This window comes from Paraburkholderia sp. BR10954 (genome assembly GCF_040965775.1).
Taxonomy (GTDB): Bacteria; Pseudomonadota; Gammaproteobacteria; order Burkholderiales; family Burkholderiaceae; genus Paraburkholderia; species Paraburkholderia youngii.
In genome coordinates, this window is the sequence record NZ_JBFRCK010000001.1 from 284,259 (window position 1) to 341,929 (window position 57,671).

Consider the following 57,671-nt stretch of genomic DNA (forward strand, 5'->3'; position numbering starts at 1 on the left):
CGCTCAAAGCTCCGCCGCCGAGATCGCCAGCACGGAGCTGGAACCCGCCATGATCGCGCTATGGCACACCCAGGCTTCGGGCAGCAGCCGCTCGAAGTAGAAGCGCGCAGTCTTCACCTTGCCGGACAGAAAATCGGCACGCTCGGGTGAGCCCGCAAGCGCTGCATCGGCTGCCCCGGCGATGCGCAGCCAGGTCGCGCCGAGCGCCACGAATCCAAACATGCGCAAATAGTCGCTTGCGGATGAGGCCGCCTCCACCGCGTCGTCATTCGCGTGGCGGCGCATGGCCGCCGTGGTTTCGCGCAGCAGTTGAAGCCCGTTGTCGAGGGCCGCCGTCATGTCGTCGAGGCGGGAATTCGCACGCTGCTCGACGATCAGTTTCGAGACAGCATCGAAGTAGTGCTCGACGATCGCGCCGTCCTCGAGCGCGAGTTTGCGGTGAACGAGATCGAGCGCCTGGATCGCGTTGGTTCCCTCGTAGAGCGGCACGATCCGCGCATCGCGATAGAGCTGCTCCATGCCGTTTTCGTGTATATAACCGTGCCCCCCGAAAATGCCGATGCCGATTTCGGTCACGCGCAGCGCGCAATCGCTGATGAACGCCTTGAGCACCGGCGTCAAAAGCGCGAGAGTCCCTTCGGCCGCGTCGCTGACCGCGCGATCAGGATGGCGCGCTTTCACATCGAGCGCGATCGCCGCTTCGATATAAAGCCCGCGCATCCCTTCCACGAACGCCTTCATCGTCAGAAGATTCTTGCGGACATCAGGATGGACGATGATCGGTTCCGGGCCGCCATCCGGCGTTTGCGCCGCCGCGCCTGGGCCGCGCCCCTGGCGGCGATCCTTGGCATAGGCGAGGGCGTTCTGCCAGGCGATTTCAGCAGCGCCGACGCTTTGCACCGCAACGCCCAAACGCGACGAATTCATCATCGTGAACATCGCGCGCATCCCGCCATTCGGGCCGCCGATCAGCCAGCCGCGCGCGCCGTCGAAGTTCAGCACGGCGGTGGCCTGTGCCCGGATGCCCATCTTGTGCTCGATTGAGCCGCAACTCACGGCGTTCGGGACGGTACCGGTGAGCACGCCGTTCTCGACAACCGGTACGCGCTTCGGCACGACGAACAGGCTGATGCCGCGCGTGCCGGACGGCGCGCCCGGCAACCTCGCCAGCACGAGATGAACGATGTTCTCGGTCAGATCGTGGTCACCGCCCGAGATAAAAATCTTGGTGCCCGTAATGCGATACGCGCCATCCTGCTCGGGCTCCGCCCGGGTGCGGATCGACGACAGATCGGAGCCGCTTTGCGGCTCGGTCAGGCACATCGTTCCGGCCCAGCTTCCATCCGCGAGCTTGGGCAGATAGATACGCTTGAGCGCGTCGTCGGCGTGTGCGGATATCGACCGATAAGCGCCTAGCGTCAGGCCGCAGTACATGCCGAACGACAGCGAACCCGAGGCGATGAATTCCCGCACGATCAGCGCGAGCGAGGCCGGCAGCGCCTGGCCGCCGTACTCGGGTTCCGCGGCAAGCGCCGGCCACCCGCCGTTACGGTAGGCGTCGTAGGCTGCCTTGTAGCCCGTTGGCGTCGTGACGTTGCCGTTCTCCCATTTGCATCCGGTCAGATCGCCGGGCAAATTGATCGGTACGAGACAGTCCTCGGAGAATTCGGCCGCACCCTTGAGGATGGCGGCGACGATATCGGGCGTGACTTCATCGAACCCCGGCAGCGTCGAAATCTGCGCGTCGTAGTCGAATACCTCATTAAGCAGGAACTGAACATCGTGAATCGGCCCTTGATAGGTTGGCATGACGATCGGTCTCGTGAATGACAGTGAATGGGCGCCGAGCCGAACGAGTGCCCAGCTGGCTCGTGAGGGGGAGTGATCGGGTTATAACTTGACACTGTCATCTTAGTCAACGATACTCAGCCTTGCAAGCTGCGGACGGGAGCACGATCCTGGTGGCAGCACGAGACAACCCACTGGAGACAAAGCGATGCATGAATCGGGCACTCATGTTTTTCCGAGCATGGAGCGCGTGGTATTTGGCAAGCCGGCCACGAAGGCACTGATGGGCGAGGTCGAAAGGCTTGGTAGTCAGCGCGTGTTCATCATGGCCAGCCGTTCGTTGAACCACGGCACCGACGAAGTCCGCAAGATCGAAGCTGCACTCGGGCCTCGCTTTGCGGGGTTGATCGACGGGCTCGCACAACACACGTCGCGGCAGGACGTCATCGCGTCGACGCGCGCCGCGCTCGATGTGAAAGCAGACCTGATCGTTGCGATCGGGGGCGGCTCGGTAGTCGATGCGGCGAAGATCACAACCGTTTGCCTTGAGCACCAGATCACGGACACCGCTGGACTCGACGCGTTTGCGGTCAAGCTCAACGAGGCCGGCGTTCCGCAGCCTCCGTCATTCCGCGGCCCGGCTGTGCGCATGATCGCGATTCCGAGCACGCTTTCGGGCGGCGAGTACAACGCCGGGTGTCTCGTGACCGATACGGAGCGCGACCTGAAACAGACGTTTTATCACCCGAAGATGATGCCGGTCTCGATCATTCTCGATCCGTCGATCCTCCAGCACGCGCCGGAAAGTCTCTATCTCGGCTCGGGGACGCGTGCCATGGATCACGCCATCGAGGCGCTTTGCTCGCCCCGCGGCAATCCGCTCGTCGATGCTGTCGTGCTGCAAGGGTTGGAGATGATGGCGCACTGGCTGCCTCTTAGCCGGGCCAACCGTCATGATCTCGAGGCGGCAGGCAAGTGCCAAGTCGCCTCGTGGCTGTGTTCGTACGGACTGCAGTCGCGTGTGCCGATGGGCGCGAGCCACGCCATCGGCCATGTGCTGGGTGGCACCTGTCATGTCCCGCACTATTTGTGCACGCCGGTCATGATGCCTGCTGTACTGCGCTACAACGAGCCGGTGACACAGGAGGCGCAGCGCGCGCTCGCCAAGGCGCTGGGCGCACCGGGCGGGTCCGCTGCCGACGCTTTCAAGTCTTTGTGTGAGCGTCTGGGTCTGCCGACGTGCCTACGGGATGTCAATGTTGGCCCGGACCAGTTCGAACTGATTGCGCGAAACACAATGACGGAGTTTTTCATCTACAGCAATCCTCGCAAGGTGCAGGCGTCTGGCGAAGTGCTCGACATCCTGGCACTAGCCGTGTGATGGGGCGGCAGGTCGTCGGCGTTGCGGCGGGCGACGCCCGGGAAACGGCAGCGGCGCACACCGCACCAATGAGGTATCAACGGAGGTAACGATGCAGAATCAGCCTATTCTGGTGACGGGCGCAGCAGGGCGCGTAGGCGCGATCGGCAGGACGCTGACGCAGTTGTTGTTGTCGAATGGTCATGCGGTGCGCGCGATGGTCCGGCGAGAGGACGAGCGTGCTCAAGCGCTGCGCGAGATGGGGGCAGAGGTCGTGGTGGGCGATCTGTGCGATCTGGAGGCGATGCATCGCGCCATCGCGGGGTGCGGCGCCGTCTATTTCGGCATGTCGGTCTCCGACCGCTATCTCGAGGCAACTGTGAATGCGGCAGCGGTCGCCAAACATCACGGCGTCGGTGCGTTCGTCAACATGTCGCAAATGACCGTGGCGCAGATGAGCATCGACGAAACGACGGCCAGCCCGCAGCACAAGCTGCATTGGCTTGCCGAGCAGGCGCTCGACTGGTCTGGTTTACCCGTCATTCACGTGCGCCCCACCGTGTTCCTCGAGGGCTTCTTCCTGCAGTTGGCCGCGCATGACGTGCGCGCGCACAACGAGCTGCGGCTTCCGTTCGGCGACGGCAAGACGTCACCCGTGTCGGCCGACGATGTTGCCCACGTCCTCGCGTGCGTGCTCGACAATCCGGCGCCTCACATAGGCGAGATCCTCCATCTCACCGGACCCGTCTCCGAGAACATGCACTACTACGCCGGCGAGTACTCGAGGGCGCTTGGCCGCACGATCACCTACGTCGACGTGCCGCTCGAAAGCTGGCGCGCGGCGTTGCTCGAGAAGCGCCTCCCCATCCACCTCGTTGACCACCTTTGCGCAATGGCCGACCTGCATCGCGCGAATCGCTACGACCGTCGCTCGGACGTCATTCCCGAATTGACCGGCCGCCCGGCAACGAGCGTGTTCGAATTCGCGCAGCGTCATCAGAAAGCGTTGACCCCGCGCTGAGCCCGCGTTCCGTCGGCTCGGAGAAGGGCAGGGTCAACTCGGGCTAAAACTTGACAATGTAACAATCGGATCACGGAATCCACCATGAACCTCGAAAACCAGACCAGCGCCGTGACGTGCGAGCGGCGCGGCAAGATCTTCCTTGTCACGATCGACAATCCCCCTGTCAATGCGCTCAATGAGGCGGTGCGCCGTGGCCTCATAGAGGCCATCGATAAAGCTGAAAGTGACGATCAGGTCGAAGCCGTGATGCTGATCGGAGCAGGGCGCAATTTCATCGGCGGAGCCGACATCCGCGAATTCGGCAAACCACCGCTTCCTCCTTCGTTGCCCGATGTCTGCAACCGGATCGAATCGTGCCGCAAGCCCGTCGTTGCGGCCATTCATGGAGCAGCGCTCGGCGGCGGCCTCGAAGTCGCACTGGCAGCGCATTACCGGCTGGCCGTCGCGGGCGCGAAGCTCGGCTTGCCCGAAGTGGAACTCGGCCTGCTGCCTGGTGCGGGCGGCACGCAGCGCACGCCACGGCTCATCGGTGCACGCGCGGCGCTGGATCTGACACTGAGCGGCCGCCGGGTCGACGCGAAGGAAGCGCGCGACCTGGGACTCGTCGACCGTCTTGGTGCCAGTGAGGAAACGTTGGCCGAGGGATTGGCCTACACGCAGGAATTGCTCGCACTGAAGGCGCGGCCCCGCCCGACCCGCGAGGCGAAGGGTCTCGAGGACACCGCGGCAAGTCTCGCAGCGATAGAAGATGCTCGCGCCGCGGTCACCGGGAAGTCGCGTGGACTGCTCTCGCCGTTCAAGATCCTTGAAGCCACGCAAGCTGCGATCGAACAGCCGTTTGCGGAAGGTATGCGCACCGAGCGACGGTTCTTTCTTGAGTGTATGGACAGTCCGCAGCGCGCGGGCCTGGTTCATGCGTTCTTTGTCGAACGCGAAGCCGTGAAGCTGCCCGAGACGCGCCAGGCCGCGCCCCGCCGCATCGAGACTGTCGGCATAATCGGCGGCGGCACGATGGGTGCGGGGATCGCCGTCGCCGTGCTCGATGCGGGATTGCCTGTCGTCATGATCGAGCGCGACGAGGCGTCTCTCGCGCGTGGGCGGGCCCACATCGAAAACGTCTACGATGGCCTGGTCGCGCGGGGGCGCATGAGCGCCGACGCGAAGTCGAGCGTCATGAACCGGTGGAGAGGCAGCACCACCTACGAATCGCTTGCCGATGCTGACGTTATCATCGAGGCCGTCTTCGAAGACATGGCGGTCAAAGAGGCCGTGTTCGCTCAATTGGACAGGGTCGCCAAGCCCGGCGCCATATTGGCGACCAACACCTCGTACCTCGATATCGATGCGATAGCCGCGACGATTTCCCGTCCACAGGACGTCATCGGGCTGCATTTTTTCTCGCCTGCCAACGTCATGAAGCTTCTCGAAGTCGTCGTGCCGAAGAGGGTCAGTGCCGACGTCGTCGCCACCGCTTTCGAACTCGCGAAGAAGCTTCGGAAGGTTGCTGTACGAGCAGGCGTTTGCGATGGCTTCATCGGCAACCGTGTCCTCGCCGTCTACCGCGCGGCAACGGACCACATGATGGAGGACGGTGCATCCCCCTATCAGATTGACAAGGCCGTACGCGACTTCGGTTTCCCGATGGGCCCGTTTCAGGTGACCGACCTGGCCGGAGGCGATATCGGCTGGGCGACGCGTAAGCGCCGCGCGGCCACGCGCGATCCCAAAGCACGCTACGTGCAAATCCCCGACCGCCTCTGCGAACTCGGCTGGTTCGGCCAGAAGACGGGTCGCGGGTACTACCGGTACACCGACGGCTCGCGTGTCGGCGCGACCGATCCGGACGTCCAGGCCATCATCGATGCCGAACGCCGGCGGGCCGGAGTCACGCCACGCAGCTTCTCCGACGATGAGATCATTCGCCGCTATATGGCTGCGCTGATCAATGAAGGCGCGAATGTCGTGCATGAGCGCATCGCGCTGCGTCCGCTCGATGTCGACGTGACGTTCCTACACGGGTATGGCTTTCCGCGTTTCCGTGGCGGCCCGATGAAATACGCCGACACGGTAGGCCTGGCATCGGTGCTCGACGACATTCGCCAATTTGCGAAGGAAGACCCGCAGTTCTGGCGTCCTTCTCCGCTCCTCGTCGATCTCGTCGAGCGCGGCGCGGACTTCGCGAGCTTGAACGAGGGCTCGCGTGATGAATGAATCGCTGCTGATTTCGCATGAGGGGGTTGTTCAGTTGCTGACGATCAACAACCCGCAGGCGCGCAACGCATTGACCCCCGAGTTCATGGAGGCGATGCCCCATGTACTGGCGGATGCGGAGGCGAACGAGGCTGTCGGTGCAATCGTGCTCACCGGCGCGGGCGGCGCATTTTGCGCAGGAGGCGACGTCAACCGGCTAGCCAGGCTGGGCTCGACGCCGGCGCACGAGCGTCGGGAGCAACTCGAACGTCTGCATCGTCTCATCCGCGCGGTGCAGCAATGTGGCAAGCCCGTGATCGCGGCCGTGGAGGGCGCCGCTGCGGGGGCGGGATTCTCGCTAGCGATGGCATGCAATCTTCTCGTCTCGGCACGCAATGCGGCATTTTCGCTTGCTTACGTGAAGATCGGGCTTTCCCCTGACGGTGGTGCAACGAGCTTTCTGTCCGAGTATGTTTCCAGGCAGTTGTTGACCGAGATGTGCCTGACCGGAGAGCGCGTCACGGGCGAGCGAATGCATGCACTGGGTGCGGTGAATCGGCTGACTGAACCGGGCGATGCCGCGGCGACCGCCATTGCCGTAGCGGAAGCAATCGCACGTGGGCCTCAACGTGCAATGGCTCGCATCAAGTCGCTGTGCCGGCAGGCGGGTAACCAGACGTTCGACGCGCAGATGGACCTCGAAGCGCAACTTATGGTCGAATCGCAGGGCGATGAGGAGGCAGTCGAGGGTATGCGGGCGTTCCTCGAGAAGCGCCCGGCGGACTTCCTCGGTTTGCGACAGTCGAGATGAACTGCACACGCGCCACGGGGACTTCGGCGTGAACGTGTCATCCGGCAAGCGGGGGACGTTGCATTGGCGGGTGCAGGATTGCGCCGTGATGTTCAGTCCAATCGAGAAATAAGGGGGACGCTCCACACCCGAGCAGTCGAGCCACGCACTGCAATGAGATAGCCCGGCTTTGCATCGTTTGAAGTACTTCCCGCGCTTTGCGCGGCCGCCGTGAGTAGAGGGACGGGGAAGACGTCAATCATGCTAACTTGTGATGGATTGCCTCGATACAGCGATGTAGCCACTGCATCAGTCCATTCTCTGCCATGTGGACCTCTGGAGACACTTGCATCAGAGCTTGTCCTTTTCGTTCGCGTGCCTCGAGCTTTGCAGCGAAAGCGTGTGCGACATCGGCATGTTGTGTAAGGAGATTCATAACGGCGTGGTCTGGTAATTCATAGACGATTACATAGGTCCGTGCGACGAACGTAACCATTGAAGCAACACCCGCGATTGGTCCGCTCTCGCCGAAGTATTCTCGAGGACCAAGACGGACGATGTCGTAGTGGCCACCAGAGTCTTCCGTTGCGGATGCCGCGACGACTCCATACCCGACAATTGAAATGGATTGTGAGCACGTTCCGGCGCGAAGCAGCACTTGTCCGGGTGCGCATTCGCGACGAACCAGAGATTTTGCTAGTTGAATCCGTTGGTCTTTAGAAAGCATCCCGAATATACCGATAGCTTCAACTAGTCGATATGCGGGTGTCCCGCCTGGGATGTCGGCGACTTCGTTCCCATGTTCCAGTGGAACGGTAATCGACTCCAGATGGCGATGAGCTGCGTCATAGAATTTGTTCAGCACCTCTACTTCTGATCGCTCACCCGTTCTGAAAAAGGTGACGTCGTACATGGCTGTTCTTCGACCGATGGAGGTCGTAGCCACGCTCGGCTTAGGATCTTCGGAGATGCCAACACAGGTCTGCAAGGCGAGTTCGAGGGCGTGAACAACTTCAGACGGTCGAAGCTGCGTCGTGGTCTCAAACTTGGCGACTGTTGCGTGAGAACCGCGAGGGAAGCTGCGGTTTACGATTCGCGATTTGGCGATGACACTGTTTGGCACGACGACCATGTCGCGGTTTGCTTTGGCTATGTGGGTCGCGCGCCAGGTAACTTCAACAACTTCACCGTCCGCTACCTCATCCAACGTTACGGAATCTCCGACACGATAGGGAGACGTAGCGTTAATCAACAAGCCGGAAAAAAGGTCTGAAAGGGTGCTTTGGAGCGCGAGGCCAAGGATGATGGCTAAAGCGCCAGAGGTGGCCAGGACCCCCTTGAGCGGGATGTCGAATACATCGGCGACAATTGCGATCACTGCTCCAAGATAGAGCAGGGCTGCGATTACGTCCAGCGTGAACCGGTTCTGACGCAGTCGATAGCCAACAACGTAGTAGGCTCGCACTACGGCCATAGTCGTCGCGGCTGCTAACAGCCACCATCCCGTTTCAAGGACTCCGTGAAGAAAGTGAACGGATGGGTCCGAAAATCGATGCGCGGCTTGGGTGGGGACGATGCCATATCGAAGCATCGACACTGTCAGAAGCACGAATAGGGCGCATTTTAGTGCCGCATGCAGGACGGGCTGCCGTCGGCCGGGCGACCAAAGCAGGACCAGTACATTTATCACGGCTGCTCCGCATGGATAGAGTATCTGGTTCAATGGCTCGTTCACGGTAGGGGGCCTGACTCAATTGCGAAGGGCGTTATCACTCGCTACGGCCGAAATGGCTCTTATGGGCCGACGCCCATGAGCGGAATATCGGAGCCCGTATTTCGCATCGCAGGCTTCATCCCCGTAAATCCGAAGCCGAGAGATTCACCGTTGGTTCCGGCGGCCTGCAATTGCTCTCGCTTTGTCTACGCCAGCGCTCAAAGATGTTGCTCTTGACGGGAACTTTAGGTTGCAAGCGGGCGCGATGCAATAGCACGATGGTGTTAGCAACACCATATCGAATGGAATGTGTGTCGTGTAAAACCTAATCCAAAGTGCAATTGTGACTGTCCTCGGCATACCCTAGACTGTGTTCGAAGGCCGGCGCTCAAAATGAGGCACCTGCATGGTCTTCCCGCTTCGTCGAGGGATTTTTTCCCATGTTCGGGCGTTAACTGTGTAATGCATCGACATGTATTTCCATGTCATTGCAGGTGCAGGTGCACATTTGCGCTCGAAGCTTGTTCAGCAACGAGGACCGGCATCCGAACATTACAGAGACGTGCAATGTCTCAGTCAAGCGCAACGTTATATGCTGACTGGCCAGGCAGTCGAGCCGTCGTTCGGCCCTCGACGAATGGGTGATTCGGTGCAATGCATTGGGCAAAAGACGACCCGGTGAAAGCGTTTAACGATCGAATCCGAATGTCCGTTGAACATTGAGAAGCGTCCTGCTGGGGGACTAAGGATCGACTCCGAGCTGTACGACGAAAGTTATTTTGACTAGATGGAGGGTACTTACTGTGGCTACGAAGAATGGCGGTACGCTATATGTCCTGCAGGCACGTCCACCAGCGATCATCGCTCTGTTGCCGGACGGTTCACACGAGGTCGTTATCGCGAATCTTACGCGCACGCCCGACGGCATCAAGGTCGATGCTGAGAACCAGGTGGTGTACTGGACTAACATGGGAACCGGCATCCATCTGGTCGACAGCGATCCGGCTTCCGGCGCAGTTCCCCCCAACGACGGAACTATCGAAAGCGCGCAGCTCGATGGAAGGGAGCATCGTGTGCTGGTGCCTTCCGGCCTGGCCGGGACGCCTAAGGAACTGGCGCTGGACAAGGAGGGCGGTCATCTCTATTGGTGCGATCGCGAAGGCATGCGGGTCATGCGCGCGCGGCTGGACGGTACGGAGGTGACGGAACTCGTCCGCACGGGGAATTTCCCGGAACATACGGGCGATGCGACCCGCCATTGTGTGGGCATCGCATTGGATAAGGCAAACGGCCATGTCTATTGGACGCAAAAGGGACCGCCAGATGCCGGAGAGGGCCGCATCTTCAGGGCTGGCATTGAGTTGCCGCCTGGTGCGACACCCGATCAGCGTCCGGATGTCGAATGTTTGCTGGCCGATCTGCCCGAGCCGATCGATCTCGATATCGATCACCGCGATGGCGTACTGTACTGGACTGACCGTGGCGACGCTACGCATGACGGAAATACACTAAATCGCGCAAAAATCACGGCGTTCGGACTGGTTGATCACCAGGTGCTCGCCCGCGAACTGGAGGAAGGCATTGGCGTGTCTCTGGACGCACTGGGCCGCCGCGCATTTGTGACCGATCTGGGCGGCAACGTTCGCGAGCTGAACATCGATACGAAGCAAGAGTCGCGATTCACTACAGTTGCTCATCTGGGTGTGCTGACCGGTATCGATTACGCCGACATCTAAAGTCCGATCCCGTGGGGCTGCCCGTGCAGATGGCTGAGACTGCCTTGCGCAGTGTTGCCGAGAGTTGCGCCGGGCCTTCGAGATCATGAAGGTGTGCGTCCCGTGGCGGACCTCAGGCTGGGACTTTGGCGAAGTTGTATTCGATCATCTCAACGGGCGTTGAGTGCAAAGCGTGTGGGCGAAACATTCGAGCCGTCACAGTCAATTTGGGAGATGCTGATGTCTTTGTTAAACAATAGTCTTACCGGAAGAGTTGCACTAGTTACTGGCGCCGCAAGTGGCATCGGCAAACAGATCGCGTTGACGCTCTCGGCTGCGGGTGCGGCGGTCGCCATCGCCGATTTGAATCAGGGCGGGGCGAACGCCGTGGCCGAAGAAATCAAACAGGCTGGCGGCAAAAGCATTGGTGTGGCGATGGACGTCACGAAGGAAGATGCCGTCAACCAGGGATTCGACACGGTGGCTGCGGAATTAGGCGCAGTCGACATCCTGATTTCAAACGCCGGCATCCAGATTGTCAATCCAATCGAAAACTATGCATTTTCCGACTGGAAAAATATGCAGGCGATTCACGTCGACGGTGCGTTCCTGACTACCAAGGCCGCATTGAAGCACATGTACAAGGACGACCGCGGCGGTGTCGTGATCTACATGGGGTCCGTGCACTCGCATGAAGCTTCGCCGCTGAAATCCGCTTATGTGACCGCCAAGCACGCGTTGCTCGGCCTCGCGCGCGTTCTTGCGAAGGAAGGGGCGAAACATAACGTACGCTCCCATGTCGTTTGCCCGGGGTTCGTGCGCACGCCGCTCGTCGACAAGCAGATTCCCGAGCAGGCCAAAGAACTCGGCATCAGTGAGGAAGAAGTGGTCAAACGCGTGATGCTCGGCAATACCGTAGACGGCATGTTCACCACGGTAGACGACGTCGCACAGACGGTGCTGTTCCTGTCCGCGTTCTCGAGCGCAGCTTTGACCGGCCAATCGTTCATCGTAAGCCATGGCTGGTATATGCAGTAAGCCCGCAAGGAGAGGCGTCATGGTGCAAAGCAACGTCAGGCGGGTCGGCGTCGGCGCCCCCGGAAATGGGGTGGGTGAGCGTGCCCAAGCGTCGGTGGACGTTGTCGCCAGTCCGCGTATCGAGTTGCCCCAGTACGAGACGATCGCGCTGATGTTACAGGGCGGGGGCGCGCTGGGGGCCTATCAGGCAGGCGTCTATCAGGGCCTTGAAGAAGCAGGTATTCGCCCGAATTGGCTGGCCGGCATTTCGATCGGTGCGTTGAACGCGGCGATCATCGCCGGCAATGCGCCCGAGCACCGGGTGGCACGGCTCTCTGAATTCTGGGAGACGATCTGCCAGCCTGCGTTCGGAATACCCATACCGGCCGCGATCGAGGACACGTTGTTCAACGTGCATGACGATGTGCGCAAGAGTTTTACGGCATTTCAGGCTGCGAGTGCGATTATCAATGGCCAAAAGGGATTTTTCGTACCCAGGTTTCCGCCTCCCGCTTTCCACTCAACCGGGAATCCGCAAACGGCAAGCTTTTACGACACGAGGCCGCTCAAGGCCACGCTCGAGCGGTTGTGCGACCTTGACCGAATTAATTCGGCGGAGGTACGGGTTTCGGTGGGCGCCGTGAACGCCCGCACAGGAAACTTCGCCTATTTCGACAATACCCGCATACCGTTGCGTGCCGAGCATTTCATCGCGTCCGGTGCTTTACCGCCGGGCTTCGCGGCGGTGGAGATCGAGAACGAGTATTACTGGGACGGCGGCCTTATGTCGAACACTCCGCTATACGAGGTTTTGCAAGCAACGCCGCGTCGCGACACGCTCGCTTTTCAGGTTGATCTGTGGAGCGCGACCGGGCCGGTGCCGAGCGATCTAAGCGAAGTCATGGGACGCGTCAAAGATGTCCAGTACTCCAGCCGCACCCGTCTCGTGACGGACTTGCTACAACGAACTCAACATTTTCGGCGCGTGGTGCGGGAGTTGCTCGAGAAGTTGCCCGCGGGAAGCGAAAAGGATCGCTGGTACGAACTCGCACAGGAAGTATCATGCGACAAGCGCTACAACATCATTCACTTGATCTACCGAGACAAGGAGTACGAAGGCCACTACAAGGACTATCAGTTTGGTATTTCGACAATGCGGGAACATTGGCGAACCGGATTGGCCGATACCAGGAGGACCTTGCAGAATCGGGATTGGTTGGATATGCCGATCAACGACCTCAGCTTTGTTACGCACGATATCCATCGGGACGATTGATGCCATCGTCCGGTGCAGATACCAAGCTGTTAATGAGACAACATGCAACGTGTTTTACGGCGACCCGCAGGCCGTACTTACCCAGAAGCTGCTGGCGATCAAGGAAGTGGTCGTCTAAATTCAGGAACTCGATCCGTTCTTTCTGAGGAGTTGGGACATTGCCTTGCCCGATATTGTAAAGTTCGACATGCCACCCTCTGCGGTTACCCGACATGTTGCCTTGCTGGAATCACATCTGACCGCACAGTTGCTCAATTGGATCATTGCACCCAAAGTGTTATTGCGGCTGCGCTGGACTTCTCTTAACTTGCTATGTAGGCGAAAGCCTTGCTATGAATTTCGAGGAAAGCAGCCGACTTAATCAATTCCAGAGACTCGCCCAATGCGTCGTGGCGCGCCGCGCGCCAGCAAGCCTGCTTCCGCGAGCACGACTCCGCAGGTACAGATTGCGCCTATGCGCCTCGCGCTGATGCACGCTTTACGCAGGAACGCCACTATAGTGTCGGCGGGCGGAAAACTCAACGGATCAATAACCCCGCCGACGATCCACGTGTCCACGTCAACGTGCCCGTGCAATGATCGTGGCGGGCGTGCGGCCGTGTCGCGAGGAGCATATACACAGATATAGGCGCGCGCTGTGCCGTTATGAGACGCCGGGGACATCGCCCGGTGGATCATTTGCACGGCAGCAGGTTCGCGCTGACTCGGCGGTATTGGTGAGTGGTTGATTGGCGATGCGAGGCATACCATCAGCCCTTCGGGCTCTTCGTAAAATCGGGCGCACGTTTCTCGAGAAAGGCCGAGAACGCCTCCTTGGCCTCTGCTGAACTCACCTGTGCAAAAAACGTCTGGTTTTCACTCTTCACAGCCTCCTGGAGCTGCTGAAGCGCAGCCTGCTTGATGAGTCGTTTGGTAGCGAGCAACGCGCTGCCCGGTTTTGCCGCGAGCTTATGTGCTGTTGCAGTAGCGGTCTCGAGTAGATCGTCGTCGGGCAGCACGCGAGTCGCGAGGCCCAGTTCCACTGCTCGCGACGCAGTGAAAGGCTCCCCGAGCAGAAACAGGTCCGCTGCCCCTAGATGTCCTACGCGCGCTGGTATCGAAAAGCTCGACCCGAATTCCGGCACCAGCGCAAGATTGATGAACGGCAACTGGAACTTCGCACTTTCGCCCGCGTAGACGAAATCGCAGTGGGTCAGCATCGTAGTTCCGCCGCCGATCGCCGCGCCTTGCACAGCCGCCACGATGGGTTTTTCGAACCGGATGAGCGCCGAGATCAGGCGGCCCTGCGGAAAGTCACCCAGCCGGGGCGGATGCTTGAGAAAATCCCCGACGTCGTTGCCTGCGCAGAATGACTCGCCCGCGCCGTGCCAGAGCACGACGCGGACTTCTTCGTCTTCGGCGGCCTCGTTGAAGATGTCCGCGAGATTCGTGTACATGGCTCCCGTCATGGCATTCTTCTTCTCGGGGCGATTGAAGGCGACCCGCAGGACGCTGCCGGTTCGCTCGGTGATGATGTCGCTCATGCTTGCTCCTTTCTCTCTGTGCTTCGTGTGTCAGGCGGCGTGTTCCTTCATGCTCGCCACCGCGCCGCTCGCGCGCAGGCCTTCGACGTCGTTTGCATCGAAGCCCAGCTCGCGGAGGATGTCGTCGGTATGCTCGCCAAGATCGGGCGCGCGTCGCGCCGGCACTTTGTCGACGCCATGAACCCGAATCGGATTGCTGATCGTCGAGGTCAATGTGCCGCCGGCGCCCTCGAGCGGAACGATGACATCGTTGGCCCGCAGCTGCGGGTCGTCGATCACCTCTTGTGGTCCGCGCACGGCGCCGTACGTGACGTGGAGATTGCTGAATGCCTCGTGCCAGTGCGCCATCGGCTGCGCGCCGAAAACCTCGTCCAGGATGGCCGTAAGTTGCGGCATGTTCGCCGCCACCTTCGCCGGATCCGTAAACCGTGCATCAGTCAGCAGATCCGGGCGTCCGATGGCTTTCGCGACGGCCGCCAACTTGTCGTGCATCACCACCAGGACGAACCAGGTGCCGTCTGAGGCGCGGTACACGTTGAGCGCCGCATTCGCGGGATGCGTGCGATCGTGCGGTGCTGGAAACGTCGCGCCGGCCAGGGCGGCCTGGATAGCAACGCTGGCCGACCAGACGCCTGAGGCAAGGAGCGAAGTCGTGACGTAAGAGCCTTTGCCCGTGCGCTCGCGACGGTAAAGCGCCGTGACGATCGCCGAATAGATTCCAACTGCCGTCGCGTTGTCGCCGCTTCCGGCCACCGGCCAGGTTGGTGGCGCGCCCGCGTCACGCGTCATCGACAACAGGCCGCTACGCGCCCAGAACGCGGTCAGATCGAAGCCGGGCAGATCGGCATCCGGGCCGCTTTCGCCAAAGCCGGTGATATCCGCATAGATCAGTCGCGGGTTCCAGCGGGCCAGATCGTCGTACTCGAGCTTCAACTTCTTGCGCGCCGGATGTGGCGTATTGACGGTGAACACATCAGCCCATGTGACGAGCCGCTGGAGAACTTGCTGGGCGCTGGGCGACCTCAGGTCGAGCGCGATGCCGCGTTTATTACGATTGGCGAGATGCCACTGATACGGCTCATCTGCCATCGGTTGCGACGCGATCTGGTGCCCGTGTCGCCAGGGGTCACCGCTCGGGGGTTCGACCTTGATCACATCGGCGCCGAAGTCCGACAGCATCACGGCGGCGCCGGGCGCAGCGATAAAGCTCGAAAAGTCGACCACCTTCAGTCCGGAAAAAATATTGTCGCTTGCCATTGGGTCACTCCTAAATCGTGTTGTCTGCTTCACCGTCCCACGAACTGCGGGGCGCGCTTTTCGAGGAAGGCGGAAGTGCCTTCCTTTTTGTCATCTGTCCCGGCGCACAGCCCGAAGTAGGAGGCTTCGAGAGCGAGACCTTCGCTCTGGTTCGCGTCCAGGCCCTTGTTCACCGCTTCGAGCGATAGCTTTATCGCCACAGGAGCGTTAGCGGCGATCATCTTCAGAATGGCTTCAGCGCGTCCAACGAGATCGGCCGCCGGAACCACCTCGTTGACGAGCCCGATGCGCCATGCTTCCTGCGCACTGATGAGCTCCGCGGACAGAATGAGCTGCAGCGCGCGGCCTTTCCCGACGAGGCGCGGCAGCCGCTGCGTGCCGCCTCCGCCTGGCAGCAGCCCGAGCTTTACCTCGGGCTGTCCGAGCTTCGCGTGCTCCACGGCGATGCGGAGGGTGCACGCCATTGCCGTCTCGCAGCCGCCGCCGAGGGCAAAGCCATTGATTGCCGCGACCACCGGTTTGCCGAGGTTCTCGATCAGGTCGAGCACGGCTTGCCCAAAACGGCTCGACTGCTCCGCTTCGATCGCGCTCGCCTGCGCAAGCTCACTGATGTCCGCGCCGGCGATGAACGCCTTATCGCCCGCGCCGGTGAGAATGACGCCGCGCACGACGGTGTCCTCGCGTGCATCCTCGAAAGCCGTTCGCAGATCCTTCCATGTCTGCGTGCTCAGGGCATTGAGGACCTTGGGACGGTTGACGGTCACGTATGCGATCCCATTGCGCTTTTCGTACAGAACGTTCGCGAGCGTGACGACTTTCAACTGCGGATCATCGGGCACTACTACTACGGGTGAAGCTGGGGCTGTCACTGTTGTCGATGACATGTTTAGCTTTCCTTCTAATTCGGGTAAATCGGGGGACGGCGACGAACTCGTCGTCACGACTGCAGTCTTAGATAAACGCGCTGAACCCAGTGATCGCGTTCCCGACGATCAGGTTCTGCATCTGGTAGGTCCCCTCGTAGGAATGGAGCGCCTCGGCGTCGGCAAAGAAACGCGCGACGTCGGGTGAGCAATCCGGAAGGTTGTGCCTGGGCTTACGCGATCGGAGCGAGCTATTTCGTCTGTTTCGAACCGCCAACCTTGCGGCGTAGCTCCAGCAGACCGAGCAGAACCTCATCACGCTGCGCCTCCAGCTCTTCGATGGAGCGCGATCCGGCCTCAACGTGGACGCTGTCTATGAGCTTCTTTTGAACCTCAGGCTTCAGAACCGGCTCGCCGAGCGTCTTCCACCACGCCGTCATCGGGCCGCTGAACTGCTGGAAGAAGTGCTCGATGCCGCCAGGGCCCCCGCCAAGATGGTTGAGCATCATGTTGCCCATCACGCCCCAGCGCAGGCCCGGCCCCCAGCACAGGGCGGTGTCGACGTCGGCAGCGCTTACTACGCCCTCGGCGACGAGGTAGTACACCTCGCGCGCCAATGCGGCCTGCAGACGATTCGCGACGTGGCCCGGCATCTCCTTGTTGACCCGCACCGTACGCTGCCCGATCGCCGTATAAAAATCCGCTGCGCGCTGGATCGTCGCTTCCGAGGTCTTCGAGCCGCCGACGATCTCGACCAGCGGGATCAGATGGGGCGGGTTGAACGGATGGGCGATGACGCAGCGTTCGGGATGCGCGGCAGCCCCCTTCTGGATTTCGCTCATGGTGAGCCCCGACGAACTCGAAGCAACGATCACGTCGGCAGGCAACAGCTCGTCGAGTTGTCCATAGAGCTTCTGCTTGAAATCGATCCGCTCGGGTCCGTTTTCCTGGACCAGGTCCGCGCTCACGAGTGCTTGTTCGAGCACGGGCGTGAATGTAAGGTTCGTGAGCGATGCTCCGGGCGAAAGGCCCAATCTCGTGAGCGCTGGCCACGCGGACTCCACGAATTTATTCAATGACGCTTCCGCATTCGGTGCTATGTCCGTCGCCGCGACATGCAATCCTTTGGCGAGAAACAGCGCGGCCCAGCTCGCGCCGATCACGCCTGTGCCGATGATGGCGACGCGGCGAATGGGCTTGGTGTCAGTCATGTCATTTCTCCGATGTACGGGTCAGACTTCGGCGTAGGCAACGCCGGTGAGGTTGCCCTGGGCGTAGAGAAAGTTGCGCAGATTGCTGCCATCGAGTTGCGCTGAATAGACCGATCCTCCCAGGTCCGTGACGAACATTCGGCTACCAGCAACGTCGAGCGTGATACCGATCCCTTCCAGCAGATGCGTGATGACGATCTCGGGCGTCGCCGCTTCGTCGACCGGGGCGCGATTAACTGTGTTTCCGCGCGGGGGATCGCCGCGGTCCGTCCAATAGAGGACGCGGTTCTCCTCGTCGAACTCGAGATCGATCGGTTCCGGCAAATGGTCGAACAGCACTTCGATGTCGGAGCGGGTGGCCGGATCTTCGCCACTCGGGATCTCCAGATTCGCGCGGAGGATGCGGCCCTGGTCGCCGTTGTCAGGGCCCTTTTGTGTCCAATAGAGCTTCCGGTGCACGCGATCGACAGCGACTCCGACGCACCATCGGTTCTGATCGTGGCGGTCGTCGTCGCCGCGCCCGGTCTCGACCAGTGTTTCGATATCAGAGCCGTCGCAGTTGACGCGCATCACGCGCATGCCTTCGCGGTCGCACCAATAAAGTTTTCCACCGTCGCGGTCGAGCTGGAGCTGCTTTGGCGTATGCGTGAGGCCTTGGGGAACGATGACCACGCGGTTGTTGCCGTCGAGGTCGGCGCGCTCGATCGATCCGTCATTGGCGCTCAGAGCGTGACCCATGTTGGTCCAGTAAATGTGGCCGGCGTGCGCGTCCACTGCAATGCCATCGGGGAGGTGGCAGTCCGTGACGATCGTCTTGCGGTCGGATCCATCTGGATTCATCGAGTAAATCGAGTTGCTGCTCAATTCGAGGAGAAACAATCGTCCCGAGCAAACCGTGTCCTGAGAAACGCTGCTTGAATTGGTGTGAGTCGTAGTCATTTGCCATCCTTAACGATTTTCCGGAGGTGATGTGAACGCAGAACATCGGGCAGAGAGCGAGCGCCACAGGTATCGGAATTTTCGCTCGCCGAGGCGCGCGATGCGCCCGTGACGTTGAGCGACTGGCCGGGGTTTGAACGACGCCGGTGTCGGGGGCGTTGTTCATGGACATCAATCTATGTGGTGATCGGCATCGACTCAATTGCACGATGGTGTAACGACACTATCGTGTCGGTGGGAAGGCTTGTCGTTCAATCCTGCGCCCAAGGTGTAATTGCGGACGTCCTGCTGCATATCCTATTTTGCGAAGGTACCGATGAGTCTCATTGGAGGAACCGCCATTGCCAACCAGTGCATTGTCGTCGGCACAGGTCAATCGAAATCGTTCTTCGTTTATTGAGTGATTGCTATGAAAAAGCCAACTCGTATCGTTATCGTAGGTGGCGGAATCGCCGGGATTCTGCTTGCAACCAGGCTCGGCGACCGGTTAGGCCGGTCGGGTGAAGCAGGCGTGACTTTGATCGACAGAAGCCCGACGCATATCTGGAAACCGATGCTGCACACGATTGCGGCAGGTACGCGCGATGTGAATCAGCAGCGTGTAATCTATCTTTCCCATGCGCGCGAACACAGCTTCACGTATCAGCCGGGAGAAATGTGCGGACTGGACCGACAACGACGTGAAGTTCAACTTGCCGCAATCCAGTCGCACGAGGGCGGCTTGATGCTCGAGAGGAGAACAGTTCCATACGATGTGCTGCTGCTGTCCATAGGCAGCCGCGCGAACGACTTCGGCGTGCCTGGAGTCCTCGAGCACTGCCATCTTATTGACAGCCAACAGCAGGCAGAGACATTCAACGTCGCATTGCGCGAGCATTCTCTTCGTTCCGTGGTCAAGGATGAGGAGCTCAGGATTGCGATCGTGGGCGCTGGTGCTACCGGGGTCGAGTTATCGGCCGAGCTCAGTCATCTTTTTGAGCTCGCCGCCAGCTACGGCGATCCTGCGATTAGAGACAGGCTGCGCTTGACGCTTCTGGAAGCCGGACCACGCGTGCTTCCCGCATTCCCTGCGGAGATCTCGTCAGCCAGCCAGCAACGGCTCGAGAAAATTGGCTTTCGCGTTCTGACCTCGACTGGAGTCTCCGCTGCGGAAGCGGGAGGTTTCCGGTATGGAGACGGCAAGCTTGCCGAAGCGGACTTGATGGTATGGGCTGCTGGCGTGAAAGCGCCTGATTTCATGAACGGGCTAGCTGGCCTCGAAACCAACCGGTCCAACCAGATCATGGTGTCGGGCACGCTGCAGGCTCTGAACGACGAGAATATTTTCGCGCTCGGCGATTGCGCTTCGCTCACGCCGCAAGGTGCGCAGCGACCGCTGCCTCCTACTGCGCAGGTAGCCACGCAGCAGGCGGAGCACCTGGCGCGCCATTTGCCGGAATGGATCCGTCACAACAAACCTCTTCCTCGCTTCGCATTCCGGGACTTCGGATCGCTCGTGTCATTGAGCGAGTACGACTCGTTCGGCACGCTGGGTCGTTTTGGATTGTTTCCTGGGGGGATCATTCGGGGCAAGCTTGCCCAGCTCAGTCACGCGATGTTGTACCGACGTCATCAGCAGGCGCTACACGGTTTTCGCCGGGCAACTCTGCTCTGGACGGCGGAGCAAATCAACGGAATGGCTCAACCGGCGATTCGACTCGCTTGACGGGCTTTCGTGGCCCAGCAGATGTTCATGTTCGCCGCTCTTTGGAGCGGCATGTTACTTCCAGATGTGAGTGACTTGAGAACGACGCTGCAGCGCAGCGTCGCTAATGAGGAAGCGAGTCGGAATTACACGCAACGTGCGGATTCCGTTGAGTTGAAGCCAACGCCGCGACTTGAATAGCCAAACGCTTCAACAGAGATCATCGCCGATGCGTTTGTTGGAGCGGGGCGCTCGGCGGGGCGAAAGACGGCGTCGCCGCGGCGGATTGCACGCCGCGACACCACGCACACGCCCGGCGCTCTCGCATGGCGAAGACGCCAGCGCTGCTCCCCATAGTGACATCGTCCGGGCTCCACCCAGCGAATGATGAGTGTGGTCTCGGACTGTTCGAGAATTTCGACCTGGACTCGTGCGTCGTCTAACGCAGCGTACCCTGACGTTTTCACTGGCTGCTCCTGGAATGGGGCTTTTTCGCTGAAATCGCGTGCTGTCACGCGTGGGGCGGCGTCTCGATAACCTTGCCGCGGAAGATCGCATACTGGTGCAGGTTGTAGCCGATCATCACCGGGAACACGAGGCCGACTCCGATCAACATGAACGCGAGGGTCAGGGTGTCCGACGCGGCTTGCAAGATCGTGAGCCTGCCCGGAATGAAGTAGGGGTAGAGGCTAATTGCAAGGCCCGCGAACGACACGATGAAAAGCGTTATCGCCGCTCCGAAGGGCCCGCGGTCGCGTCCGCGATAGAGCGACGCCATGAGCCGGCCGTACGAGAGGACGGCGAGTACGCCGAGCACCGCAAGCGGGGCGAACACCCGGGGCTCGGACCAGCGGGCATGGACCGCCACGCTGTCGAACCAGGTCGCCGCGGTGAGCACGATCGCGGCCGCGACGGTGAACTGTGCGCTCAACAGGGCCAGCCGGCGGGCCCAACGTTCGAGCAGACCCACCGCCTTCCTGGCGAGCCACGTCGCGCCGAGCAGGCTGTAGCCGCTGACGACCCCGATGGCTGTCACCGTGATGAACGCCGTGCTGGATCCGCCAGGCACGAACCCCGTGATCACCTTGCCGAGTGCGATGCCCTGAGAGATGGCCGCGACGAGGCTGCCCACGCCGAACACGACGTCCCATAGGCTTCGGTGCTGCGCGCTATGGCGGAATTCGATGGCTGCACCCCGCATGATCAGCCCGGCTATCATCGCCATGACGGGCAGATAGAGCGCTTGCATCAAGGCCGCGTAGGCAGCCGGAAACGCGCCGAACAGGGCGCCGCCGACCACGACCAGCCATGTCTCGTTCGCATCCCACACATGACCGATGGTTTGAACCATCAGGTCCCGGTCTCCGCGATTTCTGCTCAGCAGAGTGAGCATACCGACACCAAGGTCGAATCCATCGGTCACGACGTAGAAGGCCAGCATCAGGCCGATCAGGCCGAACCACGTGAGGGCCAGCAGGGAATGAGTGGTGCTTTCCATCGAACGATCTCCCTTCAGTTGGGGCAAGAAGATTCAATATTCCGTCGCCATCGTTTGGGGCGTGCTGCTCGTGGTCGTGGGCGGTGTGGCAGCGAGATCGGGACCGTTCTTCAGCCAACGCCGCGCGAGTAAGAAGAAGCTGATGAGTAACACGACGTCGAACACGAAGAACATCGCCACGCTGGCCGTTACCGAGGACGCGGGCACCGCGGACACGGCTTGACTGGTTCGCAGCAGTCCGTAGACGACCCATGGCTGACGTCCCACCTCGCGTACGATCCATCCGGCCTCGACGGCCACGTAAGGCAGCGGGATGCACAGTACCCACGCCAGCAGCAGCTTGCGCTGCGCGAGGAGGCGCTCGAGGTTGCCGCGCGCTTTGTGCAGCGCATACGCGGTCCAGAGCGCGAGCAGCATGAACGCGAAGCCGATGCCGGCCATCACCCGGAACGCGTAGTAGAGGAGCGGCAGCATCGGCGGTTGGTCGGCGCGCGGGAAGTCCGTGAGACCCGAGACCCGTCCGTGCAGCGAGTGCGTGCCGAGAATGCTCAGGAGTCCCGGCACTTCGATCGACCAGTCATTACGCTGCTTTTGCTGATCGGGCCATGCAACGAGCGACCATGCGGCGCCTGTGCCCGGCTTGTTGGTCTGCCAGTGCCCTTCGATGGCGGCACCTTTCGCGGGTTGAGTCGCGAACACGCTGGTGCCGCTGGAGTCTCCCAGCCAGACCTGAAGCGGTGCAACGACGACGAGCACGCCCAGTGCGATCTTGAAGGAACGCGCAAAGAACTCAGGGTGCCTCCGGCGGAACAGGTGGTATGCCGAGATGCCTGCGATCACAAACATCCCGGTTTCGATCGCGGCCGTCCACATGTGAGAGACGGCCCACACCATGTCGGGGTTGAAGATGGCCGCTGCATAGTCCATGATCACGAGCTTGCCGTTGACGACGGTGATACCGGCGGGCGTCTGCATCCACGAATTGGCGACCATGATCCAGAATACGGAAATGCTGGATCCGAGCGCTACCATCGCCGTGGCGAAGACGTGGACGCCACGTGACACACGTCCCCAGCCGAGCATCATCACGCCGATGAATCCGGCTTCGAGCATGAACGCCATTGCGCCTTCGAAGCCGAGAATATTGCCGACGAACTGGCCACTGAACTGCGCGAAGCCGGACCAGTTGGTGCCGAACTGAAATTCCAGCGGAATGCCAGTGACCACGCCGACCGCGAAATTGAGCGCGAGCAGCTTGCTCCAGTGGCGGGCGTGGCGGTAGTACATTACGTCGCCGGTGCGAATCCACAGTACTTCGATCAGCAGCAGGAATGCCGACAGACTGACAGTGAGGATAGGCCACACGATGTGGAAGATCGTGGTCATCGCGAACTGCGCGCGCGAGAGTTGGAGTACGTCAGTGAGCATGATGACTGTCCCATTGCGGTGTGCGATTGGCTACGTTCGAGCGACGTCAGCGTTGGGAGACGTTGCCCGTATAGAGCAACTTTAGGCCGTTCATGTTGCGCGGCTCAATTGCACGAAGGTGTAACGATACCGAGGCGCCGAAGGGAAAGACGGTCACCGGAACCTGCTACCAAAGTGTAGTTGCGACTGTGGCCGGCGAGGCCTAAATTGGTTCGCAGGCTAAAGTTTTTGTCCCGAATGCCAGCGAGATGGAGGTCAGATCGGCTCGCTATACAAGGTCTTTGTCTTGGGACCTGTCTGGATGGTGCTTGCGGCGCCCCTTCATCATGAAAAGCGAAATCTTCACCGCCATTGCAGCGCGCCTTTGTAGCGCTTACATCACAGGCCAGGTGCGACGCATCATCCAGATCGCGACGAGCGCCAGACAGTGGGCTGCCCTTGCCGGCGGCCCTATGACACCGGCCGGTTACGCGATTCTCGCGTTCATGGTCGGCGCCATGCTTCTGGCCGCGCTACTGACGATCTATTGGGCGCGTGTTGGCATTGGCAGCGTATTCCGGGTGGGCTGCTGGTTTTCGTGAAGCCGGAGCGGCTTCGTGATTTTCTCCAATCTCGGACTTGCCGCGGCCGCATAGGACCTAGGCATCATCTTGCGTGCGGGCGTGGCGCGCTGCCTCCTGAACCGCGTGCACGAACGCGGCTGTGACCATACTCGTCACCAATACGCCCTGCACTCCGATCAGCACCGAATCGATCCGACCCACGACGGTGGTGGGCACCACGTCGCCGTAGCCGATCGTGAGCGCCGTGATGATGCAGAAGTAGAGGGCATCCCCAAACGACGATGGCGTTCTGCTTCCCGTTTCCATTGGACCGCCGGCGTAATACATCACCGCCGAAAGCAGAAGAAACAACACAAATAACGCTGCGAGCGGCGCACGCAGGTACCAGAGGGTCCTCGCAAATTCTTCGAATACGTGGCCAGCCTTCAGGGGGGCGGGCGCGGAACGCCTAACTTTCGTCTCCATGGATCATCTCCAACCGTCTTCGTTCACACGGTGAGGGTAGGCCCGCGGCGGAGCGCGGAGCCATTGCACTATGGTGTTAGTCACACCTTCGCATCCCCAGCAAATACGTGTCCTGAACCAAGGTGTAATTGCGGCTGCGTTGGGTACGCCCTACATTGGTTCGCAAGCGCCACTGCAAATGAGGCCGCTTTTTCATGCACTGGCATGGCCCGTTTGTGGCATCAGCCGTTTGTCCCCCGGGGACCTGGAGCAGAGCAATGAATCGTAACCGCCGTCAATCAGGCGCCAAACACGGCGCACAACGCGCAGGCGCTTATGTATCGACCGACGTGGCGCTCGGCGGCTCGAATGACGAACCCGCTCTCGGTGCCCACCTGATCACGAAACGCCACGGCTACGAACATCACGGCATTTATGTCGGTAGCGGCAGGGTCATTCACTACGCGGGTTTCGTGAAGTCCGTGCGTCGCGGCCCCGTCGAGGAAGTCCCGCTCGACCAGTTCGCCGATGGTCACGCCGTTGATGTGCGCCAGTGTCCGTTGCCGAAGTATTCCGGCGTCCAAACCGTGCTGCGCGCCCGCTCGCGGCTCGGCGAAGACCGGTATCGCCTGCTGACGAACAATTGCGAGCACTTCTGCGCATGGTGTCTGGATGGTGAAAGCCGCAGCGAACAGGTCCATGCCTTCCTCAAACATCCGGGCGCAGGCGTCCACGCGCTGCTGTGTCTCGTGAGCGCCCTCATCGGCATTCGGGTCAAAGCCGATCACGCAGCGGTTACTGCGGCATGAAAGCCTTGAGTTGAGTTTGATACAGACAAATGCGTGAAGGAGGCCGCCATGAGCCCGACTGAAATGACTCTGCACTGGGCCGTCGAGAAATGGCTCACGCCCACGCACGCGACGCGCGCGCATGTCGTGCGGGTTCGCCGCAATGGTATGCATCGGCGCTGTGTGTGCGTCGAAGCGATGCTTTCCGGCGGTCTGCTGTCGATTTTCTTCTTCCGTCACGACGATGGATCGTGGAATGTCTTTCCGCCCGCGCAAGCGCGGCCGGCCATGTTGGCGTGGAGGTCTGTGTGATGAACCACGGCTGTGGCAATTTGACGAAGTGCGTTTCCGGCGCGCACTACGTGTCGGGAGTCTCGGTGGATGCCGACGACCTCGCGTCCAGATCGGAGCGCCTGCTCAAGGTGTCAGTCATTGTGGTCTGTTGCTGGGCACTGATTGAGGCACCGCTGGAACTGAGCGGGTCGATCGATTCAACCTCACTGCTCGCTGTGGTGGCGTCGAAGGTACTGATTTGCCTCATTGGTTTCGCTGCCATCGTCGACCTGCGCTGGGCCCGTCACGTCTTCGCATTCATTTGCGCCGCAAGTGTATTTGCCGTAGCACCGGCGTTACCTCTCGAGTACACGCACAGCATTGCCCTTGCTCTCGTCTCGACGGTCGAATGCCTCGGTAAAGGCGCATGTGTTGTCGCGTTCGCTCTGGCGGCGTGGAACGGAGACAGTGTCAGCGAACGTTTGAGCGAAGGTCACCCTACGGCCAACGACCCGCAATGAGCCGCTCGAGTGTCGTTAGTCTGGCATTGCTGACAATGCCCGCTGTGTTGCTCAGCGGTTGCGCATTTGCGCCATCGATTCCGCTGTTGGGTGCAGCCTTTCCGGACTGGTTATTCTGCATTGTCGCTGGCATCACGGGGACTATTCTCGTCCACCTCGCATTGAGCCGGCGCGGTGCGATCCCGGCGCTCGCACCGCTCGCGGTCAGCTATCCGGCGCTGAGTGCGCTGCTTGCGATGACCGCCTGGTTGGCGTTTTTTCACCGTTGACGTGGGCCAAAAATGACTGACGACGCTCGCGCCGCGCGGTACATGAAGAAGCTTCCCGCCGCTGCGATTGTGCTGATTGCCATCGGCTTGCTGGTCGTGGTTCTGTGGCGGCTCGATCACGCACCGTCCACCGACGACGCGTATGTGTACGCGGACACGATCAGCGTCGTTCCCGAAGTCAGCGGCCGGATCATCGACCTTCCTGTACGCGACAATCAGGCCGTCAAACAAGGCGATCTGCTACTGCGCATCGACCCGCGTCCCTATCAGGCTGCGCTGGATCAGGCGCGCGCACGGCTCGACACGCTCAACAACCAGATCGTTTTGACGCAGCGTACGGTCCATGCGCAGCAATACAACGCGGATTCCGTGCAGGCTGCCGTCGAGCGGGCCCGCGCAGTGGCAAACCAGGCCGAGGACACCCTGCGCCGCACCGAACCCTTGCTCGCGCAGGGCTATGTATCCGCCGAGGAAGTCGATCGCGCAGTTACTGCGCAGCGCTCCGCGCAGGCGGAACTCAATGCCGCGATGCGCGAGGCGCAGCAGGCTAGCGCGGCGGTTAGCGGCGTTGATGCGCTGGTCGCGCAGCGCGCGGAGGTCAGGGCACAAATTGCCCTTGCCGAGCTGAATCTCGAGTTCACGCAGGTGCGTGCGCCGTTCGACGGTCGGGTGGTCTCGCTGCGCACGACGGTCGGGCAATTCGCATCGGCACTGAAGCCTGTTTTTACGTTGATCGATACGCGGCATTGGTATGTCGTCGCCAACTTTCGGGAAACGGAGTTGAAGGGCGTCCATGCAGGCACGCCATCGACCGTGTACCTGATGAGCGACACCGCCAGACGTTTCACCGGCGTAGTCGATTCGGTCGGCTATGGCGTGCTGCCAGACGATGGCGGCGTGGTGGAACAGGGTCTTCCGAGCGTGCAGCGCACCATCAACTGGGTGCATGTATCGCAGCGCTTCCCGGTCAAGATCGCCGTGCGCAATCCCGATCCCGAGCTGTTCCGCATCGGTACTTCGGCGGTCGCAACGCTCAACCGCGGCGACGCGGCGAGATCCAGGCGTTGAGGGCGACGTGATGGCGACACTCGATAAACCTTCATCGGGCTTGCGGCGATTCTCCCGCTTTCTCGTCGATGAGAACCGCGCTCAACCGGGGCGTGCAAACGTGATGCTGCGCTGCGTATTCGCGTGCGCGATCGTCATTACGATATCGATGACATTACAGGTGCCGTTTCTCGCGCTGTCGTTGCTCGTCGTGTTTTATGTCACACAGTCGAACGTGGTGATGACGCGTCTGGTCGGCGTTGTGTTCGTGGTCGGGGTGACCTCGGCCATCGGTAGTGCGATTCTTGTGCTGAAGCTGACGTTCGATTACCCGTTGCTGAGAATCCTGCTGTCGGCAGCACTGTTCTTCGTTAGCGCTTACCTGATGCGGGTGGCAAAAATCGGCGCTGCTTTCTTTGTCGTCGGCATCGTGGTGATCTATGTCCAGTCGTTCGTGGACCTGACCGATCACGCCGAGGCGCTCGTACGGATTGTGCTATGGGTGTGGGTCGCTGTGAACTATGCGATTGCGATCACGCTGCTGATCAACACGTTATGTCTGCCTGCGGAGCCTGTAGAGCAACTTGAAGACGCCATGCTGGCGCAGCTTGCGGTGACGCGCTCGGCCCTCGCGCACCTCGAGCGTGGCGAGCGCGGCGTTGCAGAACTCAACGCGCGAGCAATACAAGACGGAACTCTGACGCTGCAACGTCTGCTGCGGTTCGCGACGATGCGGGACGCCAATTACCGGCGCCAACAGGCGTTTCATCTGGCGCGTGTCGCAACGGTGTCGCGGTTGTATGCGGCGGCGGCTCATTTGCCGGAAAGCATGGCGAATGTCCCGGCTGGCGTCCTGCATGCACTGGGCGGCGCATGCGAGCGTTTCGTCCACGCCATTCGCACGGGGGAGCGCTTCACCGTGCCAGAGCGGCTCACGAACATTGTGGACCTCGGCATGCCAGGTGCGGTTGAGGAGATGCGGGAAGCGTTTCTCGCATTTGCCAGCAGATCGGCGGCGCCCGATTCGACGGAAACGGAACAGGAAAAACAGCGTTTTCTTGTCCCTGATGCGTTCTCGAACCCGGTCTATCTGCAGTTCGCGTTGAAAACACTACTAGCGGCGATGGTCGGCTACCTCTTTTACCTGGCGACTGGTTGGCAGGGCATACACACGATCATGCTGTCGTCGCTGATCGTCGCGCAGCCAAGTCTCGGCGCGACGAGTCAGCGCGGGATCCTGCGGATTGGCGGTGCGGCGCTCGGCAGCGCGATCGCGCTCGCGATGGTGGTATGGGTGGTGCCGCGCCTCGACGGCATTGTCGGCCTGCTGCTGATGTCGTTGCCGGTGATTGCGCTGGGTGCATGGATCAGCGCGGGATCGGAGCGGATCAGCTATGCGGGCACACAAGTCATGTTCACATTCGGGCTGGCCTTGCTCGGTCAGTTCGCACCGACGACGAATCTCACCGAGATCAGGGACCGGATAGTCGGCATTCTGCTGGGGGTGGCGATATCGACCGTCGTGCATGCATCGATATGGCCCGAAGCGGAAGGCGAGGCGCTGCGTCAACGTATCGGCGCTCTGCTGCGCAAGCTTGCAGCCAGTTTGCGACAGCAGAAAGGCGCAATCTCGGCGCCCGATGCGCTCTGGGCGGAGCTTGCAGATTGCGAGGCGATGGCCGCGCGCGTCGCACTGGAGCCTGGCTGGCAAATGGGCGAAGGGCAGCGGGAAGGTTTTCAGCACCATATCCAGACGGTGCTTGCGCAGATCCGCGAAATCCTGCTTGCGGCGGCCGCTTTCGAAGCGGAACGCCGGTCGCAGCCGAATGGGGAGGGTAGTGCGCAGCGCGCCGCAGCGATCTGGGCAACGACGGTCGCGGTATCGCTGGAAGGCTACGCAAGCAACTTGACCGGGGGCCAGCAGTCAGTGCACGCACCGGCTCCCGTTTTCTCCGATGAGGAAGCGTTGTTGCTCACGGATGCAGCGAAGCGTGCATACGATCGGTTGACTACACGGGCGACGCGTCTGATGGGACTGGTGTCGACCCTGCCGGCATGGCGCGATCATCAGTTCTTCGACAACGGGATCGCGACATGAACACCGCAATCGCGACCGGCTCTTCTGATTCGCTAGCGTATCGTTTGCTGCGCAAAGGCGTAGTGGCCGTATTGGCGTGCACATTGTCGGCCTGCGCGCTGATCCGGCACGATACAAAACCTTATGCCGTAATCGCCCCCGAACAAATCCGCATTAGCGGCGACATTCATCTCGAACCAGGCGATTGGCCAGCCAGGCAATGGTGGAGCGCTTACGGCGATCCGCAACTCGATTGGCTGATCGCGCGGGCACTTACCAGCTCGCCGACGATCGTGATCGCGCATACGCGCGTCGCGCAGGCGAAATCGGATATCGATCTGGTGCGCGCGGGGACGAATCTGCAGGTTACGGCGCTCGCCGCGCTCGACCGTCAACGCGTGTCGTCGAACGGCTTCCTCGGGGCCTACTCGACGAACGAACCTGCGATCGGTGCGACGGGGCCGTGGTACACGGAGGGCATCGTTGGGCTCGGCGCGAGCCTGGACATCGATATCTGGGGCGAGCAGCGCGCGCAAGTTGAAGCTGCGATCGGCGTGCACAACGCGCGGTTGGCGGAGGTCGCCGCCATTGAACTTGAGATGTCGACAGACGTCGCGCAGATTTACTACGGCATCCAGACGACGTATCGACTGATCGATCTGCTCTCGCAACTGCAGGATGTCGCGGCGTTCGATGTGGATGCACACGCGACACGTGCCGCACGAGGCCTGGAGCCCGTCACCCAGACCGAGCTGGCGCGTGCGCAACTGTTGGCGACGCAAAGGCAGCTTGTGGCGGCGCGCGCCAGCGTCGCGCAGTTGCGCGAATCGCTGCGCGCGTTGCTTGGGGCAGGTCCGGACGATCTTTCCGACATCAGGCCCGTCGCGTTGCCGCTGCAGCAGTCCGCATTGCCGCCGACACTGTCATACGAACTGCTTGCTCGTCGTCCGGACCTGCAAGCGCTGCGTTGGTATGTGCAGTCTTCGTTCGACCGTATCGACGCCGCGAAGGCCGCGTTTTATCCGAGCTTCGACATCAAGGCGTTTTTTGGCCTCAACGCGCTGCACCTTGCGGACCTCTTTACACATGCCAGTCAGCAGATCAATCTGATACCCGGTCTGTATCTGCCGATCTTCGACGGCGGCCGGCTCAACGCGAACCTGAGCAGCGCGCGCACGGCCAGCAACACGCTCATCGCGCAGTACAACGACGCCGTGCTGAACGCCGTGCGCGACGTAGCGGTAACGGGTAGCAGACTTCAGGACCTCGATCAGGAAGCCCTGCTGCAGGCACAGAAAATCGACGCCGTGTCGTTCGCCGAGGCCAGTGCGCAGGCGCACTATGAAAGAGGCGTTGCGAGCCGACTGACGGCAATGGACGCCCGCCAGGCAGTGTTGCTCGAACGCATCTCCTTGCTGGAGCTCGACGGGCAGCGCCTGAGTCAGGCGATCGCGCTGTCGAAAGCGCTCGGAGGAGGCTATCGCGACGAGGCACCTGTTGAATTGCGGGTAAGGTGACCTAGCCTTCACGCCCGTGCGTGCTCTGGGTTAGTCGTCCCGCGATGTTGACGAGTTCGGGGAGCGAGCGCGCGTCCATCTTTCGCATCACGTGTCGGCGGTGCACCTTCACTGTGATCTCGCTGATGCCCAGTTCGGCTCCGACCTGTTTGTTCAGCAGGCCGGATACCACTAACGCCATGACCTCCCGCTCGCGTCGACTGAGTGAGGCGTAGCGGTCACGGATCGACTGCATCCCGGCTTCTTCGGTCAACGCCGCGCGGCTGCGCTCGAGCGCGTGTCGGATGGCGTCGAGCAGCACCTGGTCGTCGAACGGCTTGGTGAGAAATTCGGCCGCTCCCGCTTTCATGGCTCGCACCGTCATCGGCACGTCGCCGTAGCCGGTGATGAAGATGATCGGCATGTCGGTACGTTCGGAAGCAATCAGATTTTGCAGGTCGAGGCCGCTGAGATCGGGCAGGCTGACATCCAGCACCAGACAGTTCGGGACCATCGCGCGCGTGCGTCCGAGAAAGTCCCGGGCGCAAGCAAAGGTTTCTGCCCTTAGACCAGCAAAGCGAATCATGGCTTCGAGCGACTCACGCACCGAGACATCGTCATCGACGACGAAGACGACCGGCGTGGCTTGCGCCGACGATGATTTCGGGGCGGCTTCGACTGCACGAGCGGGTATCATTTTGAACTCCATTCACAGGCCCCGGGGTGAATCATTCGACCTTGAGCGCGGCCTGGATCGCCCCCAGAAGGGCGGTATCGCTGAAGGGTTTGAGCAGACAATCGACGGCACCTTGTTCGAGCATGCGCGGGCGCAACACCTCGTCCCCATGCGCCGTGATGAAGACGATCGGAATGTCTTCCCGGCACCGCTTGAGCTCGTGCTGCAGCTCGTCGCCGGACATGCCTGGCATGGCGACGTCGAGGATCAGGCAGCGCACTTCGCCGGCGCATCCGGAGGCCAGAAATTCTTCTGCCGACCCAAATGCCCGGGTTGCGAAGCCGAACATATGCAGCAGGTCGGGCAGCGATTCGCGCACCGACTCGTCATCGTCGACCACCGCGATAAGCGGGCGCTCTGTCATCACAGATTCCTTTAGGGTCGCTCCGCGTCCGCGCGCGCGGACTGTCCTGTGGGCGCGGACCGCTCGGCGGCGGACACGCTGTCCGCCCGACACGGAATGGAGAAAGTAAATGTGGCGCCGCGGTCTTTGTTCGGGGAGGCCCACAAGCGGCCGTCGAGGCTTTCGATGATGCAACGGCTCACGAACAGGCCGATGCCCATGCCTTCCCGCTTGGTCGTAAAAAGCGGATCGAAAAGCTTACCGGCAAGCTGCGGGTCGATGCCCACACCCGAATCGGTCACAGAGAGCCGCACATGGTCGCCATCGTCGGGCTCGATGCTCACCAATATCTGCCGTGGCCGATCGTCGACGCCATTCATCGCCTCCACGGCGTTGACAAGCAGGTTGAGCACCACCTGCTGGAGCTGGATCTTTTCCCCGGTGACAGGCGGTAGATCGTCGGCCGTCTTCAGATGCAGCACGATCCGCTTGTTGCGAATCTCGCCTTGCAGCAGATCAATCACCTCCCGAGTCGCTTCGACCAGATCGACTGTATCGATAGTGATGGTTTTGTTGCTGAACAGCGCGCGCAGGCGTTTCATCACCTCGGATGCGCGGTGCCCGTCGCGGATCGTGCGTCGTACCGTCTCGAGCGCGCCTTCCACATTGGGCGGTTCTGCACTCAGCATGCGCAGACCGGTGCTTGCGTTGGTCACGATGCCAGTCAGCGGCTGGTTGATCTCGTGCGCGATCGAGGCCGTCAACGCGCCTTGACTGTTGACCCGGCTCAGATGGGCCAATTCGGCGCGCAGCGCGAGAAGCGCATCTTCTGACTCCCGACGCTCCGTCATGTCCTGCGCGGCGCCGATATAGTCCAGCGAACCTTGCGCGTCACGCGTGGCGTGCGCCTGTATGTGGATGTGCCTGACCGGGCCGTCGGGCAGCAGCAGGCGGATTTCGAACTCCAGATCTTTGCCTTCTCGCGCCCGCTCGATCATTTCGTCAAGTAGATGTCGGTCGCCAGGATGGAAGCGGGTGGCGATCGTGTCTATCGTAATCGGCACCCCCGGTTCGATCCCGAAGATGCGATAAAGCTGATCTGACCATGTGAACGCGCCGGTTTCAAGGTGCCAGCAGAAGCTGCCGCTCGAACTGAGCTGCTCCACTTTGGCCATCAGCGCCGCGCTTTGGCGTAAGCGCTCATCCGCCTCCTGACGCGCGGCGATGCTATGTGCCCGCTCGATGGCGATGCTCGCGATGTGCGTGAACTGTGCGATCAGTTCGCGCTGGATAGACGTGGGATCGCCGGGAGTAGAGCGAAACAGCGTGAACGTTCCCAGCACTTCGTCGGTACGCGACAGGATCGGCGTCGCCCAGCAGGAACGCAATCCATGCGCGAGGCTGCGCTCGCGCCACGCCTTGGTCCAGCGCGCGTCCGACGCGACATCGGGCACGATCACCTGCGCCTTGAGGGACACCGCCATGCCCAGCGGGCCGGAGTCATCGGAGGTGGCACGCGTACCGGCAGGAGGGAGAAAGCGCTTCGGGAGACCGGGAGACCCCAAATGCAGGCACGCGGCGTCGTGTGTCTCCCGAAAGGTGACTCTGCAGACGCAGTCGGCTGCGATCTCTTCGACCAGTCGGCATAGGTCGTTGAGAACGTTCGGCAGAGGCTGCCCTGTCGCGATCATCTCCAGCAGGCGATTTTCGCCCTCGAGCAGCGCCTCGGCACGCTTGCGGTCATCGATATCCGTCTGAAGGAAATACCAGAGAGCGATTCGGCCCTCGTTATCGCGCAACGGAAAGCCTTGCACGCGGAACCATCGGTAGACGCCATCGGCACGGCGATGGCGCGACTCCGCATCATAGGGCTCGCCGGTGACGATCGACGCACGGAATCGGGCGATCACCGCCGCCCGGTCATCGGGGTAGGTCAGGCCGTTGGTCTTCCACCCCCGCAACTCTTCGAGGGTCGAGCCGGAAGATTCCAGCGTATGACGGTTGGCATGGAAAACGTCACCGTCGCGCGAAAAAAGAATGACGCGGGTGGGGAGGCCATCGACGATCAGCTCGAAGCGCTGTTCTTGCGCGCGCAGCGCAGCTTCGGTTTGCTTACGGTCCTCTATGTCCGAGTTGATTCCGCACCACTTTACGGCTTGACCGCCAGCATCGGTAATCGGACCGGCTCGGCATGCGAACCAGCGATACGTGCCATCGAAGCGACGCATGCGCGCTTCCGCCTCGCCCGGTTCGCCGGAGGCGAGGACGGCTCGCCAGGCTTCGATTAGCCCCGGCTGATCATCGGGATGGAACGCCGTCTGCCAGCCTTCGCCCGACGCTTGCTCGACGGAAAGCCCCGTATATTCGCACCAGCGTCGATTGACGAACTCGATGCGGCCGTCGGGAAACGCTGTCCAGACCAACCCGGGGAGCGCATCGACAGTACGACTGAGTTCGTTTTCCATCGCGATCCCTTTCTACAGCGTGCCTCACGCTACAACGATCGGCTTTTGAGAACCGGGAGTCAATATACCTTGGTATCGGTTTGGGCCGGCTTACGCTGAAACGGCGGGATCGATGGGCAACGTGAATTGAAAGATCGCACCGCGCTCGGCGTCGTTGCTCGCCCACAGGCGGCCGCCATGTGCCTCGACGATCGAATTGGAGATTGACAGCCCCATGCCCATTCCGCTGGCCTTGGTCGTATAAAACGGCTCGAAGAGGCGCTCGATGTTCTCCGGGGCGATACCCGGGCCGGAGTCGCGCACGGCCACACGGACGACGCCTGGCTCGGTCACCGCGGTGTCGATCGTCAATTCGCGCGGCCCTTTGTCAACCGTACTCATTGCATCAATGGCGTTGATGATGAGGTTCAGCATCACCTGCTGGATTTGCACCCGATCGCCCTTGATCGGCGGTAAATCCTCCGCAAGCCGCGGCCGCACGGAAACGCCGTTCCGGTTCGCCTCGCCGGACGTAAGCGCCATCACCTCGCGAATCGCCTCGTTGATCTGCAAGATCTCGGTGCTCATAGGGGCCTTGGCGACGAGGCCATGAATACGCTTTATCACCTCGCCTGCACGCCTCGCGTCACGGACGATACGCTCGAACGCCAGGCGGGCCTCCTCGACATTGGGTGGGTCGAGACCCAGGAAGCGCAGACCTGTCGACGCATTGACGGTCGTCGCAGCAATCGGCTGCTTCATTTCGTGGCTGATCGACGCTGCGAGTTGCCCAATGGCAGTGACGCGGTTCGCATGCGCGAGCTCGAGCTGCATCTGGCGCGCCTGAGCTTCCGCCCGTTTGAGCTCGCTCAGATCGAGCACAAACGCGATAGCTTGAGTCGCGGTCTCGCCAAGCATGGCAATGCCGACCAGCACCGGCACGCGGCTGCCATCCTTCCTGAAGTACTCTTTTTCGTAAGGCTGCAATATCCCTGTCTTCTCCAGCTTCTCCCATTCAACACCGCTGCGCTCGAGCCACTCAGGCGGCGTCAGGTCCCTCCATCTCAGACGCCCCACCAGCAGATCGTCATGGCCGTATCCCAACATACGAAGGAACGCGTCATTGGCTTCGAGGATCCGACCTTCGAGATCCCCGATCAGAATCCCGACGATGTTGGAATCGACGAGGCGCCGGATTTTCGCTTCACGTTCTGCAAGGTCGCGGTACAGGCGCGCGTTTTCCAATGCGATCGCCGCCTGCGAGGCGAGCAGCTTCAGCAGGGCGATGCGCTTCGGAGCGAATACGCCGGGCGCGAGGTTGTTCTCGAGGTAGAGCACACCGATCAGCCCGGCCTGCTTGAGCAACGGCAGACAAAGGACGGAGCGAGCGCATTTCTGGCGGATATAGGGGTCGCTGGAGAATCGGTTTTCGGCTGCGGCATCGTCAATGATGACGGGTTCACGCGTGCTTGCGACGTAGCGCAAGAGCGAGTCCGGCAACGCCACCGGTCTCGGTGGCTGTCGGGGCAATTGCACGAAGACCCGGCCACCTTGAATGGTGGCTTCGGCCTCGACTCGCTGCAGGGCGCCCTGTGGAAGGATCAACAGACCGCGTTCGGCGCCAGCATGCTCGATTGCGGTCGTCATCAAGGACTTGATCAGGTTTTCGAACACCATTTCGCCTGAGATTGCCTGAGCCGTCTTCACGATGGTCGCGAGATCCAGTTGCTCGCCGCGTTCCTCGATGGTCACGCGTGAGACAGGCGCGGCTTCGGGTTTGCTCAAAGGGTAGAGCCGATCCAGTTGTTCGACCTTGCCGTGCGCGCCCCATTGCGAATAGCAGTCCCGCGCCTCACGCAAATAAGCGTACGCGGCGCGTTCGAGGCCAGCGGCAAAGCAGCATTGCGCAGCGAGCTCGTTGGCCAGTGCCTGATCCTGGACGAATCCCTGCTCGCCTGCCGAGCGGGCTGCATGCTCATAGAACCGCATGGCCTGCATTGCGTGCCCGTTCAGACGGGCCAGTTCGGCGCGCAGCAGCAGATGCTTGTGCGCAAACGTGACCGGGCAGCTTTTCGCCCATCTTGCGAACGCCTCGATATTTGCGGTGATGTCGGCCTTGATCTGCGCTTGTCGATCAGCTGATGCGGAGCCGTGAACCGCGGCGAGCGCGAGCGAATGATAGAGGCAGTAGTTCGCGAACTGGATGTGGCAGCGTCCGGACCAAAGCAGTGGGCTGGCCCTGGCGGCGCACGCGAGTGCCTTCTCAGGGTCGCCCATCAGGTAGTGGCGCTGGATCTGCAAAATCCAGTGGAAGCAGTTGACCACGGCAATGCCGCCTTCCGTGATCTGAGCATCGATCGCGGCGTCCTCCATCACCGCCGGGTCGCGGGTGCGCCCGCGAAGCCTCTGGATGAAATGTTGGATGCTGGACAGGATATCGTGCACGTGACGGAAGTGGATTCGTTTCACGAACTCGATTGCGTTGATCGAATCGAGCCACGCCTCATCGAGGCGATAGCCGCGTGCCAGAAGGTCCGTCAGCCGATGTTCGAGGCTGAAGCTGGCATAGATGACTTCGCCTGTTTCTTGCGCATATCGCATGGCAGTATCGACGCACCCTAATGCGACCTCGATCGGTTGCGTCCAGAGAACCGCCATTTGCAAGAAAAAGTGCGCGGCCACTTGTTGAGCTGCGAAACTATGTTTCTCCGCCACGGCGACCGACAACCGGGCGAACGCCTCGCCGTCCCGGTATCGGTGGAAGAATGGACCTAGAAGAATGGAGATGAACGAATAGGCGATGACAGCCGATTCGGTCGTGCCGTATTGCAGCGTCACGACGACCATTCGGCAGGCGATCGTCTGGGCGAGGTTCATATCGGTGAAATAGGCGGTCTGCCCTAGCATATGGTAGATCTGCATGACCTCCCGCATCTCGGGGTCTTCCATCATCGGGAGGTCAAGGAGGCTTTCGATCGGGCGCGCGCCGAGGCGCATGAAGACGGCATCGTACTCTGCGGATAATTCGTCATCCGTAGGATGATCTGGCAAGTCGATGCCGAACATTTCCAGACATTCGCGAGCGGTTCTGACTGCGGACGCGTTGTCGGCATTCACCAGCTGCAGGACCATCCTGAGCCGGTAGGCCTCGGCGCGGTGGATTTTCGATCGCGCTCGAAGCAATATGTCATCGATCCATCGGGTGGCTTCGCTGAAATGGGAGAGTAGAAACTCGCATTCGGCCCGTTCGAACCAGACGCTGAAGGTCAACTCGTAACAGTCGTCCCACCCTTGCTGCGAAAGCAGCGACGCAGCGGCCGCGAGATAATTGCAAGCCGAACGATACGCGGTCGAGGCCTTCGCCTTCTTCGCGGCATTGAGGTTGAGGGTCGCTGCGCGATGTCGTTCTGACCGTTCGATCATCAGCTCGGATCCATGATTCAACTGGTTCACGAGATCGAATATCCTGGTCGCAATGTCCGTGTCATCGAGCTTCGACAAAAGCAGGCGGCCAATGCGCAAGTGATGCTCTGCGCGGGACTCGGCAGGGATCAGTGCATATGCGGCCTCTTGCACGCGGTCATGGAGAAACTTGAAGCTGCGGTCCATGGAAACGATCGCGCCGGCCCGGACGGCATCGAGGAAATCCGCATGGACTGTGGCCTCGGAGCCGCCCCAGACGTTCGCCAGGGTGCCGAAGTCGGCCTGGCTGCCGAGGCACGCCAGCATCTTCAACGCGTCCTGTGCACGAGGCGAGAGTCTCTGCAGTCTGCGGATCATCAGCTCTACGACGTTTTCGGTGAAGCCCTTCGCGTCGATGTGTTCGAGATTCCACCGCCACGAGGCTGAATCTGGCTCGAACTCGAGAAGGCCTTCCTCAACGAGATTGGTCAATAGCTGGCCCGCGAAGAATGGGTTGCCGCCGCTTTTCCGGTGTACCAGTCTGGCTAGAGGCAAAGCCTTCTCGCGCGTACATCGGAAAGCGTCGCAAAGCAGTTCGCCGAAGTCCTCCGGCGATAGCGGGCCGAGTACGATCTCATGCACCTTCGTCCCGGTCTCGCGAATTGAACGGAGCATATCCATCAGCGGATGCCCGGGCGCGACTTCGTTGTCGCGATACGCGCCGATCAATAGCAAGTGATGCGTGTCAGTATGCGTGATCAGATATTCGACCACCGTTAATGTCGCCGGATCGAGCCACTGTAGATCGTCCAGGAAAATCACAAGCGGATGCTCGGCGCGCGCGAACACGCCAACAAACTTTTGAAAGACGGATTGAAATCTCAACTGGGTTTCCAGTGGCGAGAGTACGGGAACGGGAGGCTGCAGCCCGATCAAGCTCGCGAGTTCGGGAATCAGATCGGTCAGCAATCCCCCGTGTTGGCCAACGGCTTCTGCGATCGCGTCGCGCCAGCGAGCAATTTCGGCATCCTGGCCGTTCATGATTTGTCGGATCAGTTCGGCAAATGCCTGGGCCAATGTGGAGTATGGGATGTCTTTCAGGCGCAGGTCGAATTTTCCCGAGATGAAGATACCCCGGGGCAGCACGATCACCTTGTGCAACTCATTGACGACGGAGGATTTTCCAATTCCCGAGTAGCCGGATACGAGGACCAGCTCCCGCGTGCCTTGCCCCGCGACGCGCTCGAACGCATCCAGAAGCGTCGCGATTTCACTGCGGCGCCCATAGAGCTTTTCGGGGATCAAAAGCTGTCGCGTCGTATCGTGCGTTCCGAGCGGGAAAGGATCGATTCGGTGAGCGGCTTGCCATTCAGCCAGGCATTTTCGGAGATCCCACTCCAGGCCGGCTGCGGTTTGATAGCGATCCTCGGCGGGTTTCGACAGCAGTTTCATCACGATGGCCGAGAGCGGGGCAGGGATGCCTGAGACGCGCTCATGCGGCGCAGCGGGCTGTCGCGCGATGTGGCAGTGCACCCATTCCAGAGGATCCAGCGCAGTGAAAGGAAGGGTCCCGGTCAACATCTCGTATAACGTGACCCCGACCGCGTAGAGATCGCTGCGCGAATCGATCGACCGGTTCATCCGGCCGGTCTGCTCGGGCGCCATGTACGCGAGGGTTCCCGCGATCAATTCAGGATGTTCCGGGCTCTGGCGTTCGCGCGGAAGTCGCGAGGCGATGCCGAAGCCGGTGAGCCTAACCTCGCCCGTTGCGTCGTTCACCAGGATATGCGCCGGCTTGATGTCCTTGTGGATGAGGCCGCGCTGATGGGCCTTGCCCAAAGCAGTGACGATGTCAATGGCGAGCTGCAGGAAGCGTTCCAGTGGAATGGGAGTGCCTATCAGCCGGTCGAGCGGAACGGCGCCCGAATCCTCGAGCACCAGCACGGTCTGACTGCCCTCCGACACGAGTTCGAGCGGCCGTACGGCCCAATCGCCGGAAAGCTCTTCCTTCAGATGGTATTCGTGCGCCAGGCGTTCGAGGCTCGCGGGTGTGCAGCCTGTAGCTAAAGGCCGCAACTCCATGACCGAAGTCGGCGCGCCATCCGGGCTCAGGCGCGATGCGCGCGAAAAGATTCGCTCGCCATCCTCCCATAAGACCTGGCTGCTATCTGCAATCAAGTGGGACCGAGGCTCAGATGACATGCTCTGGAGGAATCGCTTTCATGACGGAGGCGAAAGTCATGGCTTCCGTGTTGTGCAGCGCGGGTACCGCAATACGAGGGCGATAGACGGCATCGCCTGCGCGAGTGACTTGCCCGCTCAGTGTTCGAATAGATTCCGCTTTTTTGGGCAGCGCAACGTCGCCAGAACGGTTCGCCTTAGCGCCACGCTGCCGCATCGTTCCATGCGACGGTGGTCCGCAGACATTTGTTCGGGTCATGCCGTATGACCGATGATTCGAATGGTAGCAGAAGCGCAAAGGCACTTCCGCGCGAGAGAACACGTGGCATAGCGCCTCCGCGTCTGGCGACTTCCGCAGTCATTCCAAACGATTCATCGATCGTATCAGAGGTGAGCTATCTCGGGCAGTGGATGCTCGGTCACATAGGGAGACTGCGATTGTTTGCAACGCAGCGAAAAGCTTGCCAGGTCGGAGCGCGGTTTCTTTGGCGCGGGCGCCATGTGCTTTCACCGCATTCTCGGACACTGTCGGGTCTGGCTGCATGCGGGGTTTGCAATGGCAAGTCCACTCGCGGATTCGCAACGCTTCCGAGCGGCCAGAAGCGCTCGCGAGCATTTGGAAGACGTATTCGCGCGTTAGCGATTGATCACGCGCCCTGTGCTTGTCGCTTCGTCGTACCGAGCTTTGAATGAAGGATGAGAGAGACAATTTCCATGGAAGTGGACGGAGTCGAATTTACGTATGCCCATGCTGCACGACGGTGCTCAGGATATGTCTTTCCTGCCCGGATTCATCCGGATTATTTTCTTGTATGCGGATTGGTGCAGTGACAATTTACATAATTGAGTTATGCGACGGTTTGACATTAACGTCTCCGGGCCAAATTCCAGAAGTCCGGTCCAGCCCCGACTGCGAAAACACGGCAGTGACAACACTCGACTATTGCGTCAACCTGCGGGTCGGTCTCCAGCCGGCACATCCCCGTCGGATTCCCTCGTCGGCGAGCAGACCGGGGGCGGCCGCCCGGCTCCAGCCGCCCGTCGAGCCACCAAGGCATCTGACGGGGCGGTCCGGAGCCAAAGGTTCGGCCCAAGCCGGCTTGCAGTGCGCTGGGAAATCTGGCGGGCAGGCGTTCCAGCGGACTGGCGACTTCGTGCAACAGGTCGGTGGCCACCTGCGCGTAAAGCGCGGTGGTTTTGAGCCTATTGACTGCAGTCAATAGAGCAGAGATTTTTTTGGCTATAGGGACTGCTTCCCGACCACACGATGGAGATTCTCATCTGCCGATCCTGCAAAGCTGTCCGCTGCAAAACGACTTTGCAGACAAGGATCTTCGTCAGGCTGTGTGCCGTTTGCATCGTCGACTATTCCCTCTGCGTTTGCCCGGAATTGCGCATCATGCGGGCCGACGCCGACCGGCGAGTAACCAGATTGCGACCGAAATCGAGAGAGCAAGAACGCCTGCAACACTCAGTGCCGATGCAAACCCGCTCGCGAAACCGGCCGGGGCGATGGATCTCATCGCTGGTTGGAGGTCCGGCGCGAGACGGGCGAGGGCGTGGCTAATATCGCCGGCGAGCAGGTCCGACATGAATTGAGCGTCCACGCAGGCTTTGCCCGATGTATGACACGTCATTGCCGCGTCGATTGCGGATCGGGCGCGCGATGCGAGCACGGCTCCAAGGACGCCGATGGATGTGACGATCGCCGTGAAGCGGGTGGTCGTACTGATCCCGGAAGCCATCCCGCTCCGACTTGGCGGAACGCACGCCATGATCGCCTTCTGTGTGTCGCCGTTCAACACGCCGGCACCCAGGCCGGTCACGATCATCCCGAACGCCACCCAGCTGTACGCGCCCGATTTCACGGCGATGGCGGTCAGCAGATTGCCGACACCGACAAGGGCAAGCCCGGCAGACAGTATCGACGTCGGACCCGTCGCGTGCCGTCCAATTCGTGCGCCGAGCCAGGGGCCGACGATCATCGACAGCGCGAACGGCAGCATTCCCAAGCCCGCACAAATCGGCGTCCATCCGAACGCATTCTGCAGGTAGAGCGGCAGGAACGTCATCATCACCTGAGCGCACGCGGCGTAGCCAAACATCCCCAGCACCGCTGCGACGAAGCGTGCTTGCCTGAACAGCGCGAGATCGATGACCGCATTCCCGACACGCCGCTCAATCGCGACAAAACCGGCAAGCAGCAATACGCATCCGGCAAGGCGCGCTTCGGTCGCCGCGCTACGCCAGCCATCGTCCTGGGCGCCGATCAGCGCCCAGATTCCACACGCGAGGCCAATGCCGAAGAACAGGCTACCGGCAAAGTCGATGCGTCTTGCGTGCGGATTGCGCGAGTTGGTCACCACGCGCCGTGTGCAGAAGATCAGCACGACACACACCGGCAGGTTTAGCAGGAAGATCCAGCGCCAGCCGACCCATTGGGCGATCAAGCCACCGATGAGCGGTGCGATAGTCGTCGCGATCCCCATCGTCATCCCCCAGATCGCCCACGCTCGCACCCGTTCCCGCGGGGCGGGGAATGCGTGCGCGATCACGGCCAGCGCCGACGTCAGCAGCATCGCCGCGCCGAAACCCTTCGCGACGCGAGAGAAGTTAAGGAACATGACGCTGGGTGCGAGTCCGCAGCCAAGCGACGCGATCGCGAACATGAGTAGGCCGAGCAGCATCGTGTTCTTTCGGCCATAGCGGTCCGCAAGTCCGCCCATCGGCAGCAGGCACGACGCGAACGACACCATGTACGCACTGACGACCCATTCGACGTCCGCGAATCCCGCGTGGAATGAACGGGCGATCGAGGGCAGCGACACCGCGACGACATTCGTGTCGAGCACGATCAACGCACACGTCGCAGCGGCCGTCGCGAGCACGGACCCGGCCGAACGCGGCGGCACGACGGAGCCCTTCGCTGCGATTGCCGCTGCCCCGGGTGCCGTCACGATTGCAGTCGTGCTCATACCAGCTTCCTTCGACATAAGCGTTTGTTTCAAGGTTGAGACGAACGACATGTTAGCGCCGGCCACATTGCTAATCGATAGCAGATAGAATCATATTCATTCATTTCTGGATGAATAAAAGTGGAACTCGAATTGCGTCATCTGCGCTGTATTCTCGCCGTCGCGAAGCGTCAGCATTTCGCACGGGCCGCCGACGAATTGGGGCTCGCGCCGCCGTCCCTGACGAAGCAGATCCAGGATGCGGAGCGCCTGCTGCAGTTCCGACTGTTTCACCGGACCCGGCGCTCTGTGTCGCTGACCGCTGCTGGCGAAGCTTATGTTCCGGAAGCCGCCGCGGTACTAGAGCAACTCGAACAAGCCCGCAAACTTGGGGTACTCGCCGAGCGCGGGCAGTTGGGAGAGGTGCGGATCGGGTACGTCGCATCGGCTGCCTACGCCGGCGTGATGCGCAAGACAGTGACGGAATTCCGGCGATTGCATCCGCGAATCCAGGTGCGGTTGCAGGAGGCGCCGATGGATGAGATCCCGATGCGGCTCGTCGACCGTCAGCTCGACGCCGCCTATGTCAGGCCGCCAATGGCTTACCCGGAAGAGTTGCAAGCCACTGGCGTGTATCAGGACGAGTTCGTGGTCGCGCTGCCGGAGGATTCCGCGCTCGCTGCGCAGAGTGCGATCACACCGAAACAACTGCGCGATGCGCAGTTCGTGGTGCCCGAGCAGGAGTTCGGCACGATGGAGGTCGCGAGACGTGGGCGTTTTTCTCCGCTAATCGTGCAGCGACCCGGCCCGCTGGTCGCGGTGCTCGCGAGCGTTTCGCTTGGCGGCACAGTAGCCATCGTGCCAGGTACGCTGTGCGATTGCGTTTCGCTGCCTGGCGTGATCTACCGTCCGCTCGCAGGCAAGCCGATCCCGTCGGAGATCGCGCTGCTGCACCGCCGGCACGAGCGCTTGCGTGTGGTGAGCGCGTTCCTGCAGTACGCCCGCCAGGAGTAAAACGGCCGCCTGGATCGGCATACCAGCCGGCCGGCCGTGGGCAAGTGCAAACGTATTCCATGGCGCGATCTTTCAGTTCGCGGTGCCTGTCCATCCTCGCAGACACGCTTACGCAGGCGAAACGCTTCCTCGGGTACCGGCAGCCGCTTGATGGCCCAGCGGTGCACGGTCGAATGATCCACCGAGACGCCGCGCTCAGCCATCATCTCCTCAAGATCACGCAGGCTCAGCGGATAGGCCACGGTCGTGAAGTTCCCATCAAGATCCGCCAGTCCAAATATCTCAACAACGTGGTCGAGCCGGACCATCGGCCAATCAAGCTACGCACGCGGCCCATGCTGGGGTTCAAGACTTTTCGCTGTGCGCGGATATTGCTGGCCGGATTCGAGCTGATGCATATGATAGCCAAAGGGCAGATGCAGTGTTCTCGCGGAACCCTCCCGTCGGCCGCCGCTCGATTCTACGATCTCGCAAGATAAGCACTACTCTGCATATCGACCTCTCTCGCCTTCGATTCTCAACACGACAAAACCGCGACGGCCCCGTCCGGAGCGACGTTTGTATTGGTGTTCGTGGTTGCGGCAGAGCCGTGGTCCGCCGATGTGGGCGCGGCTGACTCCGAGTGCGCGTAGGCCCGAGCGGTGATGCTGGTGCCCAACGCCACCAACAGCGATGCGGCGGCGCAGGCTGGCTTAGGCGTGAGGTCAGAGCGAGGAGACATCGGCTGTCAATGCTGTGATCGTTCTTATACTCACGCTCAATGGATCCGTTGTGGAGTGCATAACAAAAATGGGATGCAAATGAATTGCGTCTAATGGAAGTAACGGATTCGAAAGAAAAATCTTTGAAATAGTCGTTGACTCGGCTCGCGCGTCGTCACTAGAATTCGCCTGTTTCCACGAAAGGGGCAGATGCCTTGGACAGTTGTAGTTGTCGACCTTCGAATAGTTTTTCTGCCTGACCGGCACGACGCCCGCCTGGATCCTTCCTTAGCCGCCGTCCTGCCAGCAGGCAGACGGTGCGCGCCGCAGTAGCTTCCGCAGTTCTCCCCGCGCATCACATCGATTGGCCGTCGTCATTGACGCGTGCGTTGTAACGCGCATTCGTCTACGCGACCCGGCACGTCGAGCCATTGGCTCGCGCTGCCGCACGTTCACGCCGTTTCCGCGCACGCAATACGTGCGGGATCCAGCGTGCGGTCAAACACGTCCGTCAAGTTTGACTCGGAAGCTGACAACAGAGGAGTTCACAATGCCCGACCCTGAGCCTTGTCCCTGCACGACTTGCGCTGCGTTCCCACAAGACGCGGCCCGCTTTGCCTGACATCAGTCCGCACACGTTCCTCCCACACGCCCGGGCATTTCGCCCCGCGTGAAGCGAAACGAAGGCAGGCCTGATCGATGGCGCCACGTTTCAGGCATCTGGAGGAATCACCATGCATTTCGCTCTGCTCGTTTCACAACTCCCGCACGTCGAAGAAGCTCGCACGCACTACAACGGCATGCTTGAGCTCGATACCTGTTCCCACGCATCGCCCGGCGTGGTCGCTGCAATCTGGGCGGCAATCAAACAGCTCGCTCGCTGACACGGCCTGGCGTGGCCGACTTCCGCGCTGCTTCAGCACAAGCAGTCGGCAGGGCAGTGCCACGCCTCCATCATTCAGTTCAAAAAGTACCGCTAAGGAATAAATACAAATGTCCACCACTCCTGCAAACATCACCCAACGTCGGAGTGCCGTGCTCGACGACGCGCACGTGGGCGATATCAAAGGCGCCCTCGGCACGATCGCCCGCCACGACACCGCCCGTCGTAGCAACTGGATGGCGCGCCTGCGCACGCTGCTCGCCATCCTTGGACCCGGTCTCATTGTCATGGTGGGCGATAACGACGCCGGCGCCTTCGGCACCTATACGCAGGCTGGGCAGAACTACGGCACGTCGCTGCTCTGGACGCTCGCGCTGCTGATCCCGGTTCTCTACGTGAACCAGGAAATGGTCCTGCGCCTGGGCGCCGTGACGGGCGTCGGTCACGCACGCCTCATCTTTGAACGCTTCGGCAAGTTTTGGGGCGCCTTCAGCGTCATCGATCTTTTCCTGCTCAATGCGCTTACGATCGTCACCGAGTTCATCGGCATTACGTTTGCGCTCGACTTTCTCGGTGTTTCGAAAGTTCTCGGGGTCTGCATCGCCGCGGTTCTAACGATGGCGGCGGTCAGTACGGGAGACTTCCGGCGCTTCGAACGCTTCGCGATTGTCCTGTGCCTGTTGAGCCTCCTGCTGATCCCGGTGCTCGTTTCGATCCACCCGCCTGTCGGCGTCATCGCGCGTGATTTCTTCGTGCCGACCTGGCCGGCGAATTCGAAGCTCTCCGACGTGATGCTGCTTGTCATCGGCATTGTCGGCACGACCGTCGCGCCGTGGCAACTGTTCTTCCAGCAGAGCTATGTGATCGACAAGCGCATCACCCCGCGCTTCATGAAATACGAAAAGGCAGACCTCTGGATCGGTATCGCGTTCGTGATCGTCGGCGCAGTGGCGATGATGGCCTTCACCGCCGCGCTCTTTGACGGCAAGCCTGAGTTCGGCAACTTCAGCGACGCGGGTGGCGTGATTGCGGGTCTGCACAAATACGTTGGACAGACGTCGGCCACGATCTTCGCCGTGGCGCTGCTCGACGCGTCGATCATCGGCGCTGCCGCTGTCTCGCTCTCGACGGCCTATGCGGTTGGCGATGTCTTCAAGGTCAAGCACTCACTGCACCGCAGCGTGCTCGACGCGAAGGGCTTCTATCTCGTCTACTTCGGCATCATCGCGCTCGCGGCTGCCCTCGTGCTGATACCCGGCAGCCCGCTTGGCCTCTTGACCGAGGCTGTGCAAACGCTGGCTGGCGTGCTGCTGCCGAGCGCAACCGTGTTCCTGCTGCTGTTGTGCAATGACAAGGCGGTGCTCGGCCCGTGGGTGAATTCGAAGAAACTGAACGTGTTCACGGGCGCCGTCATCGCCGTGCTCGTCGTCCTGTCGATCATCCTGACGGCCGCCACCGTATATCCGGACATCAGCGGTGCGGCCATCATCAAGATTCTCGCGGGCGGATGCGGGCTTGCCACTGCCTTGTACGCGGTGGTGGAACTCTCGCGCAAGTTGCGCGGTGGAACCGTCGGCCGCGATGCGGCTCCGGTCAGCAAGCCAGCCCTGAAGGAGTTGCGCAACACGTGGCGCATGCCACCGCTCGAAGACCTGCAGGCGCCGCAGCACCTGACGTTGTCGACACGCGTGTGGATGGGCGTGCTGCGTACCTACCTTGTCGTCGCGGTAGGGCTCGTCATCGTAAAGGTCGTGCAGACGGCTATCCATTAACGTGGATCGGGCGGATGCAAGTCTGCCCCTTCTCTGGAGCGCGGGCCGTCTATTCCGTGCAAGCGTAACCAGGCGGGCACATGACGCGCCTTCGACCTGCAGGAGACCATTTGCGGATTAATTTCCGCTTCCGCTGAATTGTCACGTCTGTGTCTGAAGCAATAGGCGCCGCCCGACCGGACCTTGCCGAGGCGCTCCAGACTACTGCATCAGGTTTCGATGATGAAAAAGCACATTAAACCCATATTCATGGTTTTCGCTCTGGTCCTCGTCGTGGCGTTCCAGTCCATTGATCAAAACCCGCCGTCAGCCGGTACGAACACGACGCGGGCTACGACGGACATTTTCGCTGAAAACGTACCGCCGCATGGAGGAGCGTTCCACTGCCTGGTCTACGGGAAATACTGCCTTAGTGACGCATTGCGCAGCCGATGACAAAAGGGAAATGGTTAACATGAGGAACGTTTGCGGCAGTGTCTCGGTGGTCCCCGCCATTGCGGGCTTACACGAACTTCTCTTGCGAGTCCGAGTTCGTGGATGGGCGATATGTTCGACTCGCGCCCCGCTTGTGAGCCTTCGAGCATGTGAGTTACTTTTGAATTCCGTCTAGCAGTGTTCGTAAGGCACAGGGGCTCACGACCCGAATGAAACATACAGCGTTTGTCCGAGACCCATCTACACTGATTCGATAGGTCCAGGTGGGAGCACTGAAAATCTGCCATGCGGGTTTTCTTTTCCCGCATCATTTAAAACCTGTTTGCGTGCTGCCACACGATCTGCTCCACGGAATGCTGTTTGCGTTTCATCGCCAAGCGATCATTTCACCTCCACGGTCAGGATGTCTGGCAAAGTTGTATTCGAAAGTAGGCATCGCATCAGCAACTAATCGAGTTCTTCAAAGCATGGGTCCTTGGGCGCCCAAAACCGGCGATAGCCTATCCTGCCGTCACCGATTTTCAAGTTGTTGTTGGTGTCGAGCGTAACTTCGGTGTGCGCGAGATGCAAGCCGTGTACAACCGGAATACGCGTCCGTGTAACTGCCGTGCGTTGCCACTTCGCGGTCGTGATGCAACGAAGCGCGCGGCGTGCGTCTGATCTGCGAGTGCTGCGCGCTCGAGATGTAATGCCCGGAAAAAGAATGTCGACAATGGGGTGACGTCGAATGTGTGCGACGTGTTACGTGATGCAAGCCAGGTGGTGTTAAACGTTCGGGTTCCTCTCGCACGACAGTAACTATCCGTACAAGTCGAGTGTGCAGGCGTGGCGACTGCGAAGTGAGGCAGAGGCGTGCCGAGTGCGTCTACCAGTGGCTTCAAATGCGCCTCGGTTGTCTTGCAGCGTGAATCCACGGGTTACGGTGCTCGCCGCCGTTGAAGTCCGCGTGCATGCGTGATGCATGCGCGTAATTCCGTGTGCGTGGACGGGACGTCGAACAACAGCAGAAAAATATTTTTTGTTCCGTCCTGTTCGTCTGGATTCCGCTGTATTCCAGCCACGCCGGAAGCACCAGCGGTGGGTGTTGACGACGTATTAACGCCTGTTCAAGATGCGATCAAGGTCGTGCGTCGGAGCCAGTCATGCCGGTTGTCAGGAGTTTCACGCGAGGGCAGTGGGAGGCGCTCGGACGCAGGCTGGATGCGCTGCCTGAAAAAGCGACAGGCGATCAGCCGCTCAAGGTAAGCGACGGCGTTAAATCCATCCAGAAACAGATCGGCACAGCGCGGGAGAAAGGATACTCGCTCAGTGAACTGATCGAGGAGGCTGCAAAGGCAGCGCTGTATCGGTCAATTCCCTGAGATACGCGATGCGCCGTGCGGAAGGAAACGGACGAATCCGGCGGGGCGGCGGACACGACTTCCGCGATACGCGCCTTGCTGACATGATCGAAATACGTCGCACGCGTCGCTGTCCAGTACCGGGTCATGTCGAGGTTCAGCGCACTTGCGAGCGTGTTGATCGCAAGCGGCTTTTCCTCGGCCACGATTCCGTCGAGCAGGGTGCCGGTGCAGAACGCGAGCAGGTCGAGCAGCGTCGTGCGGGAATCCTGTTCGATCAGCCACGGCAGGAGGTCGCTCCGCTCTGCGGGCAGTTCCGCAATCCAGCGCGCCCGCTGCGTTTCGATGGCATTCCATGCGGGGCTGGCGGACAGGTCGTCGGCAGCACGCAGCAGGCTGTCGTGGTTGTTCTCGCCGGATAGTGCGAAATAGCTGCGTGAGGACGCGTGCCCGTAGTGCTCGGGCAGCGCCTTCGGGACCAGGTAGTGCAGCAGGGCGGCGAGCGCCACGGCGGGCTGTGCGACCAGTTCCGCGTGGACGGCAGCGGTGCGGTGTGCCGTGAGCCGCTGGCAGAGTTTCGCGCAGTGGACGGGTTTGACCTTCGGAGCCTTGGCACATACGGTATCTGGGCCTTCGGCTGTGGCGATGCCAGTTACGGTCGCGCCTGCCGCGTCGAGCGCGGCGCTATTCTCGCGTCGCACGAGGCCGCGTTCGATGACGAGTTCGCCCTGCGGCCCGACGATCACTAATGCACCCGCTTCGGCCATCTGCTGCGCGTCCCATACGAGCGTGCGGCTTTCGAGTGCGATGATCGCGGCATTGACCTGCTCCATTTCGTCGTTGAGCCGGTCGGCTTCCTCGTAGGCATCTTCGTCGCCCTCCGACAGTGCTTCGATCTTTTCAGCCAGTTCGTCGTGCTGCGCGGTGAAGGCGGCCATTTCGCGCTGGTCGTCGTCGGTGTATTGGCGCTGCACCGGGCGCAGCCTGCCGTGGCGGTTCAGTTCGGCAAAATCGCGTTCGACTCGCGTTTCCGTCCAGCCCCATCCTTCGGCCTGGACTTCGGCTGCAGCAGCGTCGAGCTTTTGCGCGACGAGCTTCTGCAGCAGTTCCGCATCGGCGATGTAACCGGCGTTCTCGTCGTCGCTGAACAGGTCGCGACGCACGTAGCCGCCCGCTGCTTCATAGGCGGCGAGGCCAACAAAGCGTACGAGACGACTACGGCTCGCGTCGATTTCGGCGCGCGTGATCGACTGCCGCAGGTAGTTCGGCTGACGTTGCCACTCGTTTGCGTCGAACCATATTTTTTCCTGCGTTTCGTGATCGTCTGCGAGGGCGAGCGCAGCAAGCTGATCAAGAGTGATTGCGTCGTCGCGCAGCAGCGCGAGCAGTTTGGGCGACACGTTGGCGAGCCTCATGCGACGCTTGACCGTGAGTGGCGAGGCAGAGAACAGCGCCGCGATGTAATCGGCACTGCGGCCTTCCTCAGCGAGCATGCGGTACGCGCGCAGCACGTCGAACGGGTCGAGTCCTTCGCGTTCGCTGTTCTCGACCAGCGAAATGGCGAGGGCTTCGCCTTCGCGGACGATCCGCACCGGCACCGGATAATCCGCCGCGATATGGTTCTGCTCGTAAAGCAGGTCGAGCGCGGCTTTGCGACGCTGGCCCGCGCAGACACCATACCGGCGTTGTTTGCCACGCGATCCCTTCATCTCATGGACGACGAAGTTTTGCAGCAGACCCTTTGCCCGGATGCTCGCGGCGAGCGCCGGAATGTTCGAGAGCAGTTTCGTGCGGGCGTTGAGCGGCGAGGGCCCGCAGGCTGGAATATGGCACGGTGGCGATCGGCTGTTCGTTGCCGAAGATGGTTTCGAGCGGCGAAACGGTTTCTTCAGTGGTTGCCGCAGGGGTTTCGACTTGAGATTGCATGACTGACTCCAGAAAATTAAAAAGAAGGTTCCGAGACGGGTCCTGCCGGATTTCATCAGGACGCGATCTGAACAGGAGTCCTGATGGAGCGAGGCGGGGGACGTTGCCTTCCGTGCGGCGCTTATGCTTTCATCTGGTGCATGGCGTCAGCAAGCATCCACAGCGCACGGTTGAGCTTCACGTTCTGGTCGATGCCTGTGATGGGGCGAGTCGACATGGCGCGTCCGCTGCGCGAGCGTCCATGCAGCCCGCCCTTCGTGAGGTTTTCCTGCACGCGGTTGAATACGGTCCACAGGTCGTCGCGGCGATCCTCGAAACGGCGGGGCAGCGTACCGAATAAATCGATATCTCAGTCTTGATCGTTGGCACATTTATTTCCCATGCGGGAACTCCATGCCGCACAAGCCTTTGCGCGTTGCGGATGGGCGAGGACGCGAATTGACACATTTATCGTCGCAACGTTGACAGATTCAATGCGGTCTACGGCTCAGACCCGGGCAAGCACTCGTGGTATCTCGTCTACGAGCGCGTCGATTGCGACGCGTACCTTCGAGGGCAGATGTCGCGATTGCGGGCGGATGACGTGAACCTCGGCGCCCTGCACGCTGTTGCTATCCATCACGAGCGACAGCCGGCCGTCGCGCAGATAGGGCGCCATGAGCCAGCATGGTAACCACGCGAGGCCTGCGCCCGCAGCCGCTGCGTCGGCGATGGCCTGGAGGTCGTCATAACGCAGGCGCGCGGACAGTCGGCACTCCTGCACCTGGCCGTCTGCGCCGAGCACTCGCCATGGTGTGCTCTGTCCACCGCGGCCGTAAGCGATGCTGACGTGCGAGCCGAGTTCGGCGAGGCCCGACGGCCGCCCGTGTCGATCGAGCCAGGCCGGTGACGCGCAAATGCCCATGCGCTGAACGCCGAGCCGGCGCCCGACAAGGGTTGCATGGTCCGGCAGCGGTCCAATCCGCACGGCGATATCGAAGCCGTCCTCGACCAGGTCCGAAACGCGGTCGCTGAACGACATCTCGACGTCGAGCAACGGATGCCGCTCGACCAGCTTCAGCATCACGGGTGCGACGCACTGCCTGCCGAATAGCACCGGCGCGGTGATGCGTAGCCGCCCGGACGGATCGCGGCGGCCCGCCTCCAGCGTCGCCTCGACCGCGCCCAGTTCGGCCATCACGCGTCGGCACTGCTCATAGTACGCATGCCCTTCGTCGGTTAGGCTCAGATGGCGGGTGGTTCGCTGCAGCAGTCTCACTCCGAGACGCTGCTCGAGCCTCGCGACAATCTTCGCGATCGCCGAGCGCGTGACACCAAGGCGTTCGCCCGCTGCGGCGAAGGTGCCGGCATCCACGACATCCACAAACTCCGCAATGCCTCTTAGCCGATCGTCCATCGTGCGAGCTCCCGATACCGCGGTTTATGTTTCCTGCCAGGCGACGATAAGTCGTCAAAATCTCGTCAATGCGTCCTTTCCCGCAACACTAACATAGGTGCTTCTACCCGATGAGGAGTTGCTATGAACGCATGGAAACTGAAACCCGGCGCCGGTATCTCCGGCCTGAAGCGCAGCGACGCGACCATGCGATCGCCGGGGCCGACCGAGGTCGTTGTCAAGGTTCACGCGGCGTCGCTGAACTATCGGGACCTGATGTTCGCCCGCGGTGACTATCTCGGCATTGGCGATGCGCCGCTGATCCCGCTGTGCGATGGCGCGGGCGAAGTCGTCGAGACCGGCCGCGACGTGAGCCGCTTCAAATCGGGCGATCGCGTGGTCAACACATATTTCCCGCGTTGGATCGACGGCGCTCCGGCACCGTGGAAAGTCGACAGTTCGCCAGGCGCCAAAGTCAACGGCGTGCTGGCCGAGCGGTTCCTGGTCGACGAAACGGCTCTTGCGGTGATCCCGGCACACCTGGGTTATGAAGAAGCCTCCACGTTGTCGTGCGTCGGCGTCACCGCATGGAACGCGCTATTCGTGGACGGCGACGCGAAACCCGGTTCCACGGTGGTGCTGCTCGGCACAGGCGGGGTGTCGATCTTCGCGCTGCAGCTGGCGCGCGCGGCGGGTCTGCGCACGATCATCACGTCGTCGAGCGATGAAAAACTGGAACGCGCGCGGAAACTCGGCGCCGATGAGACGATCAACTACCGCGCCAAGCCGGAATGGCAGAACGAGGTTCTCCGGCTGACCGATGGGGTAGGCGCGGATATCGTGCTGGAGATCGGTGGACGGGACACACTGCCGCGCTCGGTAGCCGCGACGAAAATGGGCGGCCTCGTGTCGATCATCGGTGGTGTGAGCGGCTTTAGTGGACCGGAGCTTGGACTCCTGCCGGTGATCGGGGGCATCAAGCGGTTGCATGGAATCATGGTGGGCAGCAGCTCGATGCTCGACGAGGTTGTCAGGCTCGTGTCCGCGCATCAAATCCGGCCGGTGGTCGATCACGTCTTTGGCTTTGACGACGCGCCCGCCGCGTACAGGCATCTTGAGTCCGGACAGCACTTCGGTAAGGTGGTGGTCCGGATAGACGCCTGAACCCTGTACTGATGAGGGTTCGGCGATGTCTGGATACGCGGGCATGAGGCTTGGGGACATTGTCGAACCGCGTGGGCGGCAGTGATCGACTCTGAATGGCCGGTGTGTGGAGCGCTTCGAAAGGCCCAGTACGGCCCACGAGCTGCCGTTAACCTGCGTTTTCGATCGGACATTCGTGCGTCGGCTCCGCCCCGTAACCGGCCCTCCGATCGATCAACACAACCGCTCGTTCGTCGCACGAAGTGACTGCTCCGTTTGTGCCTTCTTCGCATGATGATGGGCGACAACAGGAGGGCAGACACACCGAGTACCTGCAACACGCCTTCAACACCGCGAATAAGCCCTTTCGCTCAACCGACAAGGAGCGCCAGACCGATTGCCAGTTCGACGGCAATGATCGCAAGATTGGTTGGCAGGCCCGTTCGGGAAAGGAGCATGGCAACCGGCGCCTCCGTTGCGCGCCCTCCTTGCACCGGATACAGCAGCGCGGCGCGCTGGACGCTCACTGACGACGAGGATGCTCGAGAAAAAATCGCACCATCTCCGCACTGGCGTCGGGGCCGGATGGATCGGTATAGCTCCCGCTTGAAGAGCCTCCGGCCCACGCATGAGGCGCGCCGTGGATGATCCAAAGTTCGGCATGTACCCCGGCTCTTGACGTCATGTGCCGGACCGTATGCTTGCGCGCCTGCCCATTAGCGCCCGACGGGCGAGCGGCTATCGGATCACTTGAGGAGAATCCGTGTACCAATCCGTTGGCGTTGGCAGGATGCACGGTCGCATCCGCGTCGCCGTGAAAAACGATGAGCGGGCATTGAGACGCCTGCGTGTCGTGAATGTCCGCTCCGCCAGGTTTCCGCGCTTTGGACCGGGCTTTGCCGCCGCGCATCGCCGCGAGCGCGGACGGCAAGTCGTGCGCGCATCCGACGGGTAGGCCCGAATGAACGCCCGCAGCTGCGTACAGATCGGGATAGGCTTGCGCGACGATCGCCGCCATGGCGCCGCCGGCCGAAAGACCAGCAACGAACACGCGTTTCGGATCGACGTTGTAATTTGCCATGACTTCGCGCGTGATGCCCGCGATCAGCGACGGCTCGCCGTGGTCGCGCTGCTGATCGGCAGGCCTGAACCAGTTCCAGCATTTCGAGGTATTTGCGCGCTGCGGCTGGGTCGGATAAGCGACGATAAAGCCGTGCGTTTCGGCAAGTGCGTTCATCCGCGTGCCGGCTGCGAAATCGTCAGCGTCTTGCGTGCAACCGTGCAGCATGACGATGAGGGGCAGGGGATCACTGTGGTATTGACTGGGGACGTAGACCTTGTAGTTACGCTGGCCCGCGGCGTTGACGTAGAGCCGCATGCTGAAATGCCCGCAATCCTGCACGTCCGGTTCGGTTTGCGTCGTATGGGCGCGATGCCGGGGTTGCAGGCGGTCGGCGAAGCGCGTTGTCGTCGTGTTGTCATGCGGGTCAGCATGCACGGTTGCCACGTCCGTCGGCTCGCCGCGCATGGCGCGCTTGACAATCTCCGCGGCCGCAGCAGGGTCGTTGCTGCGAAAGAGTGCGAACGCCTCTTTCATCGAGTCCAGAAAGCCTTCGTTGAGTTTCATGTTTTTTCCGATAACGGGAAAGAGTCAGGGACGTCAGCGGATCCGATCCGCCAGCGCGGCCTTGACCGCCGGTGAGGCATGGAGCGCGCCTCGAACCACAATCGATTCGATCGCTGCCAGCGCAAGTTCGGGTGAGACGTCTGTAGCAATGCTCGCCAGTCCCAGCACCTGAATTCTGAGTCGCTGACGGGCCGCGCACGCTGCCTCGAGGTCTTGTTTCGAGAAATGCTGGAGACCCAGTACAAGCTCACGGCGCGTTACGGTTTCCTTGACGGCAGGAGCATGAATCGACAGCTGATTGCGGATGGCCGTACGGATCAGATCCGTGCGGTTCGAGTAAAAGCCCTCTTCGACGAGCAAATCGATTTGCCCCAGATCGACTGGACCAAGATTGATCGTAATTTTTTCGGTCTCGCTACCTCGTGAGCGATCCGGCACTTCTTTTGCCATATGCAGAAATCCTCCAGTCATCATCCATATGGATGGTTATAGGATGATTTCAGGAGGGCGTCAACGCTGATCGCTGCGATTGGCCCGTGTGCGGTCTATCGGCAGAAAGACGCGGGCAGGGAGGTAACAGGCGATGTCGGTGTGCGTCGAGGCGACGCGAGGACGAGATGGATTGCGAGTCGTGTACTTCGTGTTCCAGTGCCACGGTCCAGGGCGTTACGCCGATAATCAGCCAGCGCGGTGCCAGCAACCGGATTCCGGGCACACGGCGGCTGGGGCGCCGTTCATCCAGACTTGCTCCTCCTCTAATCGCTGCGACGACGGGCGGTCGATGTCGAAGATCACCTTGAGTGCTTGCCCGACATTGGCGTCTTCGATCGGAAGCTCCCACGTCAAGAAAATCTGGGTGAAGTCCTGGTCCGGCGCGAAGTCGGCCGCAGAGAAACTCTCTCCGCCACGCTGAATCACGCCATGGGGCTGGCCCGTATCGAAAATGACGGCTGTTCCGCGCTTGAGGGGAATGCATTGACCCGTAGAGGGAAACCGCAAGTCCAGGCCCTTGTCTTCACTCAGGAACAGATTGCAAAACGCGGCACTGCCATATTGCTCACCATCATGGTGATATCTCGCGCCACGACAGGCCATCAGCGCCATGTCACTATCGGCGAGCATCGCGGGCAGTCCCAGGGCGCACGTCCAATCGGACATGGCTTGCACGCAGCGCTTGTAGGCCGGCCAGCGCACTTGCGTGCGCGCCAAAGGCATTGCCTCAACATCCCCAGGTTCCAGAGCGAGTCGCGTCGATATCTCTCTTTGCCAATCTGCCACCACGGGCGCAGGGGGTGAAGGTACATCGAGCGTGGTCCATAAAACGATGTCACTTACGCGTCGACTGCGGATGGCGTCGCCGCTCCAGAAAAAGGAAGTCAGCATATTTCTCATTTCATGCTGTCGAAGGGAGTTCGTCGAGGCATTGTAACGATTCAGCCTGGTCATCCCGGCAAAAAATCGGCGATGAAGCGTTCATCACCTGGTCACGTAGCCAAGTCATTCCAGCGTCGGCTGCCCCTTTGGAAACAGCCAGACGTCAATCCACTAATCTGATACAAAGGCGCGCGGTGTATAACCTGCATGCCATGCCAGGCAGGGGGCACAGCCAAGCGGTGTCGCATCGCTTCGTCAGCAGCGCGGCCCGCCTGCTGAAATGGTTACAAGATAAGTGTTGACTCTGACCCGCCTTGCGGGTACTGTGCCGTTCGAAGTTCAAGAAGTTCGATTGCTGTTCATCAATTGCTCGCTCCTCAGCGGTATTCGTTGTCCTCTCCCTCCTTGAAGCTTCAAGCGCTCTTTGACAGAGCAAGTCTTCATTTTTTTCTCAAGGATTCTTCATGGAAACCGGTACCGTTAAATGGTTTAACGACAGCAAAGGCTTTGGCTTCATTACCCCGGACAAGCGCGGCGACGACCTGTTCGCTCATTTCTCCGAGATCCGGGCCGACGGCTTCAAGACGCTGGCTGAAAATCAGAAGGTGAGCTTCGAAACGAAGCAAGGCCCCAAGGGTCCGCAAGCGGCTAACATCAAGCCGCTGTAAAGTTTGAAGGACCCGGCATTCGACGAACGCCGGGTTGCAGCGACACCCTCGCGGAGTTTTTGTCTCCCAAAGTTGGCGCGATCGCCGTTAGCTGCATCTGCTAATTCGGCAGCTTAGCGAGCGCCATACGTCTTGTTGCGCCTCATTCTCTCCTCAGGCCTCAACGCCATCTTTCGCCTTTTGACTGCTTGATGAATCGGCTCGAGTGGCTTTGGGTCAACGCACCCGTGCCCTTTCGTGCGGTACGTACGCACTCCAATATCATTAAAATTAAAATGCAAAACAAACAAGTTCAACAATACAACGGCTATGCCGTCCAATCCTCGGCGCATCGTTTGCCCGACGGTAACTTCTCATCCAACCTGTTGCTCGAACGCCTCGATAACGCGCGAGCCGAAGGCCGCTACTGGTTCTATTCACTCGACTACTTCACGAGTGAAGAGCAGGCGTTGCAGTACTCCGGTCAATGGGCACGCAATTGGGTCGACACCCGCGGTTAAGGGCGACTCCACAGTTCGAAACATCCAGCGCATTCGAAGCGCCAGGGCGGTTGCAACCAAAGGCGCTCAAACATCGCGCAGGTTTTGGAGCGGCATGT

At 60.9% G+C, this 57,671-nt stretch carries 42 protein-coding genes and 5 pseudogenes; 23 read left to right on the forward strand and 24 right to left on the reverse strand.

Annotated features, from left to right (window positions below; translation table 11 throughout):
• Positions 1-3: 3 nt before the first annotated feature.
• Positions 4-1,809: an acyl-CoA dehydrogenase C-terminal domain-containing protein gene (locus tag AB4Y34_RS01300; protein WP_368715000.1), complete on the reverse strand. Its 1,806-nt coding sequence runs from the start codon at positions 1,807-1,809 to the stop codon at positions 4-6.
• A 187-nt stretch (positions 1,810-1,996) separates the two neighbouring features.
• Here AB4Y34_RS01300 and AB4Y34_RS01305 point away from each other — a divergent pair, with 187 nt between their 5' ends.
• The 4 genes from AB4Y34_RS01305 (at position 1,997) to AB4Y34_RS01320 (ending at position 7,173) form a co-directional block, all read left to right on the forward strand.
• Positions 1,997-3,169: an iron-containing alcohol dehydrogenase gene (locus AB4Y34_RS01305; RefSeq protein ID WP_176379514.1), complete on the forward strand. Its 1,173-nt coding sequence runs from the start codon at positions 1,997-1,999 to the stop codon at positions 3,167-3,169.
• A gap of 91 nt (positions 3,170-3,260) precedes the next feature.
• Positions 3,261-4,169 (forward strand): NAD(P)H-binding protein, encoded by a 909-nt coding sequence (locus AB4Y34_RS01310; protein WP_368715001.1) that lies wholly within the window; start codon positions 3,261-3,263, stop codon positions 4,167-4,169.
• An 84-nt stretch (positions 4,170-4,253) separates the two neighbouring features.
• Positions 4,254-6,383, forward strand: a complete 2,130-nt coding sequence (locus AB4Y34_RS01315; RefSeq protein ID WP_368715002.1) for a 3-hydroxyacyl-CoA dehydrogenase NAD-binding domain-containing protein — start codon at positions 4,254-4,256, stop codon at positions 6,381-6,383.
• Entirely contained in the window at positions 6,376-7,173 is a 798-nt protein-coding gene (locus AB4Y34_RS01320) for an oxepin-CoA hydrolase, alternative type (RefSeq protein ID WP_368715003.1), read from the forward strand. Before AB4Y34_RS01315 ends, AB4Y34_RS01320 begins: the two co-directional genes overlap by 8 nt.
• Before the next feature lie 238 nt (positions 7,174-7,411).
• Here AB4Y34_RS01320 and AB4Y34_RS01325 read toward each other — a convergent pair whose 3' ends face one another.
• Complete coding sequence (locus AB4Y34_RS01325) at positions 7,412-8,761, reverse strand: mechanosensitive ion channel family protein (RefSeq protein WP_368715004.1); 1,350 nt, start codon at positions 8,759-8,761, stop codon at positions 7,412-7,414.
• Positions 8,762-9,669: 908 nt separating this feature from the next.
• Between AB4Y34_RS01325 and AB4Y34_RS01330 the strand changes: the two genes are divergently transcribed.
• The 3 genes from AB4Y34_RS01330 (at position 9,670) to AB4Y34_RS01340 (ending at position 12,874) form a co-directional block, all read left to right on the forward strand.
• Positions 9,670-10,602 (forward strand): hypothetical protein, encoded by a 933-nt coding sequence (locus AB4Y34_RS01330; protein WP_368715005.1) that lies wholly within the window; start codon positions 9,670-9,672, stop codon positions 10,600-10,602.
• A gap of 219 nt (positions 10,603-10,821) precedes the next feature.
• Positions 10,822-11,619: a 3-hydroxybutyrate dehydrogenase gene (locus AB4Y34_RS01335; protein ID WP_368715167.1), complete on the forward strand. Its 798-nt coding sequence runs from the start codon at positions 10,822-10,824 to the stop codon at positions 11,617-11,619.
• 19 nt (positions 11,620-11,638) lie between these two features.
• The gene (locus AB4Y34_RS01340; RefSeq protein WP_176379520.1) at positions 11,639-12,874 is read left to right on the forward strand and encodes a patatin-like phospholipase family protein; all 1,236 of its coding nucleotides are present in this window, start codon (positions 11,639-11,641) and stop codon (positions 12,872-12,874) included.
• A gap of 376 nt (positions 12,875-13,250) precedes the next feature.
• On the opposite strand, the pseudogene AB4Y34_RS01345 reads toward AB4Y34_RS01340, so the two are convergent.
• The 6 genes and pseudogenes from AB4Y34_RS01345 to AB4Y34_RS01370 all read right to left on the reverse strand — a co-directional run.
• Positions 13,251-13,456, reverse strand: a pseudogene (locus AB4Y34_RS01345) (DJ-1/PfpI family protein); the annotation flags it as partial.
• 167 nt (positions 13,457-13,623) lie between these two features.
• Positions 13,624-14,397, reverse strand: a complete 774-nt coding sequence (locus AB4Y34_RS01350; protein WP_368715006.1) for an enoyl-CoA hydratase — start codon at positions 14,395-14,397, stop codon at positions 13,624-13,626.
• 30 nt (positions 14,398-14,427) lie between these two features.
• A complete protein-coding gene (locus tag AB4Y34_RS01355; protein WP_368715007.1) occupies positions 14,428-15,654 on the reverse strand; it encodes a CaiB/BaiF CoA transferase family protein in 1,227 nt (408 codons plus the stop codon).
• 29 nt (positions 15,655-15,683) lie between these two features.
• Positions 15,684-16,475 carry an enoyl-CoA hydratase-related protein gene (locus AB4Y34_RS01360; RefSeq protein WP_368715008.1) on the reverse strand — a complete coding sequence of 264 codons (792 nt, stop codon included), beginning with the start codon at positions 16,473-16,475 and terminating at the stop codon, positions 15,684-15,686.
• A 293-nt stretch (positions 16,476-16,768) separates the two neighbouring features.
• Positions 16,769-17,728 (reverse strand): 3-hydroxyacyl-CoA dehydrogenase NAD-binding domain-containing protein, encoded by a 960-nt coding sequence (locus tag AB4Y34_RS01365; RefSeq protein ID WP_368715009.1) that lies wholly within the window; start codon positions 17,726-17,728, stop codon positions 16,769-16,771.
• 21 nt (positions 17,729-17,749) lie between these two features.
• Positions 17,750-18,667, reverse strand: coding sequence for a 3-hydroxyacyl-CoA dehydrogenase (locus AB4Y34_RS01370; protein ID WP_368715010.1), 918 nt, complete (start codon positions 18,665-18,667; stop codon positions 17,750-17,752).
• Positions 18,668-19,076: 409 nt separating this feature from the next.
• On the opposite strand from AB4Y34_RS01370, the gene AB4Y34_RS01375 reads away from it, so the two are divergent.
• Positions 19,077-20,372, forward strand: a complete 1,296-nt coding sequence (locus tag AB4Y34_RS01375; protein WP_368715011.1) for an NAD(P)/FAD-dependent oxidoreductase — start codon at positions 19,077-19,079, stop codon at positions 20,370-20,372.
• 125 nt (positions 20,373-20,497) lie between these two features.
• Here the strand turns inward: AB4Y34_RS01375 and AB4Y34_RS01380 are convergent, their stop codons facing one another.
• From AB4Y34_RS01380 to AB4Y34_RS01390, 3 genes are read right to left on the reverse strand one after another with little or no spacing between them, the layout of a single operon-like run.
• Positions 20,498-20,818: a DUF3331 domain-containing protein gene (locus AB4Y34_RS01380; RefSeq protein WP_368715168.1), complete on the reverse strand. Its 321-nt coding sequence runs from the start codon at positions 20,816-20,818 to the stop codon at positions 20,498-20,500.
• 44 nt (positions 20,819-20,862) lie between these two features.
• On the reverse strand, positions 20,863-21,849 hold the full coding sequence (locus AB4Y34_RS01385; protein ID WP_368715012.1) for a cytochrome d ubiquinol oxidase subunit II: 987 nt from the start codon (positions 21,847-21,849) through the stop codon (positions 20,863-20,865).
• 33 nt (positions 21,850-21,882) lie between these two features.
• On the reverse strand, positions 21,883-23,277 hold the full coding sequence (locus AB4Y34_RS01390) for a cytochrome ubiquinol oxidase subunit I (protein ID WP_176379529.1): 1,395 nt from the start codon (positions 23,275-23,277) through the stop codon (positions 21,883-21,885).
• 326 nt (positions 23,278-23,603) lie between these two features.
• On the opposite strand from AB4Y34_RS01390, the gene AB4Y34_RS01395 reads away from it, so the two are divergent.
• Entirely contained in the window at positions 23,604-23,858 is a 255-nt protein-coding gene (locus tag AB4Y34_RS01395; protein WP_176379530.1) for a hypothetical protein, read from the forward strand.
• A gap of 57 nt (positions 23,859-23,915) precedes the next feature.
• Here AB4Y34_RS01395 and AB4Y34_RS01400 read toward each other — a convergent pair whose 3' ends face one another.
• Complete coding sequence (locus tag AB4Y34_RS01400) at positions 23,916-24,305, reverse strand: potassium channel family protein (protein ID WP_176379531.1); 390 nt, start codon at positions 24,303-24,305, stop codon at positions 23,916-23,918.
• A 257-nt stretch (positions 24,306-24,562) separates the two neighbouring features.
• Here AB4Y34_RS01400 and AB4Y34_RS01405 point away from each other — a divergent pair, with 257 nt between their 5' ends.
• From AB4Y34_RS01405 to AB4Y34_RS01435, 7 genes are read left to right on the forward strand one after another with little or no spacing between them, the layout of a single operon-like run.
• Entirely contained in the window at positions 24,563-25,093 is a 531-nt protein-coding gene (locus tag AB4Y34_RS01405) for a lecithin retinol acyltransferase family protein (RefSeq protein WP_368715013.1), read from the forward strand.
• Between the two features lie 48 nt (positions 25,094-25,141).
• Positions 25,142-25,384, forward strand: coding sequence for a hypothetical protein (locus AB4Y34_RS01410; protein ID WP_368715014.1), 243 nt, complete (start codon positions 25,142-25,144; stop codon positions 25,382-25,384).
• The gene (locus AB4Y34_RS01415; protein WP_176379534.1) at positions 25,384-25,866 is read left to right on the forward strand and encodes a hypothetical protein; all 483 of its coding nucleotides are present in this window, start codon (positions 25,384-25,386) and stop codon (positions 25,864-25,866) included. Before AB4Y34_RS01410 ends, AB4Y34_RS01415 begins: the two co-directional genes overlap by 1 nt.
• Entirely contained in the window at positions 25,863-26,135 is a 273-nt protein-coding gene (locus tag AB4Y34_RS01420) for a YtcA family lipoprotein (RefSeq protein WP_176379535.1), read from the forward strand. Before AB4Y34_RS01415 ends, AB4Y34_RS01420 begins: the two co-directional genes overlap by 4 nt.
• A 42-nt stretch (positions 26,136-26,177) precedes the next feature.
• Positions 26,178-27,203, forward strand: a complete 1,026-nt coding sequence (mdtN, locus tag AB4Y34_RS01425) for a multidrug transporter subunit MdtN (protein WP_368715015.1) — start codon at positions 26,178-26,180, stop codon at positions 27,201-27,203.
• A gap of 10 nt (positions 27,204-27,213) precedes the next feature.
• Positions 27,214-29,280 (forward strand): FUSC family protein, encoded by a 2,067-nt coding sequence (locus AB4Y34_RS01430; RefSeq protein WP_368715016.1) that lies wholly within the window; start codon positions 27,214-27,216, stop codon positions 29,278-29,280.
• Complete coding sequence (locus tag AB4Y34_RS01435; protein ID WP_368715017.1) at positions 29,277-30,776, forward strand: MdtP family multidrug efflux transporter outer membrane subunit; 1,500 nt, start codon at positions 29,277-29,279, stop codon at positions 30,774-30,776. The genes AB4Y34_RS01430 and AB4Y34_RS01435 overlap by 4 nt, the downstream gene beginning before the upstream one ends.
• Position 30,777: 1 nt before the next feature.
• On the opposite strand, the gene AB4Y34_RS01440 is transcribed toward AB4Y34_RS01435, so the two are convergent.
• From AB4Y34_RS01440 to AB4Y34_RS01460, 5 genes are all read right to left on the reverse strand, one after another.
• Entirely contained in the window at positions 30,778-31,452 is a 675-nt protein-coding gene (locus tag AB4Y34_RS01440) for a response regulator transcription factor (RefSeq protein WP_176379582.1), read from the reverse strand.
• Positions 31,453-31,483: 31 nt separating this feature from the next.
• The gene (locus AB4Y34_RS01445) at positions 31,484-31,855 is read right to left on the reverse strand and encodes a response regulator (RefSeq protein ID WP_176379538.1); all 372 of its coding nucleotides are present in this window, start codon (positions 31,853-31,855) and stop codon (positions 31,484-31,486) included.
• Positions 31,856-31,866: 11 nt separating this feature from the next.
• Positions 31,867-34,299 (reverse strand): PAS domain-containing protein, encoded by a 2,433-nt coding sequence (locus tag AB4Y34_RS01450; RefSeq protein ID WP_368715018.1) that lies wholly within the window; start codon positions 34,297-34,299, stop codon positions 31,867-31,869.
• A gap of 90 nt (positions 34,300-34,389) precedes the next feature.
• The gene (locus AB4Y34_RS01455; protein WP_368715019.1) at positions 34,390-39,858 is read right to left on the reverse strand and encodes an AAA family ATPase; all 5,469 of its coding nucleotides are present in this window, start codon (positions 39,856-39,858) and stop codon (positions 34,390-34,392) included.
• Between the two features lie 1,400 nt (positions 39,859-41,258).
• Positions 41,259-42,836 carry an MFS transporter gene (locus tag AB4Y34_RS01460; RefSeq protein ID WP_368715020.1) on the reverse strand — a complete coding sequence of 526 codons (1,578 nt, stop codon included), beginning with the start codon at positions 42,834-42,836 and terminating at the stop codon, positions 41,259-41,261.
• Between the two features lie 120 nt (positions 42,837-42,956).
• Between AB4Y34_RS01460 and AB4Y34_RS01465 the strand changes: the two genes are divergently transcribed.
• Positions 42,957-43,829: a LysR family transcriptional regulator gene (locus tag AB4Y34_RS01465; protein WP_368715021.1), complete on the forward strand. Its 873-nt coding sequence runs from the start codon at positions 42,957-42,959 to the stop codon at positions 43,827-43,829.
• Between the two features lie 104 nt (positions 43,830-43,933).
• Here AB4Y34_RS01465 and AB4Y34_RS01470 read toward each other — a convergent pair.
• A pseudogene (locus AB4Y34_RS01470) lies at positions 43,934-44,071 on the reverse strand (IS6 family transposase); the annotation flags it as partial.
• Positions 44,072-44,083: 12 nt separating this feature from the next.
• Here AB4Y34_RS01470 and AB4Y34_RS01475 point away from each other — a divergent pair.
• From AB4Y34_RS01475 to AB4Y34_RS01485, 3 genes and pseudogenes are all read left to right on the forward strand, one after another.
• Positions 44,084-44,308, forward strand: a pseudogene (locus AB4Y34_RS01475) (DDE-type integrase/transposase/recombinase); the annotation flags it as partial.
• Positions 44,309-45,264: 956 nt separating this feature from the next.
• Positions 45,265-45,414 carry a hypothetical protein gene (locus tag AB4Y34_RS01480; protein ID WP_176379543.1) on the forward strand — a complete coding sequence of 50 codons (150 nt, stop codon included), beginning with the start codon at positions 45,265-45,267 and terminating at the stop codon, positions 45,412-45,414.
• Between the two features lie 109 nt (positions 45,415-45,523).
• Complete coding sequence (locus AB4Y34_RS01485; RefSeq protein ID WP_368715022.1) at positions 45,524-47,185, forward strand: NRAMP family divalent metal transporter; 1,662 nt, start codon at positions 45,524-45,526, stop codon at positions 47,183-47,185.
• A gap of 1,840 nt (positions 47,186-49,025) precedes the next feature.
• Here the strand turns inward: AB4Y34_RS01485 and AB4Y34_RS01490 are convergent.
• The 3 genes and pseudogenes from AB4Y34_RS01490 to AB4Y34_RS01500 form a co-directional block, all read right to left on the reverse strand.
• Positions 49,026-50,886, reverse strand: a pseudogene (locus AB4Y34_RS01490) (ParB/RepB/Spo0J family partition protein); the annotation flags it as partial.
• Positions 50,887-51,007: 121 nt separating this feature from the next.
• Positions 51,008-51,214: pseudogene (locus AB4Y34_RS01495) on the reverse strand (DUF932 domain-containing protein); the annotation flags it as partial.
• A 159-nt stretch (positions 51,215-51,373) separates the two neighbouring features.
• Entirely contained in the window at positions 51,374-52,282 is a 909-nt protein-coding gene (locus tag AB4Y34_RS01500) for a LysR substrate-binding domain-containing protein (RefSeq protein WP_368715023.1), read from the reverse strand.
• A gap of 123 nt (positions 52,283-52,405) precedes the next feature.
• On the opposite strand from AB4Y34_RS01500, the gene AB4Y34_RS01505 reads away from it, so the two are divergent.
• A complete protein-coding gene (locus tag AB4Y34_RS01505) occupies positions 52,406-53,425 on the forward strand; it encodes an NAD(P)-dependent alcohol dehydrogenase (RefSeq protein ID WP_368715024.1) in 1,020 nt (339 codons plus the stop codon).
• A 502-nt stretch (positions 53,426-53,927) separates the two neighbouring features.
• Here AB4Y34_RS01505 and AB4Y34_RS01510 read toward each other — a convergent pair.
• From AB4Y34_RS01510 to AB4Y34_RS01520, 3 genes are all read right to left on the reverse strand, one after another.
• Entirely contained in the window at positions 53,928-55,031 is a 1,104-nt protein-coding gene (locus AB4Y34_RS01510) for a PHB depolymerase family esterase (RefSeq protein ID WP_176379546.1), read from the reverse strand.
• A 33-nt stretch (positions 55,032-55,064) separates the two neighbouring features.
• Positions 55,065-55,481 (reverse strand): CopG family transcriptional regulator, encoded by a 417-nt coding sequence (locus tag AB4Y34_RS01515; protein ID WP_176379547.1) that lies wholly within the window; start codon positions 55,479-55,481, stop codon positions 55,065-55,067.
• 228 nt (positions 55,482-55,709) lie between these two features.
• Positions 55,710-56,414: a hypothetical protein gene (locus tag AB4Y34_RS01520; protein WP_176379548.1), complete on the reverse strand. Its 705-nt coding sequence runs from the start codon at positions 56,412-56,414 to the stop codon at positions 55,710-55,712.
• A 455-nt stretch (positions 56,415-56,869) separates the two neighbouring features.
• Between AB4Y34_RS01520 and AB4Y34_RS01525 the strand changes: the two genes are divergently transcribed.
• Together AB4Y34_RS01525 and AB4Y34_RS01530 are read left to right on the forward strand one after the other, a co-directional pair.
• Positions 56,870-57,073 carry a cold-shock protein gene (locus tag AB4Y34_RS01525; protein WP_176379549.1) on the forward strand — a complete coding sequence of 68 codons (204 nt, stop codon included), beginning with the start codon at positions 56,870-56,872 and terminating at the stop codon, positions 57,071-57,073.
• Positions 57,074-57,348: 275 nt separating this feature from the next.
• The gene (locus tag AB4Y34_RS01530) at positions 57,349-57,573 is read left to right on the forward strand and encodes a hypothetical protein (protein WP_368715025.1); all 225 of its coding nucleotides are present in this window, start codon (positions 57,349-57,351) and stop codon (positions 57,571-57,573) included.
• Positions 57,574-57,671: the final 98 nt, after the last annotated feature.

Coding starts and splice junctions, on each gene's coding strand:
- AB4Y34_RS01300 (WP_368715000.1), bottom strand. CDS start 1,809: ATGCCAACCTATCAAGGGCCGATTCACGATGTTCAGTTCCTGCTTAAT.
- AB4Y34_RS01305 (WP_176379514.1), top strand. CDS start 1,997: ATGCATGAATCGGGCACTCATGTTTTTCCGAGCATGGAGCGCGTGGTA.
- AB4Y34_RS01310 (WP_368715001.1), top strand. CDS start 3,261: ATGCAGAATCAGCCTATTCTGGTGACGGGCGCAGCAGGGCGCGTAGGC.
- AB4Y34_RS01315 (WP_368715002.1), top strand. CDS start 4,254: ATGAACCTCGAAAACCAGACCAGCGCCGTGACGTGCGAGCGGCGCGGC.
- AB4Y34_RS01320 (WP_368715003.1), top strand. CDS start 6,376: ATGAATGAATCGCTGCTGATTTCGCATGAGGGGGTTGTTCAGTTGCTG.
- AB4Y34_RS01335 (WP_368715167.1), top strand. CDS start 10,822: ATGTCTTTGTTAAACAATAGTCTTACCGGAAGAGTTGCACTAGTTACT.
- AB4Y34_RS01340 (WP_176379520.1), top strand. CDS start 11,639: ATGGTGCAAAGCAACGTCAGGCGGGTCGGCGTCGGCGCCCCCGGAAAT.
- AB4Y34_RS01350 (WP_368715006.1), bottom strand. CDS start 14,397: ATGAGCGACATCATCACCGAGCGAACCGGCAGCGTCCTGCGGGTCGCC.
- AB4Y34_RS01355 (WP_368715007.1), bottom strand. CDS start 15,654: ATGGCAAGCGACAATATTTTTTCCGGACTGAAGGTGGTCGACTTTTCG.
- AB4Y34_RS01365 (WP_368715009.1), bottom strand. CDS start 17,728: ATGACTGACACCAAGCCCATTCGCCGCGTCGCCATCATCGGCACAGGC.
- AB4Y34_RS01370 (WP_368715010.1), bottom strand. CDS start 18,667: ATGACTACGACTCACACCAATTCAAGCAGCGTTTCTCAGGACACGGTT.
- AB4Y34_RS01375 (WP_368715011.1), top strand. CDS start 19,077: ATGAAAAAGCCAACTCGTATCGTTATCGTAGGTGGCGGAATCGCCGGG.
- AB4Y34_RS01385 (WP_368715012.1), bottom strand. CDS start 21,849: ATGGAAAGCACCACTCATTCCCTGCTGGCCCTCACGTGGTTCGGCCTG.
- AB4Y34_RS01390 (WP_176379529.1), bottom strand. CDS start 23,277: ATGCTCACTGACGTACTCCAACTCTCGCGCGCGCAGTTCGCGATGACC.
- AB4Y34_RS01395 (WP_176379530.1), top strand. CDS start 23,604: ATGAAAAGCGAAATCTTCACCGCCATTGCAGCGCGCCTTTGTAGCGCT.
- AB4Y34_RS01400 (WP_176379531.1), bottom strand. CDS start 24,305: ATGGAGACGAAAGTTAGGCGTTCCGCGCCCGCCCCCCTGAAGGCTGGC.
- AB4Y34_RS01405 (WP_368715013.1), top strand. CDS start 24,563: ATGAATCGTAACCGCCGTCAATCAGGCGCCAAACACGGCGCACAACGC.
- AB4Y34_RS01410 (WP_368715014.1), top strand. CDS start 25,142: ATGAGCCCGACTGAAATGACTCTGCACTGGGCCGTCGAGAAATGGCTC.
- AB4Y34_RS01415 (WP_176379534.1), top strand. CDS start 25,384: ATGAACCACGGCTGTGGCAATTTGACGAAGTGCGTTTCCGGCGCGCAC.
- AB4Y34_RS01420 (WP_176379535.1), top strand. CDS start 25,863: ATGAGCCGCTCGAGTGTCGTTAGTCTGGCATTGCTGACAATGCCCGCT.
- mdtN (WP_368715015.1), top strand. CDS start 26,178: ATGAAGAAGCTTCCCGCCGCTGCGATTGTGCTGATTGCCATCGGCTTG.
- AB4Y34_RS01430 (WP_368715016.1), top strand. CDS start 27,214: ATGGCGACACTCGATAAACCTTCATCGGGCTTGCGGCGATTCTCCCGC.
- AB4Y34_RS01435 (WP_368715017.1), top strand. CDS start 29,277: ATGAACACCGCAATCGCGACCGGCTCTTCTGATTCGCTAGCGTATCGT.
- AB4Y34_RS01440 (WP_176379582.1), bottom strand. CDS start 31,452: ATGATACCCGCTCGTGCAGTCGAAGCCGCCCCGAAATCATCGTCGGCG.
- AB4Y34_RS01445 (WP_176379538.1), bottom strand. CDS start 31,855: ATGACAGAGCGCCCGCTTATCGCGGTGGTCGACGATGACGAGTCGGTG.
- AB4Y34_RS01450 (WP_368715018.1), bottom strand. CDS start 34,299: ATGGAAAACGAACTCAGTCGTACTGTCGATGCGCTCCCCGGGTTGGTC.
- AB4Y34_RS01460 (WP_368715020.1), bottom strand. CDS start 42,836: ATGAGCACGACTGCAATCGTGACGGCACCCGGGGCAGCGGCAATCGCA.
- AB4Y34_RS01480 (WP_176379543.1), top strand. CDS start 45,265: ATGCATTTCGCTCTGCTCGTTTCACAACTCCCGCACGTCGAAGAAGCT.
- AB4Y34_RS01485 (WP_368715022.1), top strand. CDS start 45,524: ATGTCCACCACTCCTGCAAACATCACCCAACGTCGGAGTGCCGTGCTC.
- AB4Y34_RS01500 (WP_368715023.1), bottom strand. CDS start 52,282: ATGGACGATCGGCTAAGAGGCATTGCGGAGTTTGTGGATGTCGTGGAT.
- AB4Y34_RS01505 (WP_368715024.1), top strand. CDS start 52,406: ATGAACGCATGGAAACTGAAACCCGGCGCCGGTATCTCCGGCCTGAAG.
- AB4Y34_RS01510 (WP_176379546.1), bottom strand. CDS start 55,031: ATGAAACTCAACGAAGGCTTTCTGGACTCGATGAAAGAGGCGTTCGCA.
- AB4Y34_RS01515 (WP_176379547.1), bottom strand. CDS start 55,481: ATGGCAAAAGAAGTGCCGGATCGCTCACGAGGTAGCGAGACCGAAAAA.
- AB4Y34_RS01520 (WP_176379548.1), bottom strand. CDS start 56,414: ATGCTGACTTCCTTTTTCTGGAGCGGCGACGCCATCCGCAGTCGACGC.
- AB4Y34_RS01525 (WP_176379549.1), top strand. CDS start 56,870: ATGGAAACCGGTACCGTTAAATGGTTTAACGACAGCAAAGGCTTTGGC.
- AB4Y34_RS01530 (WP_368715025.1), top strand. CDS start 57,349: ATGCAAAACAAACAAGTTCAACAATACAACGGCTATGCCGTCCAATCC.